Genomic DNA, 50562 nt, shown 5'->3' with positions numbered 1-50562 from the left:
CCGCCGCGGCGGCGGACCGGCCCGCCCGGCCGGCCGCGACCGCCCCCGCCGGCCCCGACGACGAGGACGCCGCCCCCTCCCCGGCCGCCGAGGGGGCGGACTCGCCCCGACGCGCGGACCCCGTCCCGCCGATGGACCCGGCCGCGCCGTCGCCGTTCAACCTCGCCTGGCTGCGCATCGGCGTCGTGTCCGCGCACGAGGCGGAGCGGGCCCGCGCCGGGCTCACCGCCGACGAGGTGCCCGATGCGGGCGCCGGACGGGCGAGCGTGGTGCCGGGCGCCGCCGCGGCCCCGCCGGAGGGGGAGGACGTGCGCACCGTCCGCGTCGAGGTGGAGGACGGGCTGCCGGTGGACGGCGCCGCGTTCGCCGCCTACGTCATGGAGGTCCTCAACGACCCGCGGGGCTGGGGGGCCGACGGCACCCTCGCTTTCGCCCGTACCGACGGCGCGGCCGACGTGCGGGTGGTCCTCGCCTCCCCCGACCTCACCGACCGCCTCTGCTATCCGCTGCGCACCCTGGGCCAGGTCTCCTGCGCCATCGGCGGCGCGGCGGTGCTCAACGTCGCGCGCTGGTCCGAGGGAGCCGCCCCGTTCACCGCGGCCGGCGGCACGGTGAGCGGGTACCGCCACTACCTCGTCAACCACGAGGTGGGCCACGTCCTCGGCCACGGCCATGCGGCCTGCCCCGCGCCCGGTGAGCTCGCCCCCGTGATGGTCCAGCAGACGCTCGACCTGCAAGGATGCCGCCCCAACGGGTGGCCGGCGCCGTGATGTCGGTGGGGCGTGATGACATCGGGGCATGCCTCATCCCGCTGCCCCGCCCCCCGCGTTGCGGCTGAGCCTGCCCGCGCCGCCCCCGCCGCCGCCCGCGCTCGACGCGGTGCAGGCTCAGGCGGCGGCCTGGGCCGCCGACGCGGGGCACCTGCTCGTCGTCGGCGCCCCCGGCAGCGGCAAGACCACGACGGCGCTCGCGGCCTTCCTCGCCCGCGCCCGCGCCGAGGCCGGTCGCCCCGGCCGGCCCGGCGGCGGGGACCAGGGCGTGCTCATGCTCGTCCCCACCCGCCGCGGCGCCGCCCGGGTGCGTGACGCCGTCGCCGCCCGGCTGGGCCGCACCACCACCCAGGTGCTCGTGCGCACGCCCGCGGCGTTCGCCTACTCGGTGCTGCGGCTGCGGGCGACGCTGCTGGGCGAGCCGGCGCCCACCCTCATCACCGGCCCCGAGCAGGACCAGGTGCTCGGCGAGCTGCTCGCCGGGCACCGCGCCGGGCTCGGGGCGCCGCTGCGCTGGCCGGCGAGCATCGGGCCGGAGACCCTGGCGCTGGGCGCGTTCCGCGACGAGCTGCGCGACCTGTTCATGCGCGCCGCCGAGCTCGGCCTGGGACCGGAGGACCTCGCCGCCCGGGGCGAGCGGTTCGACCGCCCGGAGTGGGTCGCCGCCGCGGTGCTGCTGCGCGAGTACCAGGACGTCACGGCGCTGGGGGAGATGACGCCGGACCGCGGGGCCCGGCTGGACGCCGCCCGCATCGTCGACGAGGCCACCGCCGCGCTGCGCGCCTGGGAGCGGGAGGTGCCCGGCCACCCGCGGCCGCGGTGGTCCGCCGTCGTGGTGGACGACCACCAGGACTCCACCCTCGCCACCGCCCGGCTGCTGCGCGTCCTGGAGCAGGACGGCGCGCAGCTGCTGCTGCACGGCGACCCCGACGCCGGCGTCCAGGGCTTCCGCGGCGGCAGCCCGGCGCTGGTCGGGCTGGCCGAGACCCGCGAGCCGCTCGGCGGGTTCGGCGCCACCCGGCTGGTGCTGCCCACCGTCCACCGCGGCCACGACGCGCTGCGCCGCACCGCGGTGGCCGTCACCCGGGCGATCGCCACCGTCGGCACCGCCGCGCACCGGCGCGCCGGCGTCGACGCGACGCCCGCCGGGGCCGACCTCTCGGAGGCCGCGGTCGGCGGCGCCGTCGAGGCGCCCGCGCCCCGCGGCGTGGAGGTCTCGCTGCTGCGCTCGCGGGCCCAGGAGGGCGCCTTCGTCGCCCGGACGCTGCGCGAGGAGCGGCTCTACCACGGCACCCCGTGGTCCCAGATGGCCGTCGTGGTGCGCTCGTCGGGCGACCTCACCAGCTTCCAGCGCATGCTGCGCAGCTGGGGGGTGCCGGCCGGGGGTACCGCGACGCCGGGGGTGCTGCGCGAGGAACCGGCCGTGCGCCCGCTGCTGACCGCGCTGCGCGCGGCGCTGGCCGGCCGGATCGAGGCCGACCAGGTCGTCGAGCTGCTCACCTCCGCCATCGGGGGGATGGACGCCGTCTCGCTGCGCGCCCTGCGGCGGGTGCTGCGCGGCCGGGAGCGGGCCGCCGACGGCGCCCGGCCGGTCGACGAGCTCCTCGTCGAGGTCGTCGCCGACCCCGAGGCGGCGCGGTCGCTGCCCCCGCACGTGCGCCGCGCCCCGCTGCGGGTGGCCGGCGTGCTGGCCGCGGGCCGGGCCGCCCTGGAGGCGGACGGCGTCACCGCCGAGACGGCGCTGTGGGCCCTGTGGGACGCCGCCGGGCTGGCCGACCCGTGGCGGGACCGGGCCCTGGCCGGCGGCCCCGGCGCCGACCGGGCCGACGCCGACCTCGACGCCGTGATGGCCCTGTTCAAGGCCGCCGAGGTCTACACCGACCGCACCGTCGGCGGCGGCCCGGCCGGGTTCGTCGACCACCTCACCGCCCAGGACCTGCCCGCGGACTCCGTCGCCGCCCGCGGCGTGCGCGCCGAGGCCGTCCAGGTGCTCACCCCCGCGGCCGCGGCCGGGGAGGAGTGGCAGGTCGTCGTCGTCGCGGGCCTGCAGGAGGACGTCTGGCCGGACCTGCGCCTGCGCGACTCCCTGCTGGGGGCCGGGGCCCTCGCCGACGTCGAGGCCGGCCGCTCCGCGGACGGGCGCCGCGCCGTCGGGCCGGCCCGCCGCCAGGTGCTCGACGACGAGCTGCGCATGCTCGCCGTCGCCGTCACCCGGCCCACCCGGCGGCTGCTCGTCACCGCCGTGCTCGACGAGGACCAGCGGCCCTCGTCCTTCTTCGACCTGCTCGCGCCCGACGGCGCCGAGCCCGCCGACCTGCTGGCCGCCGCCCCGGCGCCGCTGGACCTGCGCGGCCTGGTCAGCGAGCTGCGCTGCGCCGTCGAGTCGCCCGCCGAGGACGACGCCGCCGCCCGGCGCCGCGACGCCGCCGCGCAGCTCCTGGCCCACCTGGCCGACCAGGGCGTGGCCGGCGCCGCCCCGGAGGAGTGGGCCGGGCTGGCCGCGCCGAGCACGGACGCGCCGCTGCGCCCGGCCGACGCGCCGGTGCCGGTGAGCCCGTCCAGCGTCGAGCAGGCGACCAGCTGCTCGCTGCGCTGGGCGCTGGAGCAGGCCGGCGGGCGCGGGGATCGCAGCATGGACCAGTCCGTGGGCTCCCTCGTGCACGAGATCGCCGCGGAGCACCCGCACGGCACCGCCGCCGAGATGCACGCCGCCCTCGACGCGCGCTGGGCCGAGCTGGGCCTGGGGGAGGGCTGGGTCGGCCGGCGCCAGCGCGTGCTCGCCGACGCCATGATCGACCGGCTCGCCGCCTACGTGGCCGGGGTGCCCGGGGAGGTCGACGTCGAGCGGGAGTTCACCGCCGACGTCGGCCGGGCGCACCTGACCGGGCGGATGGACCGCGTCGAGCACCTCGGCGACGGGCGGGTGCGGGTGGTCGACCTCAAGACCTCCGCCAGCCCGGTCAGCAGCGACAAGGCCGCCGAGCACGCCCAGCTCGGCGCCTACCAGGCGGCCGTGGACGCCGGCGCGTTCGGGGAGGCGTCCGCGGCCGGCGGCCGGCTCGTCTACCTCGGCACCGGCAAGGCGGCCGCCGTGCGGGCCCAGCCCGCCCTGACCGACGCGGAGGACCCCGAGTGGGCCACCCGCCTGGTCACCGAGGCCGCCGAGGCCATGGCCGGGTCCACCTTCCTGGCCCGGCTCACCGACCAGTGCCGGCACTGCCCGGTGCGCACCTCCTGCCCGCTGCAGGACACCGGCGGGAGGGTCACCGGATGAGCCGGCCCGCCCCCGCCCCCGGCCAGGCCGCCCCCGGCCCCAGCCAGCCCACCCCCGCAGCGAGGACCCCGATGCCGACAGCCACCCCGCCACCGGCCGGCGACGCCGCGCTCGCCACCGAGGGCGTCGCGCCCGCCGTGCGCTACAGCGCCACCGACATCGCCCAGGCCCTGGGCCAGCACACCCCCACCGACGAGCAGCGGGCCATGATCGAGGCCCCGCTCGAGCCGCTCCTCGTCGTCGCCGGCGCCGGGTCGGGCAAGACCGAGACGATGTCGGCCCGGGTGGTCTACCTCGTGGCCAACGGCCTGGTCGCCGCCGAGGAGGTGCTCGGCCTGACCTTCACCCGCAAGGCGGCGGCCGAGCTCGCCCACCGGGTGCGCCAGCGGCTGCGCCGGCTGCGCGCCGTCGGCCTCGTGCCCCAGCCGGAGGGCGAGGACGACGCCGCCGCGGCCACCCTCGACGCCGACCGCCCGCACATCGCCACCTACAACTCCTTCGCCGGCAACATCGCCCGCGACCACGCCCTGCGCGTCGGCGCCGACCCCGACGCCCGGCTCATCACCGAGGCGGCCGCCTGGCAGCTGGCCGACGACCTCGTGCAGGGCTGGGCCGAGGAGCTGCCCACCGACCGGTCCCCGGCCACCATCACCAACGCGGTGCTCGCCCTCTCCGGCGCCCTCAGCGAGCACCTCCTCGCCCCGGCCGAGGCCCGCGACCTGCTCGCGGACCTCCACCGCGACCTGGTGGAGAAGGAGCCGGAGGGGAAGAAGAAGGACCCCTACGCCGAGGTCGCCAAGGCCGCCCGCGCCGTGCGCGAGCGCATCGCCCTCATGGACCTCGTCGCCGCCTACACCCGGCTCAAGCGCGAGCGCGGCCTCATCGACTTCGGCGATCAGGTGGCCCTCGCCGCCCGCATCGCCGCCGAGGTCCCCGAGGTCGGCGCCCAGCTGCGGACCCAGTACCGGGTGGTGCTCCTCGACGAGTACCAGGACACCTCCGTCGCCCAGCTGCGGCTGCTCAGCTCGCTGTTCGGCGCCGGGCACCCGGTCACCGCCGTCGGCGACCCCAACCAGGCCATCTACGGCTGGCGCGGGGCCTCCGCCGCCGCGCTGGCCACCTTCCCCGACACCTTCCGCACCGCCGCCGGCGCACCGGCGGCCACCTTGGCCCTGAGCACCTCCTGGCGCAACGACCGGGCGATCCTCGACGCCGCCAACACCGTCGCCGCGCCGCTGCGCACCGGGCGCGCCGGCGGCCCGGCCATCACCGTGCCCGTGCTGCGAGCCCGGCCCGGCGCCGGGCCGGGGGAGGTGCTCGGCGGCTACCTGCTCGGCCAGGCCGACGAGACCCGGCAGGTCGCCGCCTTCCTCGCCGCCCGCTGGGACCCCGCCACCCCGGAGACCGCGGCGGTCCTGTGCCGCAAGCGCTCCCAGTTCCCCGGCGTCGTCCAGGCGCTGCGCGAGGCCGGGCTGCCCGCCCGCGTCCTGGGCCTGGGCGGGCTGCTGGCCACCCCCGAGATCGTCGACCTGCGCGCCGCCCTGCAGGCCGCGCACGACGCCGGCCGCGGCGACGCCCTCATGCGGCTGCTGACCAACCTGCGCCTGGGCGCCGCGGACCTGCACGCCCTGCAGGACTGGGCCCGCGAGCTCGCCCGCGCGGCGGCCGCGAGCCTGACCGACGACGACGCCCGCCGGCTCGACCCGCGCGAGGAGTCCAGCCTCGCCGAGGCCGTCGACCACCCGCCGGCCGCCGGATGGACCAGCCGGCGCGGGCACACCCTCACCGCCGTCGGCGCCGGCCGGGTCCGGCACCTGGGCGCCCTGCTGCGCCAGATCCGCGCCCTGACCTACCTCCCGCTGCCCGAGCTGGTCGTGGCGGCCGAGCAGCTGCTCGGCCTGGACATCGAGGTCGCCGCCCGGGCCGGGCGCGGCGGAGGCAGCGCCCGCGCCAGCCTGGACGCCTTCGCCGAGGTGGCGGCCGGCTTCGCCGCCGACGCCGAGCAGCCCACCCTCGGCGCGTTCCTCGCCTGGCTCGACGCCGCCGAGGAGCGCGAGCGCGGCCTGGACGCCGCCGAGCCGGCCGGCGAGGAGCCGGAGTCCTCGGTGGTGCAGGTCCTCACCGTCCACGCCGCCAAGGGCCTGGAGTGGGACATCGTCGCGGTCCCCGGCCTGGTGGAGACCCAGTTCCCCGGCTACGACGGCAAGCCGTCGGCCGACGGCACGGTGTCCGGCTCGGGCTGGCTCACCGACGTGCGCGAGCTGCCCTACCCGCTGCGCGGGGACGCCGAGTCCCTGCCCGAGCTCGACCTGCTCGGCGCCGTCACCCACAAGGACGTCGAGGAGGCCCGCAAGCAGTTCCGCGCCGACGCCGGCGCCCACCAGGTGGCCGAGGAGCGGCGCCTGGCCTACGTGGCCGTCACCCGCGCCCGCACCACCCTGCTGCTCACCGGCTCGTGGTTCCGCGACGGCAAGAGCGCCCTGCCGCCCTCGCGGTTCCTCACCGAGCCCTACAGCGTCGGCCAGGTCGCCGACATGCCCCTGCCCCCGGCCGGCGTCGAGCACGGCGACGGCGGGGCCGACGGCGGCCGGGCGCCGTCCGCCTGGGCGCCGCGACCGGCCGACGACGTCACCAACCCGGCGCTGGAGGAGGAGGTCACCGCGCTGTGGCCGGTGGACCCCCTCGGCCCGCGCCGCCCCCGGCTGGAGGCGGCCGCCGCGGCCGTCCGCGCCGCCGCCGAGCGGCAGCGCTCCCACCCGCTGCGGCTGGACGAGCCGGCGCCCGACGGCGAGGTCGCGCGGTGGCTCACCGACGCCCGGCTGCTGCTCGCCGAGCGCGACGCCGTCGGCAGCCGCGAGCAGGAGGTGCCCCTCGCCGGTCACCTCTCCGCCTCCGCGGTGGTCGGGCTCGTGGCCGACCCGCGCGCCTTCGCCCGCAACCGCCGCCGCCCGGTGCCCACCGAGCCGACGGTGGTCTCGCGCCGCGGCACCCGCTTCCACCAGTGGGTCGAGCACTTCTACGGCCAGAGCGCGCTGCTCGACATCGACGACGTGACCGGCAGCGGCGAGGACCTCGCCGAGGACCCGCACCTCACCGACGCCGAGCTCGCCGCCCTGCAGCGCACCTTCGCCGCCTCGGAGTGGGCCCAGCGGGTGCCGGTGGCCGTGGAGGTCGACCTCGAGACGCCCGTGGCCGGCACCATCGTGCGCTGCCGCATCGACGCCGTCTTCGACGGGCCCGACGGGGTGGAGGTGGTCGACTGGAAGACCGGCCGCCCGCCCCGCGGCCCGGAGGAGCTCGCCCAGCGCGAGATGCAGCTGGCGCTGTACCGGCTCGCCTGGGCGCGGGCGAGCGGGACCGACCTGGGGCGGGTCGGCGCCGCGTTCTACTACGTCGGGGCCGACGCGACCGTGCGCGCCGGGGCGCTGAGCGAGGAGGAGATCGTCGCGCGCATCACCGCGGCGATCGAGGCGGGCCGGGCGCCGGCCTGACGGCTCGCGGCTCTCCCGCGGCGGCGGCCCGGCGTTCAGCCGCGCCGGTCGTCGCGGGCGGGCACGTCCTCGGCGTCCGCCTCGCGCGCCGCGAGGAAGTCGGGCAGGTCGGCCAGGTTCAGCGGCTCGGTGTCGGCGGCGCGGTCGGTGTGCCGCCGGGCGTCGGGGACCGGCTCGCCGTCGTGGTTCGCCACCGGCTGGCGCTCGGCGCCGGCTGACGCGCCGGGGTCTGCGTCCTCGGGATCCGCCGCGTCGGTCCCCGCCGGGGCGCCGTCCTCCGTGCCGGCCGGGCGGCCGGCGTCGGCCGCCGCCGCCGCGCCGTCGTCGGCGACGTCCGCCCAGGCGTCCTCGTCCTCCCAGGTGTAGTCCGGCACGACCACCGGCTCGTGGGCGCCGATGGCCGGGGCGTCCTCGACGTCGGCGGCCAGCTGGCGCAGCATCGCGGCGGCGTCGGCGACCACGGCCTGCTCGCCGGTGCGCACGCCGTGCAGCAGCCAGCGGGCCAGCGCCAGCTCGGAGACGAGCAGCGCGCGGTCCAGCAGGTGCCCGTCCGGGCCCTCGGTGCGCGCCAGGGCGTAGGCCTCCTCGATGGCGTCGAGGGCGTCCTCCGGCGCGGCGGCCATGAGCCAGCCCAGGTCCTCGGCGGGGTCGCCGACGTGGGCGTCGGCCAGGCTCAGCACGGCGCTGACCTGCCCGTCGTGGACGAGCACGTGCTCGGGCGCGAGGTCACCGTGCACCGGGGTGGCGCGGAAGCGCCACAGCGCCACGTCCTCCAGGGCGTGCTCCCAGCGGTTGAGCAGCACCGAGGGCACGTGCCCGGTGCGGGCCGCCTCGTCCACCTCGGCCAGGCAGCGCCGCCGGTAGGCCTCGGCGTCGTAGACGGGCAGCCCGGCGTCGGCGATCACGGCGGCGTCGAGCTCGTGGAAGGCGGCGATGGCGCGGCCCAGCTCGGCGGAGAGGCCGGGCCCGCCGGTGAGGCGGTCGAGATCGAGGGGGCGGCCGACCAGCTCGCGGTAGACCATCGCCCGGCCGCCCTCGGGCAGGGCGGCGAAGCCCGCCGGGCGCGGGACGGCGAAGGGCAGCCGCCCGGCGTCGACGGCCGGGGCCAGGTTGGCGAGCAGCTCCACCTCGCCCTCCAGCGAGGCGCCGGCGGCGGGGTGCAGCGGCGCCCGGATCACCCAGTGGCGCCCGCCGCCGTCGAGCAGGCCGGTGGTCTGGAAGTCCGTCGTCGCGCGCTGGGGCGGGCGCGTGGCCACCACGTCGAGGCCGGGCACGGCCGTGGTGGCGAGGGCGGCGAGGGCGAGTGCTGAGCGGACCACACCGCCACGGTAGGCGGCGGCACCGGGGCGTGCGTGGCATACGCGCCGAAGGTCCCGGTCCCCGAAACGGGCACGGGTGCGCGCGGGGAGGCCCGCGGCGGGCGGTCGGGGGCTGCCGCGGACGCCCGCCTCGCCGCCGTTTTTGGACCGGCCGTCTCAGGAAGTGACCCTCGGCACGGATGCCCCGCGGGCCCGGAGGTACGTTCTTCCCCCGCGCGACCCGGTCCCAGAGCCCCGCCGCGCGCCATCCCACGCCACCTGTCACAGGAGTACTTGTCATGCGCTCTGGAGCGTCACAACCCGCCGCCGGCGCCGAGCAGCCCGGCCTCGCCAAGTCGCTCAAGCCCCGCCACCTCTCGATGATCGCCATCGCGGGCGTCATCGGCGCCGGGCTCTTCGTCGGCTCGGGCGCCGCCATCCGGCAGGCCGGCCCCGGCATCCTCGTCGCCTACGCGGCCGCCGGGCTCGTCGTCATCCTCGTCATGCGCATGCTCGGCGAGATGGCCGCGGCCAACCCCGAGACCGGCTCCTTCTCCGCCTACGCGGACAAGGCGCTGGGCCCGTGGGCGGGCTTCAGCATCGGCTGGCTCTACGCCTGGTTCTGGATCATCACCCTGGGCATCGAGGCCACCGCCGGCGCGGCGATCGTGCACCGCTGGGTGCCCGGCGTCGACCAGTGGGTCTGGGCGCTCATCCTCATGGTGGCCCTGACGCTGACCAACGTGGTGTCGGTGAAGTCCTACGGCGAGTTCGAGTTCTGGTTCGCCTCCGTCAAGGTCGCCGCCATCGTCGTCTTCCTGCTCCTGGGCGTCGCCGCCATCGCCGGGCTGCTCCCCGGGATCGAGGCGCCGGGGCTGTCGAACCTCACCGGGCACGGCGGCTTCTTCCCCAACGGCAGCGCCGCGGTCATGGCGGGCGTCCTCGTCGTCGTCTTCGCGTTCTTCGGCGCGGAGATCGCCACCATCGCCGCGGGCGAGTCGATGGACCCGGTGGGGGCGGTGAAGAAGGCCGTGAACTCGACGGTGTGGCGGATCCTGCTCTTCTACATCGGCTCCGTCGCGGTCGTGGTCACGCTGCTGCCGTGGGACGACGCCTCGGTGGCCAAGAGCCCGTACGTGGCGGTCATGGAGCATTACGGCATCCCCGGCGCCGGCGTCATCATGGACGTCATCGTGCTGACCTCGGTGCTGTCCTGCCTCAACTCCGGCCTGTACACCGCCAGCCGGATGATCTTCTCGATGGCCACGCGCGGCGAGGCGCCGCGCTCGTGGACGAAGGTGTCCCGCCGCGGCGTGCCGCGCAATGCCGTGCTCGCCTCGACCGTCGTCGGGTTCGTCACCGTGGGCCTGAACTACCTCGCCCCCGGCGAGGTGTTCCTCTTCCTCGTCAACACCTCCGGCGCCATCGCGCTGTTCGTCTGGCTGGTCATCGCGGTCTCCCAGCTGATCCTGCGCCGCCGGCAGGAGGCCGCCGGGGCGGAGCTGACCGTGAAGATGTGGGCCTTCCCGTACCTGACGTGGGCGACCATCGTCGCGATCGTCGCCATGGTCATCGGCATGGTGGTCATCGGCGAGACCCGGGAGTCGCTGCTGCTGTCGGCCGGCCTCGCCGTCGTCGTCGTCGCGATCGGCGCGGTAGGGCAGCGGCGCGGCCACCACGCGCCGGCGGAGGTGGCGGCGGTGAAGCCCGCGCCGGCGCTGGAGCCCGCCGCGTCCTGACGGACGAAACGAAGCACCCCTGGGACGCGAGGTCCCAGGGGTGCTGTCGCGAGGGTGCGGGGGCGTCAGTACCCGCCGCCGCTGGCGGCCAGGCCGATGAGGAAGAGCAGGAAGAACACCACGCCGACGGCGAGGAAGACCACGCCGATCCAGCCGAGCACCTTGCCGGCGGTGGCGGACTTGCCGAGCTTCTCCGCCTTGCTCGCCTGCCACAGCGCGAACGGGGCGAGGATCGGCAGCAGGACCACGCCGAGGATGCCGAAGACCAGGGACAGCGTGGCGGCGCTGTTCGCGTCGGCCGCCGACTGGTTGTAGCCGTAGCCGTTGCCGCCGTACGCGGGCGGCGCCGCCGGCGGGTAGCCGCCGTTGGGCGCCTGCTGCTGAGGCTCGCCGTAGCCGTACTGCGGCTGGGAGGACTGGTAGGGGCTCTCGGACATCTCTCTCCTCATGCGATGTGGGGGCTCTTCGTCCTTATCGGCTTCAGGCGTGGGGGAGTGAGGCGTTGCACGCCGCCGACGGGACGATCGCCCCCAAGGTACGGGCAGCGCATGTGCAGATTGTGGCGGCGCGCGGGCGGCGATCGCGCGGTGCCGGCGGCGCGACCCGCCCGCGGCACTGGTGCCCCCAGGCGCCGGGTGGCCGCTGCTTCGCCGTCCACAGCGCGTCCCAAACACCCGCCTGCGCGCCTGTTCCTCCCCTAGGTTCTGCTCTACATATCGGGCACGACCGGGTTCCATTCGCGGGGGTGATGGCCGGTGGACGACGGCGTCGCGCTGCTCGAGTCCGAGGTGCGGGAGCTGGTGCGCCGCCGGGGCATGGACCCCGCGCGGGACGCCGACGGCGTGCGCACCCTGGTCGCGGCGGCGCTCGCCGACTATGACGACCGGTCGCTCGCGGGGCTGGTGCCGCCCCTGCCGGACCCGGGGGTGGCCGCCAAGCAGGTCCTCGACGCCGTGGCCGGCCTCGGTCCGCTGCAGCCCTACCTGGACGACCCCGAGGTGGAGGAGGTGTGGATCAACGAGCCCGGCAAGGTGTTCGTGGCCCGCGGCGGGCGGCCCGAGCTGACCACGACCATCCTCGACGAGGGGCAGGTGCGCGACCTGGTCGAGCGGATGCTGCGGGCGTCCGGCCGGCGGCTGGACCTGTCCACCCCGTTCGTGGACGCCGCGCTGGCCGGCGGCGAGCGGCTGCACGTCGTGATCCCCGACATCACCCGGTCCGCCTGGGCGGTGAACATCCGCAAGTACGTCGCCCGGGCCCGCCGGCTCAGCGACCTCGTGGCGCTCGGTTCCCTCACGCCGCAGGCCGCCGCGTTCCTCGACGCCGCCGTCGTGGCCGGGCTCAACGTGCTCGTCTCCGGGGCCACGCAGGCGGGCAAGACGACCATGCTCGGCGCGCTCGCCGGCGCCATCCCGGGCGCCCAGCGCGTCATCAGCTGCGAGGAGGTCTTCGAGCTGCGGCTGTCCAACCGGGATTCGGTCGCGCTGCAGACCCGGCAGCCCAACCTCGAGGGGGCCGGCGAGGTGCCGCTGCGCCGCCTGGTCAAGGAGTCGCTGCGCATGCGGCCGGACCGGATCATCATCGGCGAGGTCCGGGAGGCCGAGGCGTTCGACATGCTCATCGCGTTGAACTCCGGCATCCCGGGCATGTGCACCCTGCACGCCAACTCCGCCCGGGAGGCGGTCACCAAGCTGTGCACCCTGCCGCTGCTCGCGGGCGAGAACGTCACCGCCGCGTTCGTCATCCCCACCGTCGCCTCCGCCGTCGACCTCGTGGTCCACCTCGACCTCGACCGCCACGGAAGGCGCGCCGTCCGCGAGGTCGTGGCGGTGACCGGGCGGGTGGAGGCGGGCGTGGTGGAGACGGCCGAGCTCTTCGTGCGCCGGGAGGGCCGGCTCGTCCGCGGCGGCGGCCACCTCGCCGACGAGCGCTTCGGCCGGGCGGGCTACGACGTCGCCGCGCTGCTGGCCGAGGACGGGCGGTAGCCGTGGGCGCCGTCGCGGGGCTGCTCCTCGGCGCGGGGCTGCTGTCGGTGTGGTTCTCCTTGTTCGAGCGTCCGGCCCCGCGCGTCCGCGCGCGCCCCACCTGGACCCAGCGCACCCAGGACCTGCTCGTCCAGGCCGGCGCCCCGACGGTGCGCCCCGTCTCCCTCGTCCTCACCTCCGCCGGGCTCGCCCTGGCGACCCTGGTGATCGGCGTCGCGGTCACCGCCTCGCCCCCGATCGCGCTGTGCTTCGCGGTCATCGTCGGCGCCGCGCCGACGCTGCTGGTCCGCTCGCGGGCCCGGCGCCGTCGCGCCGCGCTGCGGGCCGTGTGGCCCGAGGTGATCGACCACCTCGTCTCCGCCGTGCGCGCCGGCCTGTCGCTGCCCGAGGCGCTCAGTGCGCTCGGCGAGCGCGGCCCGGAAGAGGTGCGCGCGGAGTTCCGGAGCTTCGCCCGCGACTACCGCGCGACCGGCCGCTTCGACGACGCCCTCGCCGCCCTCAAGGCACGGCTGGCCGACCCGGTGGCCGACCGCATCGTCGAGGCCCTGCGGCTCACCCGTGAGGTGGGCGGCACCGACCTCGGCCGGCTGCTGCGCACGCTCGCCCAGATGCTGCGGGAGGACCTGCGCACCCGCGGAGAGCTCGAGGCCCGCCAGTCGTGGACGGTCAACGGGGCGCGGATGGCCGTCGCCGCCCCGTGGGTCGTGCTCCTGCTGCTCTCGACCCGCGCCGAGACGGCGGCCGCCTACAACACCGCCGCCGGTGTCGTGGTGCTCGGAGCGGGAGCGGGCTGCTCGGTCCTGGCGTACTGGCTGATGGTCCGCATCGGGCGGCTGCCCGAGGAAGAGCGGGTGCTGCGATGAGCCCGGCAATGACCGGCGCCGGGATCGGCCTGATCGGTGGTCTCGGGCTGTGCCTGGTGCTGTGGCGCCTCAGCGCCCGCCGCGTCACGCTCCTTGACCGCGTCGCGCCGTACCTACGGGAGCGGCCTCGCACCTCGCGGCTGCTCGCCGACCGACCCGCCACCACCCCGTTCCCGACGCTCGAGCGCCTCCTCGCGCCGGGGCTGCGCGACGCCGAGCGGTTCCTCGAGCGGCTCGGTTCGACCTCGACGAGCATCCGCCGGCGCCTGCAGCTGGCCGGCGGCACCATGACCCTCGACCAGTTCCGGATGGAGCAGCTGCTGTGGGCCGCGGTCGGCCTGGCTGGCGGGGTCTTCCTCGCGCTGACGCTGGGGGTCGTGCGCGGCGCGCCGCTGGCCCCGCTCCTTCTCGGCGTGGCGCTCTGCGCGGTCGGCGGTGCGGCGGCCCGAGACCAGGCCCTGACCCGCGCGGTCCGACGGCGTCAGGATCGCATGCGGGCCGAGCTGCCCGACGTCGCCGAGCTGCTGGCGCTCGCCGTCGGAGCGGGGGAGGGGCCGGTCGGTGCGCTGGAGCGGGTGGCGGGCACGACGCGCGGGGCGCTCGCGGAGGAGGTGCGCCGGACGCTGGCCGAGGCCCGCTCGGGCGTGCCGCTGGCCGCCGCGCTCGAGCGGATGGCCAGCCGCTCCGACGCCCCCGCCGTGGGCCGCTTCGCCGAGGGCGTCGCCGTGGCCCTGGAGCGCGGCACCCCGCTCGGCGACGTGCTGCGTGCCCAGGCGCAGGACGCGCGCGAGAGCGCGCGCCGCGAGCTGATGGAGACCGGTGGGAAGAAGGAACTGGCCATGATGGTGCCGGTCGTGTTCCTCGTGCTGCCCGTCACCGTGCTCTTCGCGATCTTCCCCGGTCTCGCCGTCCTGCGGGTGGGCCTATGAGGCCGCCCACCGGAGCGCGCGCGGCCGCCTGTCATCGTCCCGAGCTAGGAGGCACGACCCATGCGGCCCACCCTCACGCGCCTCGTCCGCACCCACCTCGCCTGGCCCGGTCCGCGCGAGCGCGACCGCGGCGACGTGCCCGGCTGGGTGCTGGTCACCCTGATGACCGCGGGCCTGGTCATCGCGATCTGGGCGATCGCCGGACCGGCGCTGTCCAACGTGTTCGAGACGGCGATCAACCGCGTGCTGAACTTCTGATCCGCGCCCGGCGGTGGCGGGCGGCCGGCGGTGCCCGCGGCCGGGTCGGCCCCCGCGCCGGCCGGGCCGAGGGGTCGGCGATGGTGGAGTTCGTCCTGGTCGCCGTCCTGGTCCTGGCGCTGGTCGTCGCCCTCATCCAGCTCACGCTGGCGTTGCACGTGCGCAACACCCTGATCGACTCGGCCTCGGAGGGCGCCCGGCACGCCGCCCTGCACGGCTCCGGCCTGGCCGACGGGGTCGCCCGCACCCGCGAGCTCATCGGGCTGACGCTCTCGGCCGCCTACGCCGAGGACGTCACGGCTGCCCTCGTGCCCGACGGCGACGGCCAGCTGGTCCAGGTGACGGTGCGGGCGCCGCTGCCGGTCCTGGGGCTGCTCGGCCCGTCGGGGACGGTGACGGTGCGCGGGCACGCCGTCGTCGAGCCGAACCTGACCGACGCGCCGTGAGCCGGTCGGGTGTGGTTGACGCCGCGCAACGGCGCGCGGCGTGGGGCGCCGGCCGGCGACGCGGCGGCGGCGCACGGGGCCGGCTCGGGCGGCGGCTTCGCGGGGCGCCGGATGCCGGCAGCGCGGTCGTGGAGTTCCTCGGGGTGAGCCTCCTGCTGCTCGTGCCCATCGTCTACCTGGTGCTCACCCTCGCCCGGGTGCAGGCGGCAGCGTTCGCCGCCGAGGGGGCGGCGCGGGAGGCCGGGCGCATCCTCGCCCAGGCCGAGTCGCTCGAGGCGGGCGCCGCCCGCGCCGAGCGCGCCGTCGCGCTGGCCTTCTCCGACCAAGGCTTCGAGGTCGACGGCGGCCGCGCCCTCGCCGTCACCTGCGCCGCGGACCCGTGCCTCGCCCCCGGCGCCGAGGTGCTCGTGCGCGTCGACATGGCCGTCGACCTCCCCCTCGTGCCCGACGCCATCCGGGCCGAGGTCCCGGCCCGGGTGCCCGTCTCGGCGGCCCACCTGGTGGTGGTCGGTCAGTTCCGGGAGGCGCCGTGAGCCCCGGCCGTCGCGGCAGGGGCGGGGAGCGGGCCGGCGACCAGGGGCAGATCCTGCTCCTCACGCTCGCCTTCGCCACGCTGGTCCTGGCGCTGGTCCTCGTCGTCGCCAGCGCCTCCGCGATCCACATCGAGCGCAAGCGACTGCTGGCGCTGGCGGACGCGGTGGCCGCCGACGCGGCCGATGCCCTGGACGAGGCGATGTACTACGGGGGCGCGGGCCTCGAGGCCGCCGGGCCCACACGGGTGCCGCTGAGCGAGGCGTCGGTCGACGCGGCGGTGGCCGACTACCTCGCCACCGCCCCCGCCGCCGTGGTGGGGGAGTTCGAGGGCCTGCGGGTGGCCGAGCCGACCGGCACGCCCGACGGCGTCACCGCCCAGGTCACCCTCGTCGCCCGGGTCCGGCCGCCGCTGGTGCCCTGGATCCTCGCCCCCTGGAGCGACGGCCTCACCGTCCACGCCACCTCCACCGCCCGGGCGGGCTGACCGTCCCTGACGATGGGGGCGCTGGAGCGGTTCTGGACCGGTGCGTCCGCTGCGCACATCCGCGCCTGGATCGCCGGGATTGCGCATTTCCGCTCCAAGGCTTCCGTGAATCTGATCACTCCCCTTAGCGTCACTTGTCGTACACCTCACGTCCGGCCACGCGCGACCCGCAGGCCCGATCGGAAGGGCCACACGATGGCTTTCGACGAGTACGACAACTGGGCGGCCCGGGCTGCCTGTGCGCAGACCGACCCCGACGACCTGTTCGTGCGCGGCGCCGCGCAGCGTCCCGCCCGCGAGATCTGCTTCGCCTGCCCGGTGCGTCGCCAGTGCCTGGCCGACGCCCTGGACTCCGCCACCGAGTACGGCGTGTGGGGCGGGATGACCGAGCGGGAGCGGCGGGCCCTGCTCCGGCGTCACCCCTCGGTCACCGACTGGGGCGCCTGGCTCGAGGACAACGAAGAAGAGATCATCGTCGTCCCCTACGGCAAGCGTCGCCGGGTCAGCAGCGCCGCCTTCGACCTGGCGTGAGGGGCCTTCTCCCTCCTGTGACGGGCTGAAGGGTCGGCCGCGCGGGCCTACCGGGGCCCTTGGCCCGGACGCGGCCGAGCTCGCCCAGGACGCGTCTCCGCTCTGGATGCCGGACCGCGTCGTCGCGGCGGCGGGTCGTCGACCCGAGAGGGTGCTGGTGGACGGACCTGAAACTCGGGGACCGAGCGCGACTAGTGCTCCGGCGTGGCGGCGTCCTCCAGCCGGGCGGCGGCGATGGCACGACGGTCGTCGGCGTCGCGGATGCCGTGACGCACGGCGAGGCGGATGACCCAGTAGGCGACGAAGAGTCCGATGAGCCAGGTGATGAGTACGACGACGGCGTCCATACGGCGGACTCTAGGTCAGCGCGCCGATACGGAGCGTCAGGGCGGGCGATGGGGCGTCGGACTGTGCCTTCGCCGAGCGATGCGCGCCGCCGGGCAGGACGCTGACAGGACGCCCGGGCCGGAACCTGCGCGGTCTCCGGCGACCTGTGGCGCCACACGCCCGAGGGGCCTGTGAGCGGAGAGAGGGCTTCACACACACGCCGGAGGGCCGGCCAGGGTCACGGGAGTGCCTCTCGCACCTCCTGAGCGGTGGTCAGGAGATGCCCGCCGAACCGGGCGGCATCGCCGCGCGAGTACCGGGCGAACGGCATCGCGATGCTGAAGGCGGCCCGCTCGCCGTCGATCACGCCGAGGGACACGGCGAAGGCCGCGACGCCGGCCTCGCTCTCCTCGAAGTTCGCGCCGATCTTCTGCCGACGGGTCCGGTCGAGCTGGGTGTGGAGCTGCTCCAGCTCGACCCGCATCTCGCGCCCCCGCGGCCCCGACAGGGCCACGTGGTACCGGGCGTCCACCTCCTCGTCGGGCAGCTCGGCGAGCATCGCCTTGCCCGCGGAGGTCGTGTGCGCCGGCAGGGTGACCCCGGTGCGAAGGCCGAAGCGGAGGGCGTGGGCCGTCGCCTCGATGCCGTCGAGGTGGTGGATCTCGGTGCCGACCAGCGTGGCGAGGTGAACCGTCTCGCCGACCCGCTCGAAAAGACGCTCCAGATAGGGCCTGAGCCGGGCGCGCAGGGGCGGCACGGTCGCCGCCATCCCGGGCCGCAGCAGCGCAGGTCCGGGCTCGTACCGCTTCCGGGCACCCTGCACGGCGAAGCCGTCCCCCACCAGGGTCACGAGCAGGCGCTGGGCGGTAGAGGGGTTGACGTCGAGGGCCTCGGCGGCCTCGGTGACGCTCAGCGAGCCCTCCTCGGCCATGAGCGTGAGGAGCACGAGGGCGCGGTGGACGGCCTCGACCCGGGGGCCTGGGGACTCGGTGGGGCGGCGGGTTTCCACCGGCGGGGCAGGGGCTTCATTGCGGTGCACGCAAAAACTCTACAGGCGCTTGCGCTTAGCGCAAGTACCCTTCTACGGTCGTGCCACCGCGAGGGACCAACGTCCCTTCCGGTGACGGACCGCCCGACGTGGGGCGGGCCCGCCGGCCGGGCGAGGGCGCCGCTACCCCTGGCGCAGCACGAGCCGGCCCCCGACACCCCGCCCCTTCTCTGCTCAGCTCATGTCGACGAAGGAGTCCCCGATGAGTCAGTCCCCGACGCAGCCGCTGAAGCGGCCTCTGCGGCCGACGACGCCCGCCCCGCCCCAGGCCAAGAAGGCCGTCGTCAGCGGCACCTTCGGCTCGGCCCTGGAATGGTTCGACTTCGCCGTCTACGGCGCCATGTCCGCCACCGTGTTCCCCGCCCTCTTCTTCCACCAGATGGACGAGACGGCGGGCCTGCTGGCCTCGTTCGCCACCTTCGGCGTCGGCTTCTTCGCCCGGCCGCTCGGCGGGATGGTGTTCGGCCACCTCGGCGACAAGTTCGGCCGGCGCCGAATCCTGCTCACCACCTTCATCTCCATGGGCGTGGCGTCGATGGTCATCGGCCTCCTGCCGCCGTACTCCTCGATCGGCGTCATCGCCCCGCTCATCCTCGTGCTCATGCGCTTCGTGCAGGGCTTCGCCCTGGGCGGGGAGGCGACCGGCGCGCAGCTGATGACCATGGAGCACGCGCCCCAGGACCGGCGCGCCTTCTACGGCGCCCTCATGGCCATGGGATCCCCGATCTCCCAGGTGGCCGCCAACCTCATGCTCGCGGTGCTCTCCGGCGTCCTGACCGAGGCGGCGTTCATGTCGTGGGGCTGGCGGGTGCCGTTCCTGCTGAGCATCCTGCTCGTGGCCGTGGGCATCTACATCCGCGTCAAGGTCGAGGAGACCCCGGTCTTCCAGGAGGGGGTGAAGGAGGCCGCCCAGGAGACGGCCAGCCCCGCGCTGGTGCTGCGCACCCACGGCGGGACGATCGCCCGGCTGATCCTCGCCTTCGCGCCGATCGTCATCACGTTCTACATCGTGTCGGTCTTCGGGATCAGCTACCTCACGCAGCACGGCTTCACGAAGAACCAGACGTTCACGATCATCATGATCTCCAACTTCCTGTCGGTGATCGCGATCTGGTGGGGCGGCCGCCTCGCCGACGTCTACGGCCGGCGCAAGATCCTCATGGTCGGATCCATCGGCACCCTGCTCGCCGCCGTCGTCTTCTTCCGCGTGGTGGACCTGGGCAGCTTCCCGCTCACCCTGGCGATCGTCGCCTTCGCCCTCGTGACCGCCCAGTTCGGCAACGCCGGCCAGGGCGCCCTGTACGCCGAGGCGTTCCCCACCCACATGCGCTACACCGGCTCGGCCCTCGCCCTGACCGGCTCCAACCTCATCTTCGCCGCGCCCGCGCCGTTCCTCGCCTCCTGGCTGACCAGCCTCAGCGGCGGCAGCACCATCTCGATCACCATCTTCTGGGTCGTCACCATCGTCGCCGCGATCGTCAACATGCTCCTCATGGGGGACGGGAAGACCCTCGAGGGCGGCGAGCACCGGTTCGGCCGCTACCTCCCGGGCGGGCAGGCCCGCGCCGGGCACGCCCCCGCCGGTGTCGTCACCCCGGCCGCCGCGGCGAGCGAGGTGGCGCGGTGATCGTCGAGCAGCGCACCTACGTCCTGCACACCGGCGCGAGCCTGGCGGAGTACCTCGACGCCTACGAGAACATCGGCCTGCCGGCGCAGAAGCCGATCCTCGGCGGGTTCCTCGGCTACTTCGTCACCGAGTTCGGCCCCCAGAACGAGCTCAACCACCTCTGGGCCTACGCCGACCTCGAGGACCGCCGGGCCCGCCGGGCCCAGCTCGCCACGAACCAGCAGTGGCAGGAGTGTCTCGCGATCATCCGCCCGATGATCATGACGATGGCGAACAAGATCATGTACCCGACCTCGTTCTCCCCGATCCGCTCCCTGCCCGTGACCGTCGCGGACGCCGACACCGCGTTCGCCCCCACCCCGGGAGCACACCGATGACCACCATCCTCACCGTCACCGCCGATGGCTCGCGCCGGCCCGCGCCGGTCCTGACCCGTACCGCGGTCGTCACCGGCGGCGCCGGCGGCATCGGGTCCGCCATCGGCCGCCGCCTCGCGCAGGCCGGATACGGCGTCGTCGTCGCCGACATCGACGCCGCCGCCGCGGACGCCGCGGCGGCCGGCCTGCCCGAGGTCGACGGCGCCACGCACCGCGGCTTCGCCGGGGACCTCACCGACTCGGCCGTCAACCGGGACCTGGCGGAGTTCGCCGCCCAGGAGGCCCCCATCGGGGTGCTCGTCAACGCGGTCGGCATCTCCCCGAAGCGCGACGGCCGGAAGATCCCGTTCTACGAGCTCACCGACGCGGAGTGGGACCAGGTGCTGGCCGTCAACGTCAGCGCCCCGTTCTTCCTCATCCGCGAGGCGTTCCGGCACATGCCCACCGACGGCAGCGCCAGCATCGTCAACCTGCTGTCCATCACCGCCAAGCTGGGCACCGGCGGGCTCGATGGCGCCGCGTTCCCGCCCCACCTGCCCTCCACGGCGGCCTACGCTGCGAGCAAGGCGGCCCTGCAGAACCTCACCGCCAGCCTCTCCCGCGAGCTCGCCGGCCACCGGATCCGCGTCAACGGCGTGGCGCCCGGGTTCGTCCAGACCCCGATGATGGGCGAGGTGCCGCCGGAGGGACCGCTGCTCGACCAAGTGCCGATGCGCCGCTTCGCCCGTCCCGAGGAGATCGCCGACGCCGTCGCCTTCCTCGTCAGCGACCAGGCCACCTACATCACCGGCACCAGCCTCGACGTCAACGGCGGCTGGCTCACCTGCTGAGCGCCCGGCCGGGCCTGCCCGAGCGCCCGGCCGGGCCGGCCCGGCCGCCGTCCCCTCCCGCGGACCTTCGCCCGCGCGGTGGCCCGTGCCGCGCCCCCATCCACTCACGTTTTCCGAATCTCACCGAGAGCGAGCTGCACCATGTCTCTGCCTGAGCACACCTTCGACCTGGTCGTCGTCGGGTCCGGCATCGCCGGGCAGACGGCCGCGACGTCCGCCGCCGAGGCCGGCCTGCGCGTCGTCCTGCTGGAGAAGACCGACACGCTGGGCGGGTCCTCGGCGATGAGCGGCGGCTGGTTCGCCTTCTCCGGCACGCCCGAGCAGGCCGAGCAGGGCATCGAGGACTCCGCCGAGCTGTTCCGGCGCGACATGCTCGAGCTGGGCGAGCACCTCAACGACCCGGCGCTGCTGGAGGCCTACCTGGCCAACCAGGAGCAGACCTACCGGTGGCTGAAGGACCATGGGGTGGTCTTCCGCGAGGTGGAGATCAGCTCGGGGATGTCCGCCCGCCGCGGCCACAACGCCGTCATCAAGGAGGTCCTCGCCGGCCTGCACCGCGACTACACGGCCGCCGGCGGGGAGACCCGCCTGGGGCACCGGGCCCGCCGGCTGGTCCGCGAGGGCGGCCGGGTCACCGGCGTCGTCGCCGCCACCCCCGACGGCGAGGCGCTGTTCACCGGCCGCGGCGGGGTGGTCCTGGCCACCGGTGGCTTCTCCCGCGGCACCGACCTGCTCACGGTGTTCGCCCCCGAGCAGCTCGCCGCCATCCCGTACGGCGGGAAGGGCAACACCGGCGACGGGCTGAAGATGGCCTGGAAGCTCGGCGCCGGCATGGCCGACATGTCCTTCGTCTCGGGCACCTACGGCTCGCACCCGGAGACGGGGGAGGAGTTCCACGAGCTGCTCACCGCCTACTACATGGGCGCGATCATCGTGAACACGCACGGCCGCCGGTTCGTCGACGAGTCCCAGGACTACAAGACCCTGGGCCGGGTGGTCCTCGACCAGCCGGGCGGCCTGGGCTTCGAGGTCTTCGACGCGAAGGTGCGGGCGAAGTCCCACCGGGGGATCCCGCTGAAGGACATCGACACCCTCGAGGACATCGGCCACGTGTACAAGGCCGACACGATCGAGGAGCTCGCGCAGGTCGCCGGCATCGACCCGGCCGCCCTGGCGGAGACGGTGCGGCGGTACAACGCCGCGGCCGCGGGCGAGGCGGCGGACGAGCTCGGCCGCACCAGCCTGTGCAACGGGGTGGGCGACCTGCTCCCGATCGACACCGCACCGTTCTACGCCTACCCGGCCAAGTCCCTGATGACGACCACCTACTGCGGGGTCACCATCGACCCCTCGGGCCAGGTGGTCGACGTCGATCGCGACGTCATCGAGGGCCTGTACGCGATCGGGGAGGTCACCGGCGGGTTCCACGGCGCCGCCTACATGACCGGCACGTCGCTCGGCAAGGGAGCGGTGTTCGGCCGCATCGTCGCCGCCCACGCCGCCGCCCGGCTCGGCACCGCCGTCCGCGCCTGATCCTCGGCGGGCGGTCCGCCGGGCCGCCCGCCCCAAGCACGCAACTGGTCGAAGGAGATCGAGAGATGACGCAGCAGGTCGACGAGGTGCGCCGCGCCGACGTCGTGGTGGTCGGGTCCGGGGTTTCCGGCTCGGCGGCGGCGATGACGGCGGCCCGCCGCGGGGCCCGGGTGGCCCTGCTCGAGAAGCTGGACGACTTCGGCGGCTCGGCCGCCCTGTCCGCCGGGATGTTCTGGACCGCCCCCACCGTGGAGGCCTACCGCAGGCGGATCCCGCTGGGCGACGTCGCGCTCGGCGCCCAGCTCGTCGCGGACTACGACGAGGCGCTGGCGGAGCTGCGCGCCTCCGGGGTCCGGGTCGCCGACGAGCCCAAGCGCGACATCATGACGTTCGGGATCGGCTACTCCACCGACATCACGGCGATCCTGGCCTGGTGCCGCGAGGAGGTCCGCGCCGCCGGCGGGGAGACCCGCACCGGCACCACGGTGGTCCGGCTGCTCGACGACGGCCGCCGGGTCACCGGCGTCCTGGCCCGCGACGCCGACGGGCGGCTGGTCCGCTACGACGCGGCCGCCGTCGTCCTGACCACCGGGGGCTTCCAGGGCGCGCGCGACGAGCTGACCCGGCACATCGGCCCGAACGCCGACCGGCTGCTGCTGCGGTCCAACCCCGGCAGCGTCGGCGACGGGCTGCGGATGGCCCGTGCCGCGGGCACCGGCGGCACGACGGCGATGAGCACCTTCTACGGCCACCTCATCGGCTACCCCATCGACCGGTTCGAGCCGCAGGACTACCTGCCGGCCTCGCAGTACTACTCCGGCTCCACCGTCTTCGTGAACCTGCGCGGCGAGCGGTTCGTCGACGAGACCGAGGGGGACGAGCTCCTCAACCAGGCCGTCACGTTCCAGCCTCAGGCGCGTGGCGTGCTGATCTTCGATGACCACGTGCGGCGCACCGAGGGCACCGAGGAACCCTTCCCGGGCCTCGGGGTCATCGACCGGTACGCCCTGGCCGTGGAGGCGGGGGCGCGGCACGCCGAGGCCGACACCCTCGAGGACTTGGTCGCCGCCGTCGCCGGGTGGGGCGTCGACGGCATGCGGCTGACCCGCACACTGGAGCGCTACGTCGAGGTCGCCGCGGCGGGCGGCGGCGTCGCCGACGGCGTGCCCGTCGCGGCCGGGGCCCGCCCGCCCCAGACCGGGCCCTTCTACGCCCTCATGGTCCAGCCGTCCATCACCTTCACCTTCGGCGGGATCCGCACCGACACCGCCGGCGCGGCCCTGGACCCCGACGGCCGCCCGATCCCCGGGCTGTACGCCGCCGGCGCCGACATCGGCGGCCTGTCCAACTACGGCTACGCCGGCGGCCTCGCCCCGGGCTACATCACGGGCCGCTGGGCGGGCGCCTCGGCCGCCCGGGCGGCGAGCTCCGCCGGCGCGCCCGGCGCCCTGGCCGGCGCGGCGCGCTGACGCACCACCACCAGAGAGACGAGGGAGTCACATGATCTACACGGCGGACGTTCTGGTCATCGGCGGGGGCGGGGCGGGCATGAGCGCGGCCATCTCCGCGGCCACCTCCGGCGCCTCGGTCATCGTCCTGGAGAAGTGCCCGCAGGTCGGGGGCAGCACGGCGATGTCCGTCGGCTCCTTCACCGCGGCCAACACCTCCTACCAGTACCGCGCCGGCGTCAACGACAGCATCGACCTGTTCATCGAGGACATGAAGGTGGCCAACGGTCCCTTCGAGGCGCGCGAGAACACCGAGCTGCGCCGGGTGCTCGCCGAGAACGCCGGGCCTACGGTGGAGTGGCTCTCGAGCATCGGGGTGCAGTTCCTCGGTCCGACGCCGGAGCCGCCCTACGAGAAGCCCCGCATGCACAACGTGCTGCCCAACTCGGGGGCCTACCGCGACGCGCTGCTGCGCGAGTGCCGCAAGCGGGGGGTGACCATCTACACCTCCATGCGCGTGGACGGGCTGCTGCGCAACGCCGCCGGGGAGCTCATCGGCGCCTCGGCCAACGGGCAGAACTACTTCGGCCGGCGCGGCGTCATCCTCGCGACCGGCGACTACTCGGCGTCCGCCGAGCTCAAGGCCCGCTACGTCGGCGAGGACGCCGCCAAGGTCCCGCCGGTGAACCCGAACAACACCGGCGACGGCTTCGCGCTGGGCACCGCGGTCGGTGGCGTGATGATGCAGATGGACCGCCTGTACGAGGGCCTGCGCTTCGCGCCGGCCAACCGGCCCGACCTCATCAAGATGCTGCCCTCCCACCCCGCGATCTCGAAGGTCATGCGCCTGATCGTCGAGCGGCTGCCGAAGAACCTCCTCGCCTACGTCATCCGCGGCGCGCTGACGAGCTGGATCGGGCCGAACAACACGATGTACCGGGCGGGGGCGATCCTCGTCGGCCCGGACGGGCGGCGGCTGGCCAACGAGGACTCCGACCAGCTCATGGCCCGCGCCGTGGCGGCCACCGAGGCCAACACCGGATACATGATCTTCGACGCGAAGGTCGCCAAGAAGTTCTCCGCCTGGCCCAACCCGGTCTCCACCTTCCCCGGGGTCGCGTACGCGTACGTCCAGGACTACAAGCGCTTCCGGCCCGACGTCTACCACCGGGCCGGCACGCTGGAGGAGCTCGCGGCGGGCCTGGGTATCGATGCCGCTGCCCTGCGCGCCACGGTGCAGGACTGGAACGGGCACGTGGCCGCCGGCGCGGACCCGGAGTTCGGCCGCGAGCACCTCGGCGACGGCGTCAGCCAGGGGCCCTTCTACGCCCTCGGCCCGATGAACGCCTACGTCACGCTCGCCGACGGCGGCCTCGCCGTCGACACCCGGCTGCGGGTGACCACGGCCGACGGCGAGCCGATCCCGGGCCTGTGGGCGGCCGGGTCGACCGGCCAGGGCGGGCTGCAGCTCCTCAACCACGGCCTGCACATCGGCTGGGCCATGATCTCCGGCCGCCTCGCCGGCCGGCACGTCGCCCAGGCCCAGAACCGCCTCGATCTGCGCCCGGCGGAGCCCGCGCTGACGCGGTGAGTCCCGCCGGCCGTGCGGCGCCGACCGCGCGGCCGGCGGCCGACCACGGCGAGGAGGGACCGGCGCCGCCGGCGTCGGACTCGCCCCGCCCGAGGGGAGGTGAGTGCCCATGGACCGGAACGAACGGCGCGACGGGCTCGCCGCGGGGCTCCTGAGCTACGTCGTGTGGGGGTTCTTCCCGCTGTACTTCATCCTGCTGCGCGGGGTGGACCCTGCCGAGATCCTCGCCCACCGCGTCGTGTGGGCGGTGCTCGCGCTCCTGGGCGTCGTCGCCGTGCGGCGGGAGTGGTCGGCCCTGCGCCGGGTGCTGCGGGACCGGCAGTCCGTGACGCGCCTGGCGCTGGCGTCCGTGTTCATCGGGGCCGTCTGGTTCTTCTACGGCTACGGCGCGCTCACCGGGCGCGCCGTCGACGTCGCGCTCGGCTACTTCATCTGCCCGCTCGTCACGGTGGTCCTGGCCGTCGTCGTGCAGGGCGAGCGCCTCCGCCCCGCGCAGTGGGCCTCGGCGGCGGTGGGGGCCTCCGCCGTCGTCGTGGTCACCGCCGGGCACGGCCGCTTCCCCTGGATCTCCGTGGTGGTCGCGCTCGCGTTCGGCCTGTACAGCCTCGTCAAGAACCGGGTGGGCCGGGAGGTGTCGGCCACGGTCGGGCTGACCGTGGAGTCGGTCCTGCTCGTCCCGCTCAGCGTGGCGGTCGCCGCGTGGCTGCACGCGGCGGGACGGGCAACCTTCGCCGACGACGGGCTCGGCGCGACCGACCTGTGGCTCGTCCTGTCCGGGCCCATGACGGTCCTGCCCCTGCTGCTGTTCGCGGCCGCCGCGGGGCGGCTGCCGCTGTCCACGCTGGGCAACCTGCAGTACCTCAACCCGGTGCTGCAGCTGCTGGCCGGCGTCCTCGTGCTGCGCGAGGAGATGCCGGCGGCGCGCTGGGCGGGGTTCGCCCTGGTGTGGGTGGCGCTGGGCATCCTCGTGGTGGACGCCGCTCGTGCGAAGCGGCGGGGACCCGCCTCGGCCGTGCCGGCCGCCGCGTCGGTGGCACCTGACGTGACGGTGCCGCCGGCGGGCCGCGCGCCGGCCCGGGAGGGCCGAGAAGCCGCGCGATGACGACCTCGCGGTGAGGAACCGGTCGAGCCATGGTCCACGTCCCGCGGCGGTGTCGATCCGAACGCCCGCCGTTCGACGCGGGGGTGGGCACGCCCGTGACCCGACCACCGAACCCGGGAGGAACCGTATGCGCACCTTCAAGCTCCAGGTCCAGACCACCGTGGACGGCTACATGGCCGGCCCGAACGGCGAGATGGACTGGCTGACGTGCCCGTGGAGCGACGACCTCGACGCCTACGTCAACACCCTCACCGAGTCGGTCGACACGATCGTGCTCGGCCGGCGGCTGGCCGAGGGCTTCATCCCCGCGTGGGCGGCCGGACCGGAGGGGGAGGACCAGGCGTCCATCGACTGGATGAACAGCACGCCCAAGGTGGTCTTCTCCCGCACGCTGACCGAGTCGCCGTGGGAGAACGCCGTCGTCGCCGCCGACCTCGCCGAGACCGTCAAGGAGCTCCGGGCCCAGCCGGGCGGCGACATCATCGCCTACGGGGGCGGCGGCCTGGTGGCGGGCCTCCTCGCCGAGGGGCTGCTCGACGAGCTCCACCTGTTCGTCAACCCCACCGCGATCGGCGCCGGCATGCCGGTCTTCCCCTCCCTCGACGCCTACCACCGCCTGCGCCTCGTCGCCGCCCGCCCGTTCGCCTGCGGCATCGCCGCGCTGCACCTCGCTCCGCACCCCTCCTGACGCCGCCCCGGTGCCCGCGCCCCCGCAGCCGAGAGCGCGACGTCGTTCCGGCCCGTGCCCGGCGGATTCCGCCTAACGTGCCGCTCAAGCGGCGGGACGGCGCGGGCCGGTGCCACGCCGCCGGCGGGAGGTCCGGACCGGACGTCCCGTCGTCGACCGGGGGGAGTGGGCCATGACCAGGTGTGACCTCGTGCTCGAGGGCGGCGGCGTCAAGGGGATCGCCCTCGTGGGCGCCCTGTCGGTGCTGGAGGAGCGCGGCTATGCCGTCCAGCGGGTGGCAGGCACCTCCGCCGGTGCCATCGTCGGCGCCCTGGTGGCGGCCGGGATGCCGGCCAGCCGGATCGCCGAGCTCGTCGAGGCGCTGGACTACCGGAAGTTCCGGGACCGCGGGCCCGAGGACCTCGTGCCCGTCCTCGGCCCCGCCGTCTCGCTGCTCTTCCAGGACGGCGTCTACGAGGGCCGCTACCTCAAGGAGTGGCTCACCGCGCGCCTGGCCGAGCAGTCCGTGCACACCTTCGCGGACCTGCGCATCACCGACGACCCCGGCACCGCCCTGCCACCGGAGCGGCGCTTCCGCTTCGTCGCCGTCGCCACCGACGTCACCCGGGGCCGGCTGGTCGCCCTGCCCTGGGAGTACGACCAGTACGGCCTGACGGCGGACGCGGTCCCGGTCGAAGACGCGGTGCGGGCGTCGATGTCCATCCCGTTCTTCTTCGAGCCGGTCAAGCTGCGCCCGCCCGCGGGGCGCGAGCGGGTGCTCGTCGACGGCGGGCTCCTCTCGAACTTCCCGGTGCAGCTCTTCGACCGCCGCGACGACCGCCCGCCGCGCTGGCCGACCTTCGGCATCAAGCTCTCCGCCCGGCAGAGCGTGTGGCCCGAGCGTGACGTCCGCGGCCCGGCCGGCCTGGCGAGGGCGATGCTCGAGACGCTCATCGGCCACGCCGACCGCGTCCACGTCGAGGACCCCGACGTCGTCGAGCGCACGATCTTCGTCGACACCCTCGGCGTGCGGGCCACCGACTTCGACCTCGACCGCGACACCGCCCGGCGCCTGTTCGCCAACGGCCGGGCGGCGGCCGAGCAGTTCCTCCAGAGCTGGGACTGGGACGCCTACCTCGCGGGGCGGACGGCGCGCGAGCGCGTGCCCGAGTAGGCGGGCGCCGACGGCGCGTCCATGCCCCTCGTGAGGCGCCGAGGTGCGCCCGGGCCCCTCCCGTTCGCACGCCCTCCGGAGTAGCGTCGTCGCTGCCACGGAAGGCGGCCGACGGGGGACGCCATGAGTGCCGATCTGGATCCGTCCGACCTGCTCAAGACGGAGTTCGTCTCGCTGCCGCTCGCCGAGGTCCTCGGCAGACCGGTCACCGTGCTGCTCGGGGTCGACGACGACGCCGCCACCGCCCTGGCCGCACTGGAGATCGCCAGCGTCTTCGACCTCGCGATGTCCCGCGTGTTCACGGCAGCGGTCGAGCTCAACGACGCCGGCGAGAACCCCTCGAGCATCCTCACCCGCTTCGGCGCCGCGCCCGCGGACCTCGTCGCGCCCGGGCTGCCCGCCACGAGCAAGGTCGCCGACCTGCGCCTGCAGCCCGTCGGCGTGCTCGCCGGCGTCTCCGACCCGGCCGCGCTCCAGCACGCGCTCGGAGTCGCCACCGTCCGTGACCTCGCCGTGTGGCCGCCCTTCCGCGCCGCCACCACCATCCTGCGCGCCGCCTACTTCCCTCAGCTCGACGGCGCCCTCGACCCCGAGGCGCCGGCCGACCTCGTGCCGCGCTCCGGGCAGTTCCCCACCGAGCGGGTGCAGTACACCACGCTCCTCCTCGACCAGATCCTCCGGCCCGCGGGCGCACCGCCGCTGGTGGACGCCACCGGGCCGTCCTTCAGCCCGGTCGACGTCGCCCCGGTCGCCGACGCGGGCTTCGGCTTCCAGACCCTTGCGCTCGGTGCGCTGCTCACCGTCAACCAGTCGTGGTTCATGCAGGCGGTCACGCTGGGCCACCTGCTGCACTCGATGGCCCTGGCGCCCGGGGAGAGCACGCGCGTCGCCATGGTCGACTGGGGCCGCAAGGTCCGCGCCGGGCAGACCGAGGTGGTCGGCGAGACCGAGGACCTGGCGCAGGAGACCAGCCACAACCGCAGCATCAGCGAGGTCACCGCGGCGGTGGCGCAGGAGGCGCAGGCCGGCTTCTCCCACACCGAGAGCGAGTCGACGACCATGCAGGCCGGCGCGAGCCTGGGCCTGAGCATCGGGCCGGTGGGGTTCGGGGCCAGCGGGTCGATCGCCAACACGACGACCTCGGCCGACAGCTGGGCGACGACGGCGGGACGCCGGGAGATCGGCGCCTCCATGCTCCAGCAGGCCAGCGACCGGACGCACCAGCACGCGCACGCGGCGCGCACCCGCCGGGCGTCGGTGGTGCGCGAGGTCTCACAGAGCGAGCACGAGCAGGTCTCGACCCGGGTGGTCACGAACTACAACCACATGCACGCCCTAACCGTGCAGTACTACGAGGTGCTGCAGGTCTACCGCACCGAGACGGCGCTGGCCGCCTGTGACCGCGTGGTGTTCGTGCCGTTCAAGCTCGTCGACTTCGCCAACGAGGACGTCCTGCGTCGATTCCGCGGTGCGCTCGTCGCCGCGGCGCTGACGCCGGCCGTGCGCGACGCCCTGGTCAACTACGACACCATCGAGGTCGTACCCGAGCGACGGGTCCGCTTCCCGGGCCTCGGCGCCACCCTCGACGAGGCGGTGCTCGACGTGAGCTTGTCGCGAGCCCCCGTCCTCGCCCGTCGCGTCGGCGAGGTCGAGCCCGCCGACGGCGAGGCCCCGGCCCACCCCGAGCCGCCCGTCCGGCCGGAGCCGGTGGTCCCGGACGTCCCGGACGTCACCCGCGCCCTGTGGGGCGACGCGGCGCGGCGCGTCATGACCATCCTCGGCTCCGGCGCCGTGCGCCGCGGCTCGGAGTCATTGTTCGTGCCCTCCGACGTCCGGCTCGTCGACGGCCGCGTCGACTCCACCGCCGGCGCCGCCGTCACGTTGGTGTTCCACCGGGCCGACGGCAGCGCGGTGAGCGATCTCAGCCTGAGCGTGCCGCTGGCCGAGATCGAGCGCATCACGCTGACCGGCGGCGGCGCAACGTCCGCGGTCGAGGCGACGGCGACGCTCACCCTCGCCCGCAACGGCGTCGTCTTCCCGCTCGAGCTCCCCACCGTCACCGTCGAGCGCGGCGCAAGCGAGACCCCGCTCGTGCGGCTGCAGGCCGCCAGTGCCGACGTCAACCTCGTCAAGCATCTCGGCGACAACCGGCTGCACTACAGCCAGGCCGTCTACCGCTCCCTCGACGCCGCGATGCTGGCCGGGCTGCTGGCCCCCTACAGCATCCCCGTCAACGGCGAGCCCGTGCCCCTGGTGCAGGTGGCCGAGCCGGCGCCGCTGCGCATCGTGGGCAACATGCTGGCGTTCAAGATCGCCACCGATCCCGCCCACGACGAGGAGTGGCGAGCGTGGATGACCGAGCGGGGCCTGACCCTGGGGCAGGCCAAGGTCGACCTCGTGCCGCTGTCTTCCGGCGGGGTCTTCGCCGAGGCCGTGCTCGGCCGGTTCAATTCCGCCGAGAAGCTCGATCTCACGCGGTTCTGGAACTGGCAGGACTCGCCCATCCCGATCCAGCCCACGGAGATCGCCGCCGTGGAGACCGGCAGCCGGGCCACCGCGGAGAACGTCGCGCCCGGGCAGCTCTCTGCGCCGCTGGTCGGCCTCACCCCGCCCACCGCGCTGCCCGAGCCCGCCGGCATGGCCGCCACGCTCGCAGCCCTCCAGAACGGGTCCATGTTCCGGGACATGAGCGGGCTGTCCGAGACGGTCAAGCTGGCCACCGAGGCCATCAAGGCCTCCTCGGGCGGGGCGACATCGGCCGCCCAGCAGGCCGGCAAGAACATGGAGGTGGCGGTCACCGCCGACACCGAGCGCCAGCGTATCGCCGCGAACCTCGCTGCCGCCCGCGCCGGGAAGCCGCTGGGCGACACGAGCGAGTCGGCCAAGGGCGCGGCGGTCAACGAGGTGGACAAGCGGGCGGGCAACGGCAGGACCGGCACGACCGCGACGGGCTCCGGCGCGCCGGGGGCCGCCTCCCGCCCCGGCGGTGGCGCGGGTGGTGCGGGCGCCGGCATGCCTCCGGGCGGCACGGGAACGGCCGGCGTTGGTGGGGGCGGGACCGCTCACACGGGTGCCGCGGTGGCTTCGTCGTCCACCGGGAACGTGGCGCTCGACCAGATCGTCGGCAACGACGACCTCTTGCGCCGCTACGTCGGCATGACCGACGGCTCGCCCGCACCGACCCCGGCGGTCACACCCGAGGGCGTGCCGACCCAGGAGTGGGACGTCATCGGCACGGGCTACGACGAGGACCGGGTGGGCACCCCGCCGCACGGCGCCACGCCGCTGCCGGACGCCGACCTGGAGCAGCGGCTCGCCACCGAGGGGACGTGGGTGGCCACCCGGGTCGAGGACCTCCGGCCGCTGCTGCTGGGCGACCAGCGCCGCGGCGCGTCGGACCTCGGCGTGCTGCTGCGTGCGCTGTCGCTCAGCCCCACGGGCAGCATCCGCGCCCTTAACCTCGTCCTCCACGCGACGGCGGACCACGAGCTCGCCTTCGGCGGGGTGTTCACCTACGACGAGGTGTCCGGCGGCCTGACCGGCCCGGCGGTCCAGGACCCCGCTCCGCTGGCGGTGCTCGGCCTCGGCGACCTCCTCGGGGTGACGGGCGGGGGGACGGTGGAGGTGGACGGCGGCGTCGTCGCCCTCGCCGACGTGCGCAGCGCCTTCCCGGTGGACGGGGAGGTGCGGGTGTTCAACATGACCCACGCCATCTCCAGCGAGCTGGTCCAGGCGGTGGCGAACCTCTTCCAGGTGCGCGCCACCGGGTTCGTCCGCAAGCCGGTGCGAATCGTTGCCGAGCCGGTCGCCGCATCGGCCGACCCGGCGGCCCCGCCGGTCCTAGCCAAGAAGGTGACCGTGAGCGAGCTCGGCACGCCCGCGGGTCCGTCGGCGGAGTTCTTCACCCAGCTGCTCGACCTCGACCGTGCCGCGACCGGGGCGTTCACGGCCTTCCCGCGCCGATGACGCCGCGCCACCGCAGGGCGGTGGCCGCTCGCTACGCCGCGTCCGGAGTGAGCTCGCCGACCGGCACCGGCGCCTCCAGGCGGTTCCCGGCGGGTGCCAGCGGGCAGGCCCAGGCGGGGTCGTAGGCGCAGGAGGGGTTGTAGGCGAAGTTGAGGTCGACGACCCAGGCGCCGTCGGGCATCCGGCCGAGGTCGGCGCCCTTGACGGTGTCGAGCAGGTACCGCCCGGCCCCATAGGTGGTGGTGCCGGCGGTGGCGTCGCGCAGGGGCAGGAACAGGCCCCCGCCGTAGGACGCCAGCCACCACACGTCCAGCGCGCCGAGCCCGGGCAGGTCCACCCGGCCCACCCGCACGAACGGCACCACGCCGTCGGTGCCCGTGGGCACGGACCACTCCCGCGGCTCGGCCTCGCCGAGTGCGACCTCGAACCGGTACGCGGGGTCGTACGGGGCGTGCCGCAGCCGCTGGGCATCCTGGCGGGCCGAGGCGGGATGGGTGGCGAAGAGGGCGGAGCGCCGCTCCACCCAGACGGCGTGCCCGGCGGCGGGGGAGGGGGCCGCGCGGACCGCGGCGTAGAGGTCGTGCACCTCCCGCCGCCAGGACACGAGGTCGACGGTGTCACGCAGGTTGGTCATCACCCGATCCTGCCGGGTCGCGTGCCTCGGGGCGCGGCGCCGTCCGGCGGGGGTCGCGGACGTCAGGCGAGGTGCGACGTCGCCCGGGTCCGGCGGCGGGCCTCGTTGCGGCCGGCGGGCCGGCTGGAGCCCGGCTGCAGCGGACGGCCGCGCAGCGCCCCGGCCCGGCGCGCGAGCGGCGCGGCAGCGTCCTCACGCACCCGGTGGACCAGCCGGTCTCGGCCGGCGGTCAGCCGGGCGCGGGCCTCCCCGGCCAGCCGCCGCCGGCGACGGGCCTCGGCGGCCAGCCGGGCCGCGATGACCCCGCGCTTCATGGTGAGGACCGCGACGACCCCGATCCCGATCCAGATGATGTTGACGACGGCGGAGGGCAGCGCGCCGTTGGCCAGCGCGCTGACGCCGAGCGCGCCGGCGCCCACGACGTTGAGCGCCTGGTAGCGCACGGAATTCGTCGCTAGCCGCTGGCTGGTCACCATGAGGTAGGTCCCCAGGGACACGATCGCCCCGCCCCAGCCCAGGACGGTGATCATCAGTGCGGTCAGCTCGCTCACGGACACAATTCTGGGCTCCTCCTCCATAAAGAGCAATCGAACGCTTCCGGATGAGGCATATAGTTCTGCTTCATGGACATCGACCCACGCAGGCTTGGATTTCTCTTGGCCGTGAGCCGGTCCGGAGGAGTGCTGGCGGCGGCTGACGCCCTGCACGTGAGCCCTTCTGCCGTCTCTCAGCAAATAGCGCGTCTGGAGGCCGAGACCGGGGTGCGGGTGCTCGACCGGCAGCCCACCGGGGCCACCCTGACCGCCGCCGGGCGGCTCCTGGCCGAGGCCGGGGAGCGGATCGAGAGCGAGATGGGGGAGACGCGCCGGGCGCTCGCGGCGCTCGAGGGCGACATCTCCGGCGTCGTGGTCGTCGGCGCCTTCCAGACGGCCATCCGGGCGGTGCTGGTGCCGCTGCTGCAGGAGCTGAACGAGACGCTGCCCGGCGTGGAGCTGGTCGTCCACGAGGTGGCCGAGGAGCACGGCCGCCGGGCGCTGCGCCGCGGCGAGCTCGACCTGCTGGTCATCGAGCACGACCTCTCGTCGCCTACCGCCGCGCCCCAGGGCACGCGGGACGTGCCTTTCCTCGACGAGCCGTGGCTGATCGCGCTGCCGGCCAGCGACCCCGCCCCCGCGTCCCTCCTCGACCTCGCCGGCGCGACCTGGCTCGCCCCGGAGCCGGGCGGGGCGGCCGACCGGGCGCTGACCCGCGTGGGCACCGAGCTGTCCTTCGCCCCGCGCACCGCCCACCGCTACCTCGACTTCGACGTCGCCCTCGCGATGGTCGCCTCCGGCCTGGGCGTGGCGCTCGTCCCGCAGCTGGCGCTGCGCCGCCAGCTGCCCGAGAACGTCCAGTGGGTGAGCCTGCCCGGGCTGGGCAACCGGCACCTCTTCATCCGGCACCGGGCCACCCGCACCGAGCCGCGGGCCGCCACCACCGCCGTGCTCGAGCAGATGATCCACGTCGCGGCGAACCTCGAGCCCTTGTGACCGGCTGACGGCCGGCCGGACCCCTGGCGGCCCCGCCGCACGAAGGCGCATGCTGGAGGGGTCATGCGGCGGGAGGACACCACCAGGTTCGCCAACCGCGTCGCAGCCGGACGGCAGCTGGCCCAGGAGCTCGCGGCCGCCGGGCTCGGTGACGTGGTCGTGGCCGGCCTGCCCCGCGGCGGCGTCCCCGTGGCCGCCGAGGTGGCCGCGGCCCTCGGCGCCCCGCTCGACGTCGTCGTCGTGCGCAAGCTCGGCGTGCCCTGGCAGCCGGAGGTGGCCATGGGCGCGGTGGGGGAGGACGGCGCGATCGTCCTCAACCCGCACATCGCCGCCCGGGTGCGGCGTGAGGCGCTCGAGGCCGTGACCGCGCGCGAGCGCGAGGAGGTCGAGCGCCGTGTCGCCGCCTGGCGCGGCGGGGCCGGCGTGGACGTGCGCGGCCGCACGGTGGTGCTCGTCGACGACGGCATCGCCACCGGCGCGACGGTGCGCGCGGCGGTGGCCGTGCTGCGCGCCCGCGGCGTGCGGCGGGTGATTCTCGCCGTCCCGGTCGCCGCCGGCGACGCCCTGGAGATGCTCGCGCCGCTGGTCGACGACGTCGTGTGCCTGTTCGTGCCCGAGGAGCTCTACGCCGTCGGCGCCTGGTACGACGACTTCCACCAGGTCGACGACGACGCCGTGCGCCGGCTGCTCGAGGAGGCCCGCTCGCGGTGGGCCCCGGGCGGCGGTGAGCCCGAGGCGGCGCCGGGCGGCGCAGACCCGGACGGGGTGGCGCCGGGCGAGCAGGGGCCCGGCGGGGTGGCAGGCGCGGGCGACCCCGGCCGGCGGGGACCGGACCAGGGCACGCCGAGCGGGCCCCCCGAGGGCGGGCGTCCGGGGGAGACGGTCGAGGTGGTGGTGCCCACCTCCGCCGGGCCGCTGCCGGCGTTCCTCACCGTGCCGGAGGGGGCGGGCGGGCTGGTGCTGTTCGCGCACGGGTCGGGCAGCAGCCGGTTCAGCCCCCGCAACGCCCAGGTGGCCCGCATGCTCCAGCGGGCGGGGCTGGCGACCGCGCTGCTGGACCTGCTCTCCCCGGCCGAGGCGCGCGACCGCGCGCTGGTCTTCGACATCGAGCTGCTCGCCGACCGCCTGCTCCAGGCCACCCGGTGGGCGGGGGAGCGGCCCGACCTCGCCGCGCTGCCGCTGGGCTACTTCGGCGCGAGCACCGGGGCCGGCGCGGCGCTGTGGGCGGCGGCCACCCACCCGACGCGGCTGCGCGCCGTCGTCTCCCGCGGCGGGCGCCCGGACCTGGCCGGCCCGCGGCTGCCCGCCGTCCGGGTGCCCACCCTGCTCATCGTGGGCGGCCGCGACACCCAGGTCCTCGACCTCAACCGCCGGGCCCGCGCCCGGCTGACCTGCGTCAGCGAGCTGAGCATCGTGCCGGGGGCCACCCACCTGTTCGAGGAGCCGGGCACCCTCGAGCAGGCCGGGCGGCTCGCCGCCGCCTGGTTCTGCGAGCACCTGGGCTCCTCCCGCGCCGCCGCCTGACCCGCGCCGGCAGGGGCGGGGCGGCCGCGCCCGGCGCGCGACGGGCCGTGCGCAACCCCACGACGCCGCGACACGCCCGATCCCGTAACCTTGACCTCCGTGGCCACCGACTTCTCGCTCGAGATCCAGCACCTCCGCAGCACGTTCGAGTCCATCCGGGCCGTGACGGACCCGGAGGCGCTGCGCGCCACCATCGCGGACCTGTCCGAGCAGGCGGCCGCCCCGAACCTATGGGACGACCCCGACGCCGCCCAGGCGGTCACGTCGAGGCTCTCCCACGCGCAGACGGACCTCGAGCGCGTGGAGAAGATGGGCGAGCGGATCGACGACCTCGAGGCCCTCGTCGAGCTGGGCCAGGAGGAGGAGGGCGCCGACGCCGACGCCTTCCTGAGTGATGCCGAGGGCGAGCTGGCCTCCATCCGCAAGGCCCTCGGCGACCTCGAGGTCCGCACCCTGCTCTCGGGCGAGTACGACGAGCGCGAGGCCGTCGTCACCATCCGCGCCGGCGCCGGCGGGGTGGACGCCGCCGACTTCGCCGAGATGCTCCTGCGCATGTACCTGCGCTGGGCCGAGCGCCACGGCTACGCCACCCAGGTGCTCGACACCTCCTACGCGGAGGAGGCCGGCCTGAAGTCGGCCACGTTCGAGGTCAAGGCGCCCTACGCCTACGGCACCCTGTCGGTCGAGGCCGGCACCCACCGTCTCGTGCGCATCTCCCCGTTCGACAACCAGGGGCGGCGCCAGACCTCCTTCGCCGCCGTCGAGGTCATCCCGCTCATCGAGCAGACCGACCACATCGACATCCCCGAGCACGAGATCAAGGTCGACGTCTTCCGCTCCTCCGGCCCCGGCGGGCAGTCGGTGAACACCACCGACTCCGCCGTCCGCATGACCCACATCCCGACCGGGATCGTCGTGTCCATGCAGAACGAGAAGTCCCAGATCCAGAACCGGGCCGCCGCGCTGCGCGTGCTGCAGTCGCGCCTGCTGCTGGTGCGCCAGCAGGAGGAGAACGCCGCCAAGAAGGCGCTCGCCGGCGACGTCAAGGCCTCGTGGGGCGACCAGATGCGCTCCTACGTCCTGCAGCCCTACCAGATGGTCAAGGACCTGCGCACCGAGCACGAGTCGGGCAACCCCTCGGCGGTGTTCGACGGCGAGATCGACGACTTCATCGACGCCGGCATCCGCTGGCGCAAGAGCCAGCAGCAGCAGGCCGCCACGGTCTGACCCGACGCGAGCGCCGGCCCCGGGTGGGCCGGCGTTCGCGTGCCCGGCCACCTCGAGCGACCGGGCGACGCCGCGGCCGTGGAGCGTCCGTTCCTGCGTGACGAACCGGACGGATCCGGGAGGCTGCGGCGTGTCTGCGGCGGGCGGACGGGAAGCGCTGCTTAGCCTCGGGAGAGGCCAGAGCACCCCTTCCCCCACTTCCGAGACTGGCCGCCCCCAATGATCAGATTCGAGAAGGTCTCCAAGGTCTACGCGCGCGGCGCCCGCCCCGCCCTGGACCAGATCGACATGGAGGTCGAGCGCGGCGAGTTCGTCTTCCTCGTCGGTGCCTCCGGCTCCGGCAAGTCGACGTTCCTGCGCCTCGTGCTGCGCGAGGAGCGGCCCACCTCCGGCAAGGTCTACGCGCTCGGCCGCGACCTCTCGCAGGTCTCGCGGTGGAAGGTGCCGCACCTGCGCCGCCAGATCGGCGCCGTCTTCCAGGACTTCCGGCTGCTGCCGAACAAAAATGTCTTCGAGAACGTCGCCATCGCGCTGCAGGTGATCGGCAAGCCGCGCCACCACATCCTCACCACCGTCCCGGAGACCCTCGAGCTGGTGGGCCTGGACGGCAAGGAGAAGCGCCTGCCGCACGAGCTCTCCGGCGGCGAGCAGCAGCGCGTGGCCATCGCCCGCGCCATGGTCAACCGCCCGCAGCTGCTGCTGGCGGACGAGCCCACCGGCAACCTCGACCCCACCACCTCGATCGGCATCATGCGCCTCCTCGACCGCATCAACCGCACCGGCACGACCATCGTCATGGCCACCCACGACGACGAGATCGTCGACCAGATGCGCAAGCGCGTGGTCGAGCTCGTCGACGGCGTGATGGTGCGCGACCAGTCCCGCGGCGTCTACGGCGCGGCGCGGTAGGGGGTCTCGTGCGTCTTCGTTTCGTCCTCTCCCAGGTCGGCCAGGGGCTGTCGCGCAACCTCGCGATGACCGTCTCCGTCGCCCTCGTCACGTTCGTCTCCCTCACCTTCGTCGGCGCCGCCGCGCTGCTGCAGATGCAGATCGGCAACCTCAAGAACGACTGGTACGACAAGGTCGAGGTCTCGGCCTTCATGTGCCCGGAGTCCTCCGCGCAGCCCAACTGCGCCGCCGGGGAGGCCAGCCAGGAGCAGATCGACGCCGTCGGCGAGCTGCTGAAGTCCGACGCCCTGGCCCCCTACGTCGACCGGGTCTACTTCGAGACCAAGGAGCAGGCCTTCGAGGCCTTCCAGGAGCAGATGGCCGACACCGTGTGGGCCCAGTCGCTCACCGTCGACCAGATGCAGGTCTCCTACCGGGTCAAGCTCGTCGACCCCGAGCAGTACCGCATCGTCGCCGACGAGCTCGAGGGCCGCCCCGGGGTGGAGATCGTCGTCGACCAGCGCGAGCAGCTCGAGCCGCTGTTCAACATCCTCAACAGCGCCACGCTGCTCTCCCTCGGGCTGGCCGCGGTCATGATCTTCACCGCGGTGCTGCTCATCACCACCACCATCCGGCTCTCGGCGATGTCCCGGCGCCGCGAGACCGGCATCATGCGCCTGGTCGGCGCCTCCAACCTGTTCATCCAGCTGCCCTTCATGCTCGAGGGCGCGGTGGCCGCCCTGGTCGGCGCCGTGCTCGCCGTCGGCGGGCTGTGGCTCTCCGTCACCTACCTCATCCAGGACTGGCTGGCCGGGACGACGCCGTGGGTGCAGTTCGTGGGAACCGGGGACGTGCTCACCCTCGCCCCGTTCCTCGTGCTCGCCGCCATCCTGCTCGCCGGCATCAGCTCGGTCGTCAGCCTCGGCCGCTACACGAGGGTGTAAGGAGAACCGTGAGAAGACCTCGTTCCGCTGCTGCCGCCGCCCCGCCCGCCGCTCGTCGGCGGGCGGTCGGGCGGGTCGGGCTCGTCCTCGTCCTCGCCCTGAGCCTCCTCGGCCCCGCCGGGGTCGCCCAGGCCGGTGACCGCGACGACCTGGTGCGCCAGCAGCAGCAGAACGACGCCCGGCGCGAGAAGCTCCAGGCCGACCTCGAGGGCCTGGACGAGAACCTCGTCGAGACGCACCTCAAGCTGTCCGACGCCGAGGCCAAGCTGCCCGGGGCCGAGGCGGCGCTGGCGACGGCGCAGGAGAACCTGGCCGCGGCCGAGCGTAAGCAGGAGCAGGTCACCGGGCGCCTCGCGGTGGCCGAGCAGGAGGCCAAGGACCTCGAGGCGGCGATCGCCGACAGCGGCGAGAAGATCGCCGCCACCCGCTCCGCGATGGGGGAGCTCGCCCGCAGCACCTACCGCGGGGACCACACCGTGAGCACCGTCGAGGTCGTGCTCGACTCCTCCTCGACCGAGGACTTCCTCCAGGGCTACGCGGTGCGCGAGACCGCTGTGCGCGCCCAGACCCAGGTGCTCGACGAGCTCGAGACCGCCGCGGCCGTCGCGGAGAACCAGCGGGCCCGCCAGACCGCGGTGACCGAGCGGATCGGCGAGCTCAAGGAGGAGGCGGACGCCGCCGTCGTCGCGGCCGACGCCGCTCGCGCCGAGGCCGAGCAGCGCACCGCCGAGATCAAGCAGATCCAGGCCGACATGTCCGAGCTCGCCGCCGCGCTCGAGGGCCAGAAGGGCGACGTCAGCGGGCAGATCGAGAGTCTGCAGGCCGAGAACAAGGCCCTGAGTGATGAGATCGCCGCCATCGACGAGGCCAACCGCCGGGCCGAGGAGGAGCGCAAGCGCAAGGAGGCCGAGGCGGCCGCCCGCGCCCGCGCCGCCAACCGGCCCGCCCCGGCCCCGGCCCCCGCCCCGGCACCGCGGCCGCAGGCCCAGGCCGGCGGCGGGCACCTGCTCATCCCGCCGGTGCCCCGGCCGCTGTACGTCACCTCCGGGTACGGCATGCGGTGGTACCCGATCACCGGCGGGTACTGGATGCACCTGGGCAGCGACCTGCGCTCGGCCTGCGGCAACCCGCAGGTCGCCGCCGCCGGCGGGACGGTCACCGCCGTCAAGCCGCACCCCAACGGCACCCACGGCAACCAGGTGATCATCAACCACGGCTACCTCGGCGGCAGCTCCTACGTGACCGTCTACAACCACCTCTCGCGCTTCGCGGTGCGCGCCGGCCAGCACGTCTCGCAGGGCCAGGTCATCGGCAACACCGGCGCCACGGGCAACGTCACCGGCTGCCACGTGCACTTCGAGGTCTGGAAGAACGGCTCGAGCATCGACCCGATGGGCCTGCCCGGCTTCTGAGCCTGGGCGCGGGCCCGGCGCTCGACGGCGCCACCAGCGCCCGCGCCGTGCCCCGACGACGAGACCCCCGGAGCGTCACGCTCCGGGGGTCTCGGTCGGCCGTGGACCGGCTCAGACGTGCTGCTCGTGGGCCGCGCGCTGCTCCAGCTTCGCCTTGGTCGACCACAGCCCGGCGGACGGGGTGGAGATGTAGAAGACGACCTCGCCGTCGGGCATCGTGTTGAAGCCGTCCTTCATCACCGCGGGGTCGTAGCGCCTCTGCGCCTCCTCGACGTCCATGTACTGGTAGCCCACGCCCTCGATCTCCTCCTGGGTGAGGTGGCCGGGCGCGTAGGTGATGGTGAAGCGGCCCTCGGAGGAGCCGTGCACGAGGTGGGCGGTGCCGTGGGGGATGTCCTGCATGTCCTCGGCGGTCTTGTACAGCTCGAGCACCTCGTCCTTGGGCAGGTAGCCGTACTTGCGGATGAGCGCGTCGACCTCGGGCTGCTCGCCGAAGCGCTCGACGCCGGGGGCGATGACCAGCAGCTCGCCGCCGTCGGCGATGGCCATGCGGGTGCGGTAGACCGCCTTGTTCGCCACCCAGGTGGCGTGGAACTCGTCGGCCTGCATCACCGCGACGATCTTCTGCACCGGCTCGTCGAACTGGGTGATGTTCTGGTCGCGGGAGGCGCGGGCGGCGTCGAAGTAGGTCTCCAGGTCGTCGCCGACGTACACGCCGGTGTGCACGAGCTTGCCGGCGTCGTCGTAGTCCATGACGACCTGGAAGTACACGTCCTTGAGGTCGCCCAGGAAGTGCTCCTCGGCGTAGTTGAAGCAGGCGCGCACCGGGGTGAGCAGGTTGCCGAGGTTGTTCTCGATGCCGTACACGGCCGAGGCCATGTGGGAGGCGCCCAGCAGCCGCTTGCCGCCGAGCCCGATGAAGTAGTTCTTGTTGTGGTTGGCGAAGCCGAGCACCTCGTGAGGAACGACGTGCCCGATGTTGATGATCAGGTCCCACTGCTCCTCGATGAGCATGGTGTTGAGGTCGACCGGCATCTCCCAGTCGACGGCGCCGTCGGTCTTCTCGCGGACGACCTCGGCCGGGACGGTGCCGACGTTGACGACGCCGTTCTTCCAGTCGTGCTTGTGGATGCGCTCCTCGGGGATGGCGCCGAACATCCACTTGTTCTGCTCCGGCGTGTGCGGCACGTGCTGGCCGAGCGTGGGGATGAGGTGTACCTCGGCGCCCTCGGCATCGAGCAGCTGGTAGAACCGCTCGGTGATCCACCCGGCGCCGGAATGGGCGCGCGTGAGGTCCGGCGGCAGCAGGAGGACCCGCTTGAGCTCGGTCAGGCCGAGCCGCTGCTTGGCCTCGTCGATCGTCTGCTGCACCATCTCCTCGATCTCGGGGCGGGAGATGACCTCGGCCTCGCGCTTGAACCACGTCATGCCCGTCAACATAGCCGCGCGCTCGCGCCCGGCGATACCGGTGCCGCGCGGTTGCCAGCGGTTGTCCTGGACCGTGCCGCCCGGGCCCGCCGGGGGGCCGGCCCCGGGTGGGGGCTCTCGGGCTACGCCGTCGGCAAACCCGGGGCAATGAGGTCGAGCCGCCGGCCCGGCCTGGCCTACCCTTGGAGGTCGGCCCGGCGTGGGCCGGCCGCGCGAGAAGGGCACGGCGAGCGAGGTGCCCCAGGGCGCGACGGTGAGGGAGGCAAACGGTGGCTGGCACGAAGGCCGCGACGACGAAGCTCACGCCGGCCCAGAAGGCCAAGGCGGCGGCGGATGCCCGCAAGGTGATCGCGCGCAACAAGAAGGCGCGGCACGACTATCACATCGACGACACGTTCGAGGCCGGCATCTCGCTGATGGGCACGGAGGTCAAGGCCCTCCGCATGGGCCGGGCCTCCCTGGTGGACGGCTGGGTGGAGATCGACCGCGGCGAGGCGTGGCTGCACGGGGTGCACATCCCCGAGTACGCGCAGGGCTCGTGGACCAACCACGGCCCGCGCCGCAAGCGCAAGCTCCTCCTGCACAAGCAGGAGATCGAGAAGCTCGCCGTGAAGACCCGCGAGAAGGGGCACACGATCGTGCCGCTCGAGCTGTACTTCACCGGCGGCCGGGTCAAGGTGGAGATCGCCCTCGCCCGCGGCAAGAAGGAGTGGGACAAGCGCCAGACCCTGCGCGAGAAGCAGGACGAGCGCGAGGCGCAGCGGGCGATGAGCCTGCGCCGGCACCTCTGACCGGCGGGGTGGGGAGGGCCGGCGGGACTCCCGGGGCCGGACCGTCCACGCCTGAGCGCGGCACCGGGGCGCCCGCGCAAGGCAACGCGAAAGGGGGCCGGGAGATCGCTTCTCCCGGCCCCCTGTCGCGAGCATCGCCTCAGCTGGCTACCACTTGATCATCGTGCCGTGCGCGATGTTGTAGTACATGCCGAGGTGCGTGTAGAAGTTCAGCGCCCCGAACAGGGTGAAGACGACGCCGCCGATGACCCAGGCCCACACCGCCCAGCGCAGCAGCTGCGGACGGCCGGTCCACAGCGCGATCGCGAAGAGCAGCGCGCCGAGGGCGACGACGCCCCACAGGCCGCCGAGGAACAGCGCCTCGAGGATCGGCAGGTGGCCGAAGCGGCCCGAGATGGGCTCCTCCGGGGGCGCCGCCCCCAGCTGGTAACGGACGAACGAGATGGCGATGACCGCCATCCCCAGGCCGAGGACGCCGACGAAGATGCCGGCCGGCTTGAGCGCCTGGAGCGTCTTCGTGTTCGCCGCCTCGACCTCACCCGCGTAGAGCGCCCGGTGGCGCCACAGGTAGATCGCGGCCAGCAGCAGCAGCGCGCCGAAGCCTGCCGCCGGCTGGCCGAACGCGATGTTGGCGTACTCGAAGCCGTTGCCGCCGTAGGGCCACGTGACGGTGGTGTGCACCCCCAGGACGAACAGCAGCAGGCCGGTGACGCCGAAGAACCCCGCCCAGCCCTCGCTCTCGATCCGTTCCTTGCGGATCAGGTCCCCGAGGAACTTCGCGAAGCCCAGGAGTCCCGCTCCCGCCGTGATGGCGATGAGCTCGTTGTAGACGATCACGTCTTGCTCTTTCCTTCTTCCCGGCCTCCTCCGAGCGCCGGGGTCCAATTGAACGTTCAATCATAGACATAATGTCCGCTTTCGTCGGACTATTCCGCGCTGGTGCGCGGGGTAGCGGCTGGTGCCGGAGGGCGGCGGCCGGGTGGAGCGGGAGGCGGCCGGCACGCCCGCGCCGGGTAGCCCCGGAACGGCCGGGCCGGCATCGCGCGGGCCCCTCTCCGCCCTCGTGCACCCGGCAAGGGGCGGGGTTAGCGTGTGGCGCAGACCCGCACGACCGTGGAGGTTCCCATGGGTCTTCCCCTCAGGCTGCGTCACGTCCCCGCCCGTCTCGCCACCGGCGCGTTCATCCTCAACTCGGGGATCACCAAGCGCGGCCTCACCGAGGAGGCGGCGGCCGGGCTGCAGCAGATGGCCGTCCAGGCCTTCCCGCAGTTCGGTCAGCTGTCGGCGAAGGACTTCGGCAGGCTGCTCTCGACGGCCGAGATCGCGCTCGGCTCGGCCCTCCTCCTGCCGATCGTGCCCACCTGGCTCGCCGCGCTCGGTCTCGCCGGCTTCTCCGGCGCGCTGCTGCGCCTGTACACCAAGGTGCCCGGCCTGACGCAGGAGGGCAGCCTCCGGCCGACCCAGAACGGGACCGTGATCGCCAAGGACGTCTGGATGGCGGGCATCGCGTGGTCCCTGCTCGTCGACGAGATCACCTCGCGCCGGGACTGACCCGGGCGGCTGTCCGGCGCGGTCCGGAATAGCAGGCCGTCGGGGACGTTCCCACCATCATGCAGCTCGGCATCTACACCTTCGGCGACCTCGACACCCGGCCCGGCGCCGCCCGCGTCTCCCCGGGCCAGCGTCTGCGGGAGATCCTCGAGCGGGTGCGCCTCGCCGAGGAGGTCGGGCTGGACTACGCGGGCGTGGGAGAGCATCACCGGCCCGACTACGCCATCTCCTCGCCCGCCAGCGTCATCGCCGCGGCGCTGGCCCGCACCGAGCGCATCCACGTCGGCTCCGCCGTCACCGTGCTGTCCACCGAGGACCCCGTGCGGGTCTACCAGCAGTTCGCCACCATGGACCAGCTCTCCGGCGGGCGGGTGGAGCTGCTCGCCGGGCGCGGGTCGTTCATCGAGTCCTTCCCGCTCTTCGGCGCCAGCCTGGAGGACTACGACGAGCTGTACGAGGAGAAGCTCGACCTGCTCCTCGCCCTGGACGCCGGCAACCCGGTGACCTGGTCCGGCCGGTTCCGCCCGCCCCTCGTCGACGCGCAGGTCTGGCCCCGGCCCGCCGACAAGCCGGACCTGGGCGAGCACCTGCGCATCGGCATCGCCACCGGCGGGTCGCCGGCGTCCTCCGTGCGCGCCGGCACCGTGGGCCTGCCGGTCAACTACGCGGTGATCGGCGGCGAACCGCGCCGCTTCGCGCCGCTCGTCGAGCTCTACCGCGAGGCCTTCGCCCGCGCCGGGCACCCGGCCGCCCGCCGGCACGTCTCGGTCTCCGTCCACGGCTTCCTCGCCGACGACGACACCACCGCCCTGGAGACCTTCTACCCCTACCAGCTCGACGCCGCCGCCAAGCTGGCGCGCGAGCGCGGGTTCGCCGCGCCGACCCGGATGTCCTACGAGATGCAGGCCGGGCGGCACGGGGCGTTCGTCGTCGGCTCGCCCGAGACGGTGGCGGAGCGGATCGTCACCCTGCACGGCTATCTCGGCCACGACCGGCAGAACTTCCAGATGGACGTCTCCGGCGTCCCGCAGCGCGAGTCCCTGCGGGCCATCGAGCTGCTCGGGCGGGCCAAGCAGCTCGTCGACGCCGAGCTCGGCTGGCCGGCCCCCGCCTGATGTGGCCGCCCGGCGGGGAGGCTGTGCGACCGGAGAGGTGCGTCACACCGTCGTGGACGGGAATGAACGTGCCCCGGGGCTGGTTGACCCCGTAGCATGGAGACACCGGCGGACCCCGCGAGGGGGAGGCCGGGAAATAACTGCACAGGGGGATGATCGGTTTCGACGATGGTCGTCGTTTCAGGAGAAGCGGGTCGAGGATGCAGAGTCATCTCGTCAACGCTCTCTGCAAACCAATAGGTGCCGATTCCAAGCGCACCGAGTTCGCCCTCGCCGCCTGAGCGAGTTCCGAACTCCGTCAGCCCGAGGTAGCTCTCGCCCCGGTTCCTGGCGTCATCTAGAGAGCCACTGCTCGTAGCCTTCGTCATCGGGGTTACGGGGACTTTTAGGTGACTGGGCCCGTCAGCGACATGTCTGCGTGATCGCTGGGGCCGAGAAAATCGTCAGCAGACTGCACCCGGAGAAGCCCTGAAATCACGCCGTCGGACGCGGGTTCGATTCCCGCCATCTCCACCAGTCAGGCAGGTCGCGTGTCTTCCGACACCCGACCTGCCAGATCGTTGAGCATCTGCTCCCTGCTGTCCTCCGCAAGAGGCCCACCGCCCCGTCTGGGGAGGGACCTCGAGCGGAGGACAGTTTTGTTTCTCCAGCCGCCGCCCAACGGCTGCTGCCATGACCTCGACATGTCTGCTCGACCCCTGATCGAGGTGAGGACGACGGCGCCGACGGCGGATGAGCACCGTGACGCCGTCGCCAGCGGCTCACGCGACGGGGTCGAGAACGAACGAGTAGTCCACCGTGGCCGAACCGTCGGGCTGGGGCCGCGGGTCGAGCAGGAGCTCGGGCTTCACAGCCTGGGCGATGTCGTCGTCGTTGTGCGGGTCGCCCGGGAAGTAGAGCTGGGCGGTGAGCAGCTCGTACCCGGGCGCCGACACCTTGACGTGCAGGTGGGCCGGGCGCCACGCGTGCCAGCCGGCGGCGGCGATGAGCCGGCCGCACGAGCCGTCGGTCGGGATCTGGTACGGAGCGGGCTGCACGGTGTGGATCTCGAAGGCCCCGCCGGCTCCGACCGAGAACGTCCCGCGCAGGTTCCACTCGGGCAGACCGGGGGCGAACTGCGAGTAGAACCCGTCGTCGTCGGCGTGCCAGAGCTCAACCTTGGCGTCCTCGAGCGGGGTGCCGTCCACGGCGGTGACCGTCCCCGTCCATACCAGCGGGGTGCCGCCCTCGTCGTCGCGCATCGGGATGGTGCCCACGCCGTCGGTCGCGCGCTCGGGCGCGTTCGGTACGTAGTAGGGGCCCTCGATGGCGCCCTTCGAGCCCTGACGGTGCGAGGTGTTGACCTCCTCGACGACGTGCTCGACCCACACGTCGAGGAACAGCGGCCACTCGCCGTCCTCGCCGACCTCGATCAGCCACGCCTTGAGTGCGATGTACTCGTCGTAGGTGACGTGGTGCTTCCGGATGGTGTCGTGGATCGCGGAGAGCACCTCGGTCGCCAGCAGGCTCACGCGCTCCTTGGGCGTCTCCTTGACGGCGTCGTACGGGGACTTGTCGGAGGTGAAGTGCGCCGTCGCGTTCGCCCCGGAGGCGGCGGCGGTGGCGACCTCGATCTTGTCTGACATCGTGGTTCTCCCTCGTAGTGCGTCGTTGCGGTAGGGAGACCGGAGCGAAGGACCGCCCCGGCCGGGTTCAGGTGTCTGTGCGGTAGTGGGGCAGCTTGTCAGGGGCGATCTCGACGCCGAGGCCGGGTCCGGGACGGACGCCGAGCTCGCCGTCGCGGATCTGCAGGGGCTCGGTGAGCAGGTCGGCGGCGCGGCCGGACTGCAGGGTGGATGCCACAGCAGCCGCGAATCGCAGGTGCCGAAGCTCCATCGCCCCTCCTCCACCGATCGTGGCCGTGATGCACACCGCTGTGCGGCCGCTACGTACGCTAGAAGGAGCGTTCATCAAACACCAGGACAAGATCCCGCGATATTGATTCATGCGAGCGATCAATGCGAGCGGTCGACCGGGCGCTGTGCTCGGAGGAGCCCGGCACGCCTGGGGGCAGCGCGCACCACGATGCCCCCCGATGTGCGGCGTTGCGCAATCCGCCTTGGCCCGGCGTCTTCCGCCCGAGCGTCCCGCCTGGATCAACTGCTCAGGCGCTGACGCAGGCGCAGGGCCAGGTGCAGGGGCAGCGCCCGGTCCGTCCCCGTCGGGTCGCCGCCGAGCAGCCCGAACGCGCGCTCCAGCCGCCCGTAGAGCGACTGGCGCTGCAGGTGGAGCAGCTCCGCCGTCCGGGTCTTGTTGCACCCGCAGTCGAAGTAGGTCTCCAGCGTGTGCATGAGCGTCTCGCCCTCGACCGGGCGCAGCGCCAGCAGCATCGCCAGCTGGCCGCGGACGAACAGCTCGCGGCGGGCGCGGAGGTCCGGCGCGTCGAGCAGGTGCTCGACGGCGGCGGTGGTCGCGTCGACCGCCCAGCCGGGGCCGTAGGTGGCCCGGTCCCGCACCGCCGCCTCGGCCGCCTCCATCGAGGTCGCCACCGACGCCAGGTCCGGGACGACGGGGCCGACGCCGACGCCCACCGCCTCGAGATCCTGGGCCCAGGCCGCGAGGCGGTCGGCGAGCTCGTGCCGGCTGTGGGCCGCGTGGCGCCGGTCGGCGAACGACAGCACGATGCGCACCTGCGTCTCGGAGGCGTCCATCGCGACGCGCCCGTGGCGCTGGAGGAGCGCGTCGAGGCCGGGCAGGCCGGTGCTCGTGGCGGCGGTGACGAGCGCGACTGCCACGACCGGGTTCGCCGGATCGATGGCCAGGATCTGGGCGAGCTGGGTCAGGCGGCCGCGCTCCTGCGGCCCGGCCGTCGCCAGCCGCGCGAGCTCGCTGCCGGCCAGGTCGCGGGTGGACGGCGGGCGGCTGCGCAGCAGCGCCAGCCCGAGCGCCTCGCTGGCGTGCTCGCCGACGACACCGAGGAGGTCGGGGTCGCTGTCCGGGCCGGGGGTGAGCACGAGGGTGGCGGCGTGCGCACCCCGCACGGTGATGCGCGACGTGAGGCCCCCGGGCGACGGCGTCAGCCCCGCGGCGGGCGACGGCGCCGGGCCGCCCGCCTCGCCGTCCTCCTGGGGCAGCTGGAGCATCAGCGCACCGCGGCTGTCGTAGAGGGCGGCCGCGGCGCCGGTGCGCCGGACGACCAGGTCCAGCAGCGCGTGCGCGTCGCCGCCGTGCGTGAGCAGCGCGGACAACGCGTGCGCGAGCTCGCCGCCGAAGCGCAGCCGGACGACCGAGGCGTTGACCAGCTCGGCGTTGACCGCCTCGGCCACGTCGACGAAGGGGATGCGCCGTCGGAGCTCGACCACCGGAAAGCCCAGACGCTCGGCCTCGGCCAGGAGCGGCGGCGGCACCGCCGGCAGGCTGCGGGCCGTCTCGATGCCCACGCCGGCGACCCGCCGCGCGGCCAGCTCGCGCACGTACCGCCGCTGGTCCTCCTCCGATGCTGCCCCGAGCATCTCCCCGCCGGTGAGCAGCAGCTCGCCGCCGCGCAGCAGGGCGGCGATCTCGAGGACCTCGCTGGAGTGGATCCATCGGACGCGGCGCTGCAGGCCGGCGGCACCGGCGACCACCCGGGGCTCGCCGCGCGCGAGACTGGGGTGCCGTAGCACGGCCTCCAGCGTCAGTGCCATGACGAAATGTCAGCCATGCGGTGATTCATGGGGGACAGTGTGCGTCTTGTGTGCGCTGGTTCACAACGCGCACGATTCTGCGCACGTCTCGATCACTCTCCCCGAAGGGCTGCGCCATGACGACGACGTCTTCGCACGACTCGGCATCCGTCCACGATCTCGAGCAACAGCTCCAGCCCATCCCCGAGGGCGCCCGCACGACCAAGGTGTCCGGACAGTTCTGGATCTGGTGCGGCGCCAACATCGCGCCGATCAACTGGGTCCTGGGCGCCCTCGGCGTCGGCCTCGGCCTGGGGCTGGCCGACACGCTGACCGTCCTGATCCTCGGGAACCTCATCGGAATGGCGATCTTCGGCCTCTTCGTCCTCATGGGGCAGAAGACCGGCGTGACCGGGATGGTGCTGTCCCGGGCGGCCTTTGGCCGGCGCGGCAACTACCTGCCCGCCTGCATCCAGGGCGCGCTGTCCATCGGCTGGTGCGCCGTCAACACCTGGATCATCCTCGACCTCGTCATGGCGCTGCTGGGCAAGCTCGGCGTCGTCGACCCGACCGCCGCGAACTATCCCGCCCGGATCCTGGTCGCGGCGTTCCTCATGGCCGTCCAGGTGGCGATCTCCTGGCGCGGATACCGCGCGATCGCGGCCTTCGAGCGGTGGACCGTGCCGCCGACCATCGCGATCCTCGTGCTGATGTCCGTGGTCGCGTGGTTCTTCCTCGACATCGACTGGTCCTACGCCGGGCCCTCCGGCGCCGTCCTCGCCGGCGGCGAGCGGCTGGCCGCGATGACCGCCATCATGACGGCCATCGGCATCGGCTGGGGGATCACCTGGTTCACCTACGCGGCCGACTACTCCCGCTTCGTCTCCACCTCCATGCCGCGCCGGAAGCTGTACCTGGCCAGCACCCTGGGGCAGTTCGTCCCCGTCGTGTGGCTCGGCGTGCTCGGGGCCACGCTGGCCACGAAGAACGGCACGGTCGACCCGGGCCAGCTGATCGTCGAGAACTTCGGCGCGCTCGCCGTCCCGGTCCTGCTGCTCGTCCTCCACGGCCCCATCGCCACGAACATCCTCAACATCTACACGTTCTCGGTGGCCACCCAGGCCCTGGACATCAAGATCCCGCGCCGCACGCTCAGCGTCCTGGTCGGCGTGCTGGCCATGCTCGTGGTCATCTTCTTCATCTTCCAGGAGAACTTCGCCGCGGTCCTCGACTCCTGGCTGATCGGGCTGGTCGCCTGGGTCGCCACCTGGGGCGGCATCATGCTCGTGCACTACTACCGCATCGAGCGCCAGGCGGTGCGGGTGGACCGGCTCTTCGACGCGCCGGGCACCCGGCGCCTGCCGGACCTGAACTGGGCCGCCTACGTGGCCTTCTTCGTCGGGGTGTTCTGCACCTGGCTGTTCATGTACGGCGTCCTCCCGGTCTTCCGGGGGCCGGTCGCCACGGCGCTGGGTGGGGTCGACCTGAGCTGGCTCGCCGGCGGTGTCGCCGCCGCGGCCGTCTACGCCGTCCTCGGCCCGATCGTCGCGGCGAAGTACACCGAGGACGTCATCGTCGCCGAC

Annotated in this window: 43 protein-coding genes and 1 other RNA gene (1 of these 44 only partly in view); 33 read left to right on the top strand and 11 right to left on the bottom strand. The window is 74.2% G+C overall.

Going from position 1 to position 50562, the window contains the following annotated elements; translation table 11 throughout:
- The 3 genes from GD970_RS07245 to GD970_RS07235 form a co-directional block, all read left to right on the top strand.
- A partial coding sequence (locus tag GD970_RS07245; RefSeq protein WP_226925209.1) for a DUF3152 domain-containing protein occupies window positions 1–770 on the top strand: 770 nt, incomplete at its 5' end.
- Between the two features lie 28 nt (window positions 771–798).
- Window positions 799–4044, top strand: a complete 3246-nt coding sequence (locus GD970_RS07240) for a UrvD/REP family ATP-dependent DNA helicase (protein ID WP_152202215.1) — start codon at window positions 799–801, stop codon at window positions 4042–4044.
- A gap of 71 nt (window positions 4045–4115) precedes the next feature.
- On the top strand, window positions 4116–7535 hold the full coding sequence (locus GD970_RS07235; protein WP_152202214.1) for an ATP-dependent helicase: 3420 nt from the start codon (window positions 4116–4118) through the stop codon (window positions 7533–7535).
- Between the two features lie 35 nt (window positions 7536–7570).
- Here GD970_RS07235 and GD970_RS07230 read toward each other — a convergent pair whose 3' ends face one another.
- Window positions 7571–8854, bottom strand: coding sequence for a phosphotransferase (locus GD970_RS07230; RefSeq protein ID WP_193314898.1), 1284 nt, complete (start codon window positions 8852–8854; stop codon window positions 7571–7573).
- Window positions 8855–9132: 278 nt separating this feature from the next.
- On the opposite strand from GD970_RS07230, the gene GD970_RS07225 reads away from it, so the two are divergent.
- Window positions 9133–10572 (top strand): amino acid permease, encoded by a 1440-nt coding sequence (locus GD970_RS07225; RefSeq protein ID WP_152202213.1) that lies wholly within the window; start codon window positions 9133–9135, stop codon window positions 10570–10572.
- A gap of 65 nt (window positions 10573–10637) precedes the next feature.
- On the opposite strand, the gene GD970_RS22125 is transcribed toward GD970_RS07225, so the two are convergent.
- Window positions 10638–11009, bottom strand: a complete 372-nt coding sequence (locus GD970_RS22125; RefSeq protein ID WP_211489818.1) for a DUF4190 domain-containing protein — start codon at window positions 11007–11009, stop codon at window positions 10638–10640.
- Window positions 11010–11387: 378 nt separating this feature from the next.
- Here GD970_RS22125 and GD970_RS07215 point away from each other — a divergent pair, with 378 nt between their 5' ends.
- The 8 genes from GD970_RS07215 to GD970_RS07180 all read left to right on the top strand — a co-directional run bounded on the left by GD970_RS07215 (window position 11388) and on the right by GD970_RS07180 (window position 16602).
- Entirely contained in the window at window positions 11388–12557 is a 1170-nt protein-coding gene (locus GD970_RS07215) for a CpaF family protein (RefSeq protein ID WP_152202222.1), read from the top strand.
- Window positions 12558–12559: 2 nt separating this feature from the next.
- On the top strand, window positions 12560–13420 hold the full coding sequence (locus GD970_RS07210) for a type II secretion system F family protein (protein ID WP_152202212.1): 861 nt from the start codon (window positions 12560–12562) through the stop codon (window positions 13418–13420).
- Entirely contained in the window at window positions 13417–14349 is a 933-nt protein-coding gene (locus GD970_RS07205; RefSeq protein ID WP_152202211.1) for a type II secretion system F family protein, read from the top strand. Before GD970_RS07210 ends, GD970_RS07205 begins: the two co-directional genes overlap by 4 nt.
- Before the next feature lie 60 nt (window positions 14350–14409).
- Window positions 14410–14607, top strand: coding sequence for a hypothetical protein (locus GD970_RS07200; protein WP_152202210.1), 198 nt, complete (start codon window positions 14410–14412; stop codon window positions 14605–14607).
- Between the two features lie 80 nt (window positions 14608–14687).
- On the top strand, window positions 14688–15053 hold the full coding sequence (locus GD970_RS07195; protein WP_152202209.1) for a TadE/TadG family type IV pilus assembly protein: 366 nt from the start codon (window positions 14688–14690) through the stop codon (window positions 15051–15053).
- A gap of 143 nt (window positions 15054–15196) precedes the next feature.
- Window positions 15197–15586 (top strand): pilus assembly protein, encoded by a 390-nt coding sequence (locus GD970_RS07190; protein WP_226925208.1) that lies wholly within the window; start codon window positions 15197–15199, stop codon window positions 15584–15586.
- The gene (locus GD970_RS07185; RefSeq protein WP_152202207.1) at window positions 15583–16071 is read left to right on the top strand and encodes a hypothetical protein; all 489 of its coding nucleotides are present in this window, start codon (window positions 15583–15585) and stop codon (window positions 16069–16071) included. Before GD970_RS07190 ends, GD970_RS07185 begins: the two co-directional genes overlap by 4 nt.
- Window positions 16072–16266: 195 nt before the next feature.
- Entirely contained in the window at window positions 16267–16602 is a 336-nt protein-coding gene (locus GD970_RS07180) for a WhiB family transcriptional regulator (RefSeq protein ID WP_152202206.1), read from the top strand.
- Between the two features lie 191 nt (window positions 16603–16793).
- Here the strand turns inward: GD970_RS07180 and GD970_RS21535 are convergent, their stop codons facing one another.
- Both GD970_RS21535 and GD970_RS07175 read right to left on the bottom strand, forming a co-directional pair.
- Window positions 16794–16949, bottom strand: coding sequence for a hypothetical protein (locus GD970_RS21535; protein ID WP_170297259.1), 156 nt, complete (start codon window positions 16947–16949; stop codon window positions 16794–16796).
- Between the two features lie 218 nt (window positions 16950–17167).
- A complete protein-coding gene (locus tag GD970_RS07175; protein ID WP_152202205.1) occupies window positions 17168–17968 on the bottom strand; it encodes an IclR family transcriptional regulator in 801 nt (266 codons plus the stop codon).
- 211 nt (window positions 17969–18179) lie between these two features.
- Between GD970_RS07175 and GD970_RS07170 the strand changes: the two genes are divergently transcribed.
- The 10 genes from GD970_RS07170 (at window position 18180) to GD970_RS07125 (ending at window position 32292) form a co-directional block, all read left to right on the top strand.
- On the top strand, window positions 18180–19604 hold the full coding sequence (locus GD970_RS07170) for an MFS transporter (protein ID WP_170297258.1): 1425 nt from the start codon (window positions 18180–18182) through the stop codon (window positions 19602–19604).
- On the top strand, window positions 19601–19981 hold the full coding sequence (locus tag GD970_RS07165; RefSeq protein WP_152202203.1) for an NIPSNAP family protein: 381 nt from the start codon (window positions 19601–19603) through the stop codon (window positions 19979–19981). The genes GD970_RS07170 and GD970_RS07165 overlap by 4 nt, the downstream gene beginning before the upstream one ends.
- Window positions 19978–20811 (top strand): SDR family NAD(P)-dependent oxidoreductase, encoded by an 834-nt coding sequence (locus GD970_RS07160; protein WP_152202202.1) that lies wholly within the window; start codon window positions 19978–19980, stop codon window positions 20809–20811. Before GD970_RS07165 ends, GD970_RS07160 begins: the two co-directional genes overlap by 4 nt.
- A 141-nt stretch (window positions 20812–20952) precedes the next feature.
- Window positions 20953–22344, top strand: coding sequence for an FAD-dependent oxidoreductase (locus GD970_RS07155; RefSeq protein WP_211489817.1), 1392 nt, complete (start codon window positions 20953–20955; stop codon window positions 22342–22344).
- A gap of 65 nt (window positions 22345–22409) precedes the next feature.
- Window positions 22410–23813 (top strand): FAD-dependent oxidoreductase, encoded by a 1404-nt coding sequence (locus GD970_RS07150; RefSeq protein WP_152202201.1) that lies wholly within the window; start codon window positions 22410–22412, stop codon window positions 23811–23813.
- A 31-nt stretch (window positions 23814–23844) separates the two neighbouring features.
- Window positions 23845–25383, top strand: coding sequence for an FAD-dependent oxidoreductase (locus GD970_RS07145; protein WP_152202200.1), 1539 nt, complete (start codon window positions 23845–23847; stop codon window positions 25381–25383).
- A gap of 109 nt (window positions 25384–25492) precedes the next feature.
- Window positions 25493–26485: an EamA family transporter RarD gene (gene rarD, locus GD970_RS07140; protein ID WP_152202199.1), complete on the top strand. Its 993-nt coding sequence runs from the start codon at window positions 25493–25495 to the stop codon at window positions 26483–26485.
- Between the two features lie 127 nt (window positions 26486–26612).
- Window positions 26613–27173 carry a dihydrofolate reductase family protein gene (locus GD970_RS07135; RefSeq protein ID WP_152202198.1) on the top strand — a complete coding sequence of 187 codons (561 nt, stop codon included), beginning with the start codon at window positions 26613–26615 and terminating at the stop codon, window positions 27171–27173.
- Window positions 27174–27345: 172 nt separating this feature from the next.
- On the top strand, window positions 27346–28326 hold the full coding sequence (locus GD970_RS07130) for a patatin-like phospholipase family protein (RefSeq protein ID WP_152202197.1): 981 nt from the start codon (window positions 27346–27348) through the stop codon (window positions 28324–28326).
- 123 nt (window positions 28327–28449) lie between these two features.
- Window positions 28450–32292 (top strand): hypothetical protein, encoded by a 3843-nt coding sequence (locus GD970_RS07125; protein ID WP_152202196.1) that lies wholly within the window; start codon window positions 28450–28452, stop codon window positions 32290–32292.
- 31 nt (window positions 32293–32323) lie between these two features.
- On the opposite strand, the gene GD970_RS07120 is transcribed toward GD970_RS07125, so the two are convergent.
- A complete protein-coding gene (locus GD970_RS07120; protein ID WP_152202195.1) occupies window positions 32324–32926 on the bottom strand; it encodes a DUF1684 domain-containing protein in 603 nt (200 codons plus the stop codon).
- Window positions 32927–32988: 62 nt separating this feature from the next.
- The gene (locus GD970_RS07115) at window positions 32989–33477 is read right to left on the bottom strand and encodes a CBU_0592 family membrane protein (protein ID WP_152202194.1); all 489 of its coding nucleotides are present in this window, start codon (window positions 33475–33477) and stop codon (window positions 32989–32991) included.
- Window positions 33478–33549: 72 nt separating this feature from the next.
- On the opposite strand from GD970_RS07115, the gene GD970_RS07110 reads away from it, so the two are divergent.
- From GD970_RS07110 to GD970_RS07085, 6 genes are all read left to right on the top strand, one after another.
- The gene (locus tag GD970_RS07110) at window positions 33550–34455 is read left to right on the top strand and encodes a LysR family transcriptional regulator (protein WP_152202193.1); all 906 of its coding nucleotides are present in this window, start codon (window positions 33550–33552) and stop codon (window positions 34453–34455) included.
- Between the two features lie 63 nt (window positions 34456–34518).
- Complete coding sequence (locus GD970_RS07105; protein ID WP_152202192.1) at window positions 34519–35979, top strand: phosphoribosyltransferase family protein; 1461 nt, start codon at window positions 34519–34521, stop codon at window positions 35977–35979.
- A 99-nt stretch (window positions 35980–36078) separates the two neighbouring features.
- Complete coding sequence (prfB, locus tag GD970_RS07100; RefSeq protein ID WP_152202191.1) at window positions 36079–37206, top strand: peptide chain release factor 2; 1128 nt, start codon at window positions 36079–36081, stop codon at window positions 37204–37206.
- Between the two features lie 219 nt (window positions 37207–37425).
- Complete coding sequence (ftsE, locus tag GD970_RS07095) at window positions 37426–38115, top strand: cell division ATP-binding protein FtsE (RefSeq protein WP_152202190.1); 690 nt, start codon at window positions 37426–37428, stop codon at window positions 38113–38115.
- Window positions 38116–38123: 8 nt separating this feature from the next.
- Window positions 38124–39038, top strand: coding sequence for a permease-like cell division protein FtsX (gene ftsX / locus GD970_RS07090; protein ID WP_152202189.1), 915 nt, complete (start codon window positions 38124–38126; stop codon window positions 39036–39038).
- An 8-nt stretch (window positions 39039–39046) separates the two neighbouring features.
- Window positions 39047–40450, top strand: a complete 1404-nt coding sequence (locus GD970_RS07085; RefSeq protein WP_152202188.1) for a M23 family metallopeptidase — start codon at window positions 39047–39049, stop codon at window positions 40448–40450.
- A 111-nt stretch (window positions 40451–40561) separates the two neighbouring features.
- Here GD970_RS07085 and GD970_RS07080 read toward each other — a convergent pair whose 3' ends face one another.
- Window positions 40562–41878 carry a lactate racemase domain-containing protein gene (locus GD970_RS07080; protein WP_152202187.1) on the bottom strand — a complete coding sequence of 439 codons (1317 nt, stop codon included), beginning with the start codon at window positions 41876–41878 and terminating at the stop codon, window positions 40562–40564.
- A 269-nt stretch (window positions 41879–42147) separates the two neighbouring features.
- Between GD970_RS07080 and smpB the strand changes: the two genes are divergently transcribed.
- Window positions 42148–42669, top strand: a complete 522-nt coding sequence (gene smpB / locus GD970_RS07075) for an SsrA-binding protein SmpB (protein ID WP_152202186.1) — start codon at window positions 42148–42150, stop codon at window positions 42667–42669.
- A 147-nt stretch (window positions 42670–42816) separates the two neighbouring features.
- On the opposite strand, the gene GD970_RS07070 is transcribed toward smpB, so the two are convergent.
- On the bottom strand, window positions 42817–43506 hold the full coding sequence (locus GD970_RS07070; protein WP_152202185.1) for a DUF981 family protein: 690 nt from the start codon (window positions 43504–43506) through the stop codon (window positions 42817–42819).
- A gap of 288 nt (window positions 43507–43794) precedes the next feature.
- Between GD970_RS07070 and GD970_RS07065 the strand changes: the two genes are divergently transcribed.
- The 3 genes from GD970_RS07065 to ssrA all read left to right on the top strand — a co-directional run bounded on the left by GD970_RS07065 (window position 43795) and on the right by ssrA (window position 45851).
- Complete coding sequence (locus tag GD970_RS07065; RefSeq protein ID WP_152202184.1) at window positions 43795–44220, top strand: hypothetical protein; 426 nt, start codon at window positions 43795–43797, stop codon at window positions 44218–44220.
- A 59-nt stretch (window positions 44221–44279) separates the two neighbouring features.
- On the top strand, window positions 44280–45335 hold the full coding sequence (locus GD970_RS07060; RefSeq protein ID WP_152202183.1) for an LLM class flavin-dependent oxidoreductase: 1056 nt from the start codon (window positions 44280–44282) through the stop codon (window positions 45333–45335).
- Between the two features lie 148 nt (window positions 45336–45483).
- Window positions 45484–45851, top strand: a transfer-messenger RNA (tmRNA) gene (gene ssrA, locus GD970_RS07055).
- A gap of 245 nt (window positions 45852–46096) precedes the next feature.
- On the opposite strand, the gene catA is transcribed toward ssrA, so the two are convergent.
- The 3 genes from catA to GD970_RS07040 form a co-directional block, all read right to left on the bottom strand.
- On the bottom strand, window positions 46097–46960 hold the full coding sequence (catA, locus tag GD970_RS07050; RefSeq protein ID WP_152202182.1) for a catechol 1,2-dioxygenase: 864 nt from the start codon (window positions 46958–46960) through the stop codon (window positions 46097–46099).
- Window positions 46961–47027: 67 nt separating this feature from the next.
- On the bottom strand, window positions 47028–47210 hold the full coding sequence (locus GD970_RS07045) for a hypothetical protein (RefSeq protein WP_152202181.1): 183 nt from the start codon (window positions 47208–47210) through the stop codon (window positions 47028–47030).
- Window positions 47211–47470: 260 nt separating this feature from the next.
- A complete protein-coding gene (locus GD970_RS07040) occupies window positions 47471–49000 on the bottom strand; it encodes a PucR family transcriptional regulator (RefSeq protein ID WP_152202180.1) in 1530 nt (509 codons plus the stop codon).
- Window positions 49001–49116: 116 nt separating this feature from the next.
- Between GD970_RS07040 and GD970_RS07035 the strand changes: the two genes are divergently transcribed.
- Window positions 49117–50562, top strand: partial view of a purine-cytosine permease family protein gene (locus tag GD970_RS07035; protein WP_152202179.1) — the 5' portion only. 99 nt of this gene lie beyond the right edge of the window; 1446 of the gene's 1545 nt are visible here — the first part of the coding sequence; it begins with the start codon at window positions 49117–49119; its stop codon lies beyond the right edge, outside the window.

The organism is Georgenia thermotolerans, assembly GCF_009193185.1.
Classification (GTDB): Bacteria; Actinomycetota; Actinomycetes; order Actinomycetales; family Actinomycetaceae; genus Georgenia; species Georgenia thermotolerans.
Note: the sequence above shows the minus strand (reverse complement) of the source record. Positions and strands in the feature narration are given on the sequence as shown.

Excerpts from the sequence above, each read along its gene's own strand:
- GD970_RS07105 (WP_152202192.1), top strand. The coding sequence starts at position 34,519 with ATGCGGCGGGAGGACACCACCAGGTTCGCCAACCGCGTCGCAGCCGGA.
- GD970_RS07200 (WP_152202210.1), top strand. The coding sequence starts at position 14,410 with ATGCGGCCCACCCTCACGCGCCTCGTCCGCACCCACCTCGCCTGGCCC.
- GD970_RS07160 (WP_152202202.1), top strand. The coding sequence starts at position 19,978 with ATGACCACCATCCTCACCGTCACCGCCGATGGCTCGCGCCGGCCCGCG.
- GD970_RS07040 (WP_152202180.1), bottom strand. The coding sequence starts at position 49,000 with ATGGCACTGACGCTGGAGGCCGTGCTACGGCACCCCAGTCTCGCGCGC.
- GD970_RS07195 (WP_152202209.1), top strand. The coding sequence starts at position 14,688 with ATGGTGGAGTTCGTCCTGGTCGCCGTCCTGGTCCTGGCGCTGGTCGTC.
- catA (WP_152202182.1), bottom strand. The coding sequence starts at position 46,960 with ATGTCAGACAAGATCGAGGTCGCCACCGCCGCCGCCTCCGGGGCGAAC.
- GD970_RS07130 (WP_152202197.1), top strand. The coding sequence starts at position 27,346 with ATGACCAGGTGTGACCTCGTGCTCGAGGGCGGCGGCGTCAAGGGGATC.
- GD970_RS22125 (WP_211489818.1), bottom strand. The coding sequence starts at position 11,009 with ATGTCCGAGAGCCCCTACCAGTCCTCCCAGCCGCAGTACGGCTACGGC.
- GD970_RS07215 (WP_152202222.1), top strand. The coding sequence starts at position 11,388 with ATGGACCCCGCGCGGGACGCCGACGGCGTGCGCACCCTGGTCGCGGCG.
- GD970_RS07045 (WP_152202181.1), bottom strand. The coding sequence starts at position 47,210 with ATGGAGCTTCGGCACCTGCGATTCGCGGCTGCTGTGGCATCCACCCTG.
- GD970_RS07060 (WP_152202183.1), top strand. The coding sequence starts at position 44,280 with ATGCAGCTCGGCATCTACACCTTCGGCGACCTCGACACCCGGCCCGGC.
- GD970_RS07145 (WP_152202200.1), top strand. The coding sequence starts at position 23,845 with ATGATCTACACGGCGGACGTTCTGGTCATCGGCGGGGGCGGGGCGGGC.
- GD970_RS07155 (WP_211489817.1), top strand. The coding sequence starts at position 20,953 with ATGTCTCTGCCTGAGCACACCTTCGACCTGGTCGTCGTCGGGTCCGGC.
- GD970_RS07135 (WP_152202198.1), top strand. The coding sequence starts at position 26,613 with ATGCGCACCTTCAAGCTCCAGGTCCAGACCACCGTGGACGGCTACATG.
- rarD (WP_152202199.1), top strand. The coding sequence starts at position 25,493 with ATGGACCGGAACGAACGGCGCGACGGGCTCGCCGCGGGGCTCCTGAGC.
- GD970_RS07110 (WP_152202193.1), top strand. The coding sequence starts at position 33,550 with ATGGACATCGACCCACGCAGGCTTGGATTTCTCTTGGCCGTGAGCCGG.
- GD970_RS07240 (WP_152202215.1), top strand. The coding sequence starts at position 799 with ATGCCTCATCCCGCTGCCCCGCCCCCCGCGTTGCGGCTGAGCCTGCCC.
- GD970_RS07080 (WP_152202187.1), bottom strand. The coding sequence starts at position 41,878 with ATGACGTGGTTCAAGCGCGAGGCCGAGGTCATCTCCCGCCCCGAGATC.
- GD970_RS07180 (WP_152202206.1), top strand. The coding sequence starts at position 16,267 with ATGGCTTTCGACGAGTACGACAACTGGGCGGCCCGGGCTGCCTGTGCG.
- GD970_RS07065 (WP_152202184.1), top strand. The coding sequence starts at position 43,795 with ATGGGTCTTCCCCTCAGGCTGCGTCACGTCCCCGCCCGTCTCGCCACC.
- GD970_RS21535 (WP_170297259.1), bottom strand. The coding sequence starts at position 16,949 with ATGGACGCCGTCGTCGTACTCATCACCTGGCTCATCGGACTCTTCGTC.
- GD970_RS07225 (WP_152202213.1), top strand. The coding sequence starts at position 9,133 with ATGCGCTCTGGAGCGTCACAACCCGCCGCCGGCGCCGAGCAGCCCGGC.
- GD970_RS07205 (WP_152202211.1), top strand. The coding sequence starts at position 13,417 with ATGAGCCCGGCAATGACCGGCGCCGGGATCGGCCTGATCGGTGGTCTC.
- GD970_RS07170 (WP_170297258.1), top strand. The coding sequence starts at position 18,180 with ATGAGTCAGTCCCCGACGCAGCCGCTGAAGCGGCCTCTGCGGCCGACG.
- GD970_RS07125 (WP_152202196.1), top strand. The coding sequence starts at position 28,450 with ATGAGTGCCGATCTGGATCCGTCCGACCTGCTCAAGACGGAGTTCGTC.
- GD970_RS07150 (WP_152202201.1), top strand. The coding sequence starts at position 22,410 with ATGACGCAGCAGGTCGACGAGGTGCGCCGCGCCGACGTCGTGGTGGTC.
- GD970_RS07120 (WP_152202195.1), bottom strand. The coding sequence starts at position 32,926 with ATGACCAACCTGCGTGACACCGTCGACCTCGTGTCCTGGCGGCGGGAG.
- ftsE (WP_152202190.1), top strand. The coding sequence starts at position 37,426 with ATGATCAGATTCGAGAAGGTCTCCAAGGTCTACGCGCGCGGCGCCCGC.
- GD970_RS07235 (WP_152202214.1), top strand. The coding sequence starts at position 4,116 with ATGCCGACAGCCACCCCGCCACCGGCCGGCGACGCCGCGCTCGCCACC.